Source organism: Tunturibacter empetritectus, assembly GCF_040358985.1.
Lineage (GTDB): Bacteria > Acidobacteriota > Terriglobia > Terriglobales > Acidobacteriaceae > Edaphobacter > Edaphobacter empetritectus.
Genome location: NZ_CP132932.1, coordinates 460,523 through 516,366, shown reverse-complemented (window position 1 = coordinate 516,366; position 55,844 = coordinate 460,523). Strand labels below are relative to the sequence as shown.

General features: G+C 59.4%; 49 protein-coding genes. 24 read left to right on the top strand and 25 right to left on the bottom strand.

What is annotated here, in order from left to right; translation table 11 throughout:
* Positions 1-106 precede the first annotated feature (106 nt).
* The 3 genes from RBB75_RS01990 to RBB75_RS01980 form a co-directional block, all read right to left on the bottom strand.
* Positions 107-448: an STAS domain-containing protein gene (locus RBB75_RS01990; RefSeq protein ID WP_179639118.1), complete on the bottom strand. Its 342-nt coding sequence runs from the start codon at positions 446-448 to the stop codon at positions 107-109.
* 106 nt (positions 449-554) lie between these two features.
* Entirely contained in the window at positions 555-1,028 is a 474-nt protein-coding gene (locus RBB75_RS01985; protein ID WP_353069357.1) for a GNAT family N-acetyltransferase, read from the bottom strand.
* A gap of 192 nt (positions 1,029-1,220) precedes the next feature.
* Positions 1,221-2,807, bottom strand: coding sequence for a flavin monoamine oxidase family protein (locus tag RBB75_RS01980; protein ID WP_353069356.1), 1,587 nt, complete (start codon positions 2,805-2,807; stop codon positions 1,221-1,223).
* Between the two features lie 309 nt (positions 2,808-3,116).
* Between RBB75_RS01980 and ftsZ the strand changes: the two genes are divergently transcribed.
* From ftsZ to RBB75_RS01930, 10 genes are all read left to right on the top strand, one after another.
* Positions 3,117-4,634 (top strand): cell division protein FtsZ, encoded by a 1,518-nt coding sequence (gene ftsZ, locus RBB75_RS01975; RefSeq protein WP_353069355.1) that lies wholly within the window; start codon positions 3,117-3,119, stop codon positions 4,632-4,634.
* A gap of 141 nt (positions 4,635-4,775) precedes the next feature.
* Complete coding sequence (locus RBB75_RS01970) at positions 4,776-6,071, top strand: penicillin-binding transpeptidase domain-containing protein (RefSeq protein ID WP_353069354.1); 1,296 nt, start codon at positions 4,776-4,778, stop codon at positions 6,069-6,071.
* A gap of 332 nt (positions 6,072-6,403) precedes the next feature.
* On the top strand, positions 6,404-8,023 hold the full coding sequence (locus RBB75_RS01965; RefSeq protein WP_353069353.1) for an NAD(P)H-hydrate dehydratase: 1,620 nt from the start codon (positions 6,404-6,406) through the stop codon (positions 8,021-8,023).
* Between the two features lie 65 nt (positions 8,024-8,088).
* Positions 8,089-8,388 carry a hypothetical protein gene (locus tag RBB75_RS01960; protein WP_353069352.1) on the top strand — a complete coding sequence of 100 codons (300 nt, stop codon included), beginning with the start codon at positions 8,089-8,091 and terminating at the stop codon, positions 8,386-8,388.
* Between the two features lie 592 nt (positions 8,389-8,980).
* Complete coding sequence (locus RBB75_RS01955) at positions 8,981-9,550, top strand: 2'-5' RNA ligase family protein (RefSeq protein ID WP_353069351.1); 570 nt, start codon at positions 8,981-8,983, stop codon at positions 9,548-9,550.
* Between the two features lie 225 nt (positions 9,551-9,775).
* Positions 9,776-11,473, top strand: coding sequence for an alkaline phosphatase family protein (locus tag RBB75_RS01950; protein WP_353069350.1), 1,698 nt, complete (start codon positions 9,776-9,778; stop codon positions 11,471-11,473).
* A gap of 158 nt (positions 11,474-11,631) precedes the next feature.
* Positions 11,632-12,435, top strand: coding sequence for a hypothetical protein (locus RBB75_RS01945; protein WP_353069349.1), 804 nt, complete (start codon positions 11,632-11,634; stop codon positions 12,433-12,435).
* Between the two features lie 53 nt (positions 12,436-12,488).
* Complete coding sequence (gene tsaE / locus RBB75_RS01940; protein WP_353069348.1) at positions 12,489-12,944, top strand: tRNA (adenosine(37)-N6)-threonylcarbamoyltransferase complex ATPase subunit type 1 TsaE; 456 nt, start codon at positions 12,489-12,491, stop codon at positions 12,942-12,944.
* A 121-nt stretch (positions 12,945-13,065) separates the two neighbouring features.
* The gene (locus RBB75_RS01935) at positions 13,066-13,518 is read left to right on the top strand and encodes a DUF4019 domain-containing protein (protein WP_353069347.1); all 453 of its coding nucleotides are present in this window, start codon (positions 13,066-13,068) and stop codon (positions 13,516-13,518) included.
* Positions 13,519-13,861: 343 nt separating this feature from the next.
* Complete coding sequence (locus RBB75_RS01930; RefSeq protein WP_353069346.1) at positions 13,862-14,794, top strand: ferritin-like domain-containing protein; 933 nt, start codon at positions 13,862-13,864, stop codon at positions 14,792-14,794.
* A gap of 63 nt (positions 14,795-14,857) precedes the next feature.
* On the opposite strand, the gene RBB75_RS01925 is transcribed toward RBB75_RS01930, so the two are convergent.
* The 4 genes from RBB75_RS01925 to RBB75_RS01910 form a co-directional block, all read right to left on the bottom strand.
* Complete coding sequence (locus tag RBB75_RS01925; protein WP_353070345.1) at positions 14,858-15,064, bottom strand: GNAT family N-acetyltransferase; 207 nt, start codon at positions 15,062-15,064, stop codon at positions 14,858-14,860.
* On the bottom strand, positions 15,010-15,396 hold the full coding sequence (locus tag RBB75_RS01920; protein WP_353069345.1) for a hypothetical protein: 387 nt from the start codon (positions 15,394-15,396) through the stop codon (positions 15,010-15,012). The genes RBB75_RS01925 and RBB75_RS01920 overlap by 55 nt, the downstream gene beginning before the upstream one ends.
* A 289-nt stretch (positions 15,397-15,685) precedes the next feature.
* Complete coding sequence (locus RBB75_RS01915; protein WP_353069344.1) at positions 15,686-16,462, bottom strand: class I SAM-dependent methyltransferase; 777 nt, start codon at positions 16,460-16,462, stop codon at positions 15,686-15,688.
* Between the two features lie 90 nt (positions 16,463-16,552).
* On the bottom strand, positions 16,553-16,948 hold the full coding sequence (locus tag RBB75_RS01910) for a metal-sulfur cluster assembly factor (RefSeq protein ID WP_179639106.1): 396 nt from the start codon (positions 16,946-16,948) through the stop codon (positions 16,553-16,555).
* 51 nt (positions 16,949-16,999) lie between these two features.
* Here RBB75_RS01910 and RBB75_RS01905 point away from each other — a divergent pair, with 51 nt between their 5' ends.
* Positions 17,000-17,404 carry a (R)-mandelonitrile lyase gene (locus RBB75_RS01905; RefSeq protein ID WP_353069343.1) on the top strand — a complete coding sequence of 135 codons (405 nt, stop codon included), beginning with the start codon at positions 17,000-17,002 and terminating at the stop codon, positions 17,402-17,404.
* A gap of 300 nt (positions 17,405-17,704) precedes the next feature.
* Here RBB75_RS01905 and RBB75_RS01900 read toward each other — a convergent pair whose 3' ends face one another.
* From RBB75_RS01900 to RBB75_RS01885, 4 genes are all read right to left on the bottom strand, one after another.
* Complete coding sequence (locus RBB75_RS01900; protein ID WP_353069342.1) at positions 17,705-18,718, bottom strand: polyprenyl synthetase family protein; 1,014 nt, start codon at positions 18,716-18,718, stop codon at positions 17,705-17,707.
* Between the two features lie 16 nt (positions 18,719-18,734).
* Positions 18,735-20,825 carry a 6-pyruvoyl-tetrahydropterin synthase-related protein gene (locus RBB75_RS01895; RefSeq protein ID WP_353069341.1) on the bottom strand — a complete coding sequence of 697 codons (2,091 nt, stop codon included), beginning with the start codon at positions 20,823-20,825 and terminating at the stop codon, positions 18,735-18,737.
* Between the two features lie 124 nt (positions 20,826-20,949).
* A complete protein-coding gene (locus tag RBB75_RS01890) occupies positions 20,950-22,551 on the bottom strand; it encodes a DHA2 family efflux MFS transporter permease subunit (protein WP_179639102.1) in 1,602 nt (533 codons plus the stop codon).
* A 180-nt stretch (positions 22,552-22,731) separates the two neighbouring features.
* Complete coding sequence (locus tag RBB75_RS01885; protein WP_179639101.1) at positions 22,732-23,019, bottom strand: hypothetical protein; 288 nt, start codon at positions 23,017-23,019, stop codon at positions 22,732-22,734.
* A gap of 359 nt (positions 23,020-23,378) precedes the next feature.
* Here RBB75_RS01885 and dnaK point away from each other — a divergent pair, with 359 nt between their 5' ends.
* Positions 23,379-25,295 (top strand): molecular chaperone DnaK, encoded by a 1,917-nt coding sequence (gene dnaK / locus RBB75_RS01880; RefSeq protein ID WP_179639100.1) that lies wholly within the window; start codon positions 23,379-23,381, stop codon positions 25,293-25,295.
* Positions 25,296-25,515: 220 nt separating this feature from the next.
* Positions 25,516-25,686: a hypothetical protein gene (locus RBB75_RS01875; RefSeq protein WP_179639099.1), complete on the top strand. Its 171-nt coding sequence runs from the start codon at positions 25,516-25,518 to the stop codon at positions 25,684-25,686.
* A gap of 3 nt (positions 25,687-25,689) precedes the next feature.
* On the opposite strand, the gene RBB75_RS01870 is transcribed toward RBB75_RS01875, so the two are convergent.
* Positions 25,690-26,799 carry an acyltransferase family protein gene (locus RBB75_RS01870; RefSeq protein WP_179639098.1) on the bottom strand — a complete coding sequence of 370 codons (1,110 nt, stop codon included), beginning with the start codon at positions 26,797-26,799 and terminating at the stop codon, positions 25,690-25,692.
* Positions 26,800-26,899: 100 nt separating this feature from the next.
* Between RBB75_RS01870 and RBB75_RS01865 the strand changes: the two genes are divergently transcribed.
* The 6 genes from RBB75_RS01865 to RBB75_RS01840 all read left to right on the top strand — a co-directional run bounded on the left by RBB75_RS01865 (position 26,900) and on the right by RBB75_RS01840 (position 31,163).
* On the top strand, positions 26,900-27,517 hold the full coding sequence (locus RBB75_RS01865) for a hypothetical protein (RefSeq protein ID WP_257031113.1): 618 nt from the start codon (positions 26,900-26,902) through the stop codon (positions 27,515-27,517).
* Positions 27,510-28,412 carry an Fpg/Nei family DNA glycosylase gene (locus RBB75_RS01860; protein ID WP_353069340.1) on the top strand — a complete coding sequence of 301 codons (903 nt, stop codon included), beginning with the start codon at positions 27,510-27,512 and terminating at the stop codon, positions 28,410-28,412. Before RBB75_RS01865 ends, RBB75_RS01860 begins: the two co-directional genes overlap by 8 nt.
* Positions 28,413-28,462: 50 nt before the next feature.
* A complete protein-coding gene (locus RBB75_RS01855; RefSeq protein ID WP_353069339.1) occupies positions 28,463-29,713 on the top strand; it encodes a J domain-containing protein in 1,251 nt (416 codons plus the stop codon).
* 128 nt (positions 29,714-29,841) lie between these two features.
* On the top strand, positions 29,842-30,342 hold the full coding sequence (locus RBB75_RS01850; RefSeq protein WP_179639095.1) for a hypothetical protein: 501 nt from the start codon (positions 29,842-29,844) through the stop codon (positions 30,340-30,342).
* Between the two features lie 6 nt (positions 30,343-30,348).
* Positions 30,349-30,630 carry a hypothetical protein gene (locus RBB75_RS01845; RefSeq protein ID WP_353069338.1) on the top strand — a complete coding sequence of 94 codons (282 nt, stop codon included), beginning with the start codon at positions 30,349-30,351 and terminating at the stop codon, positions 30,628-30,630.
* A gap of 131 nt (positions 30,631-30,761) precedes the next feature.
* On the top strand, positions 30,762-31,163 hold the full coding sequence (locus tag RBB75_RS01840) for a MerR family transcriptional regulator (RefSeq protein ID WP_353069336.1): 402 nt from the start codon (positions 30,762-30,764) through the stop codon (positions 31,161-31,163).
* Between the two features lie 208 nt (positions 31,164-31,371).
* Here RBB75_RS01840 and RBB75_RS01835 read toward each other — a convergent pair whose 3' ends face one another.
* The 3 genes from RBB75_RS01835 to RBB75_RS01825 form a co-directional block, all read right to left on the bottom strand.
* Positions 31,372-32,553 carry a glycosyltransferase gene (locus RBB75_RS01835; protein WP_353069335.1) on the bottom strand — a complete coding sequence of 394 codons (1,182 nt, stop codon included), beginning with the start codon at positions 32,551-32,553 and terminating at the stop codon, positions 31,372-31,374.
* 89 nt (positions 32,554-32,642) lie between these two features.
* On the bottom strand, positions 32,643-34,754 hold the full coding sequence (locus RBB75_RS01830; RefSeq protein ID WP_434557145.1) for an ArnT family glycosyltransferase: 2,112 nt from the start codon (positions 34,752-34,754) through the stop codon (positions 32,643-32,645).
* Between the two features lie 76 nt (positions 34,755-34,830).
* Positions 34,831-36,954 carry an ArnT family glycosyltransferase gene (locus RBB75_RS01825; RefSeq protein WP_353069334.1) on the bottom strand — a complete coding sequence of 708 codons (2,124 nt, stop codon included), beginning with the start codon at positions 36,952-36,954 and terminating at the stop codon, positions 34,831-34,833.
* 274 nt (positions 36,955-37,228) lie between these two features.
* Here RBB75_RS01825 and RBB75_RS01820 point away from each other — a divergent pair, with 274 nt between their 5' ends.
* Complete coding sequence (locus RBB75_RS01820; protein ID WP_179639090.1) at positions 37,229-37,627, top strand: hypothetical protein; 399 nt, start codon at positions 37,229-37,231, stop codon at positions 37,625-37,627.
* A 126-nt stretch (positions 37,628-37,753) separates the two neighbouring features.
* Complete coding sequence (locus RBB75_RS01815; RefSeq protein WP_179639089.1) at positions 37,754-39,316, top strand: Ppx/GppA phosphatase family protein; 1,563 nt, start codon at positions 37,754-37,756, stop codon at positions 39,314-39,316.
* On the opposite strand, the gene RBB75_RS01810 is transcribed toward RBB75_RS01815, so the two are convergent.
* The 5 genes from RBB75_RS01810 to RBB75_RS01790 all read right to left on the bottom strand — a co-directional run bounded on the left by RBB75_RS01810 (position 39,268) and on the right by RBB75_RS01790 (position 44,785).
* Positions 39,268-39,801, bottom strand: a complete 534-nt coding sequence (locus tag RBB75_RS01810) for a SixA phosphatase family protein (RefSeq protein ID WP_179639088.1) — start codon at positions 39,799-39,801, stop codon at positions 39,268-39,270. The two genes, RBB75_RS01815 and RBB75_RS01810, sit on opposite strands and share 49 nt — an antisense overlap.
* A 73-nt stretch (positions 39,802-39,874) precedes the next feature.
* Positions 39,875-41,011 carry a hypothetical protein gene (locus tag RBB75_RS01805; RefSeq protein WP_179639087.1) on the bottom strand — a complete coding sequence of 379 codons (1,137 nt, stop codon included), beginning with the start codon at positions 41,009-41,011 and terminating at the stop codon, positions 39,875-39,877.
* Positions 41,012-41,081: 70 nt separating this feature from the next.
* A complete protein-coding gene (locus tag RBB75_RS01800) occupies positions 41,082-43,187 on the bottom strand; it encodes a M1 family metallopeptidase (RefSeq protein WP_353069333.1) in 2,106 nt (701 codons plus the stop codon).
* A 63-nt stretch (positions 43,188-43,250) separates the two neighbouring features.
* Positions 43,251-43,910, bottom strand: a complete 660-nt coding sequence (locus RBB75_RS01795) for a class I SAM-dependent methyltransferase (RefSeq protein WP_179639085.1) — start codon at positions 43,908-43,910, stop codon at positions 43,251-43,253.
* Complete coding sequence (locus tag RBB75_RS01790; RefSeq protein ID WP_179639084.1) at positions 43,910-44,785, bottom strand: hypothetical protein; 876 nt, start codon at positions 44,783-44,785, stop codon at positions 43,910-43,912. The genes RBB75_RS01795 and RBB75_RS01790 overlap by 1 nt, the downstream gene beginning before the upstream one ends.
* A gap of 155 nt (positions 44,786-44,940) precedes the next feature.
* Here RBB75_RS01790 and RBB75_RS01785 point away from each other — a divergent pair, with 155 nt between their 5' ends.
* A complete protein-coding gene (locus RBB75_RS01785; RefSeq protein WP_353069332.1) occupies positions 44,941-45,555 on the top strand; it encodes a DUF4197 domain-containing protein in 615 nt (204 codons plus the stop codon).
* Positions 45,556-45,579: 24 nt separating this feature from the next.
* Here the strand turns inward: RBB75_RS01785 and RBB75_RS01780 are convergent, their stop codons facing one another.
* Positions 45,580-47,376 carry a glycoside hydrolase family 57 protein gene (locus tag RBB75_RS01780; RefSeq protein WP_353069331.1) on the bottom strand — a complete coding sequence of 599 codons (1,797 nt, stop codon included), beginning with the start codon at positions 47,374-47,376 and terminating at the stop codon, positions 45,580-45,582.
* 166 nt (positions 47,377-47,542) lie between these two features.
* Positions 47,543-48,667 carry a BON domain-containing protein gene (locus RBB75_RS01775; protein WP_353069330.1) on the bottom strand — a complete coding sequence of 375 codons (1,125 nt, stop codon included), beginning with the start codon at positions 48,665-48,667 and terminating at the stop codon, positions 47,543-47,545.
* Between the two features lie 428 nt (positions 48,668-49,095).
* On the opposite strand from RBB75_RS01775, the gene RBB75_RS01770 reads away from it, so the two are divergent.
* Together RBB75_RS01770 and RBB75_RS01765 are read left to right on the top strand one after the other, a co-directional pair.
* Positions 49,096-49,494, top strand: coding sequence for a YtxH domain-containing protein (locus RBB75_RS01770; RefSeq protein ID WP_179639081.1), 399 nt, complete (start codon positions 49,096-49,098; stop codon positions 49,492-49,494).
* A 120-nt stretch (positions 49,495-49,614) separates the two neighbouring features.
* On the top strand, positions 49,615-50,190 hold the full coding sequence (locus tag RBB75_RS01765) for a hypothetical protein (protein ID WP_179639080.1): 576 nt from the start codon (positions 49,615-49,617) through the stop codon (positions 50,188-50,190).
* Between the two features lie 18 nt (positions 50,191-50,208).
* Here RBB75_RS01765 and mnmA read toward each other — a convergent pair whose 3' ends face one another.
* From mnmA to RBB75_RS01750, 3 genes are all read right to left on the bottom strand, one after another.
* Positions 50,209-51,339, bottom strand: coding sequence for a tRNA 2-thiouridine(34) synthase MnmA (gene mnmA / locus RBB75_RS01760; RefSeq protein WP_179639079.1), 1,131 nt, complete (start codon positions 51,337-51,339; stop codon positions 50,209-50,211).
* A 221-nt stretch (positions 51,340-51,560) separates the two neighbouring features.
* Entirely contained in the window at positions 51,561-52,025 is a 465-nt protein-coding gene (locus tag RBB75_RS01755; protein WP_353069329.1) for a transposase, read from the bottom strand.
* Positions 52,026-52,283: 258 nt separating this feature from the next.
* Positions 52,284-55,667: an alpha-mannosidase gene (locus tag RBB75_RS01750; RefSeq protein ID WP_353069328.1), complete on the bottom strand. Its 3,384-nt coding sequence runs from the start codon at positions 55,665-55,667 to the stop codon at positions 52,284-52,286.
* Positions 55,668-55,844: the final 177 nt, after the last annotated feature.

Sequence of the window (55,844 nt, the reverse complement as noted above, 5' to 3'; positions counted from 1 at the left end):
CTTGGCTTTAGCTGTTTGGTGCGTTACGAGCTTCAGATTTCTCCTGAGATGCGCGTGTTGTCGGGTGCACACGAGGGGAGTCTGAGGCTCTGCTTCTTGGTGTGGTTCATGCTGCCAGTGCGGCGTCGAGATCCGGGTCGATGGGAAGGATGGCGTCGGTGCAGGTCAACTTGAGGACTTCAAGGACGCGGCCGGTGGGGGCGACGAGACGGAGTTCGCCACTGTGGGTCTTCATTTTGCCGTAGAGGATCATGAGGAGCCCGAGGCCGGCGCTGTCGAGGAATTCGACTCCGGAGAGCTCGAGGACGAGCTTACGAACTCCATTGCCGGCGACTTCGGTGATCCTAGATTCGACTTCGCGCAGGCGCATGCCGAGGGTCATGCGTCCGGTGAGACGGAAGATGGCGGTGGTTGCATCGGCGCGGTCCAACTCGGCTTCGAGGATCATGAGGTGGTGTCTCCTAAGTGTTTGCAAGCATACCGCAGGTTGGATTGCAGGCTTTTGCGTAGCGGGATTTCGTTGGTGAATTTATTGGGCGCTGCTTTCGATGCGGTTATTTGTGGGCGGCGTAATCTTTCCGATCTTTGTGATCTTCGAAGGAGAGGGTGTGAGTTGCGCCTGGGTCTTCAATGGGCGTGAATCCCATGCTTTCGTAGAGGCGTGCTGCGTTTTCGTTTTCTGCGCGGAGGCGTACGTGGCGGAAGTTCTTCAGGGCTTGTTCTACCAGGGTGGAGACGAGGGCTCGGCCTACTCCCTGGTTGCGCCATGCGGAGCGGACGTAGACGCGGCGGATGCGGCCTGTGTGTGGTTCGGTGGTGAAGGGATCGATGGTGAGCCCGCCGACTGCGACGAGCTGGCCGTGGTCGAGGTAGCCGCAGAGGACTTCACCTGGGGCTTCGAAGCGATTGGCTCCGCTGGCCCACTCGTCAATGAGCGTGTCAATGAAGTCGTAGCCGTCTCTTTTTGCTTCGACGTGAAGTTCTTCCAGTCCGGCTATTGGTAATTCGATTTTTTGAATCAGGATCATCGATGGTAAGGGGCGAGGCGTGGTGGTGGTTTTAGGTGTCGTGCTTCTGCATGAATGACGAAGAAAGAACGGCAATGGCAGAAGCAGATACAACGGCAGAAGCAAATACGGGGATCCTTCACTTCGTTCAGGATGACGGCTTCGTTTAGGGTGATGACTTCGTTTACGGTGACGACTCGTTGCGGGAGTGTATTAGCTCTGCATCTGTTTTGCGATGCGTTCGATGGCGTGGTGGGCGGAGAGGACAGCGCCTTCTTGCCAGGCGACGAGGTGAGAGAGGTAGTCGCCGGCGAAGTATGTTTTGCCCTCGGGTTTTTCAAGCTGTGCGTAGGCCGGGGCGCTGCCGGAGACGAAGTTGTTCGCGAGGCAGCCGAGGGAGTATGGGATCTTGGCCCATGCGACATAGATCGGTTTGGTGAGCAGGTGGGAGCGGCCTGGGTGAAGGAGCTCAACGGCCTGACGGGAGGCTTCGAACTTTGCTTCGATGGTGGGGAGTGCGCCGAAGGAGGAGAGCTTGCCGGTGGTAGTGCCGCCGAGGCCGCCAATGAGCTCCTGCTCGGAGTTGAAGCCAGCAACCAGGACCCCAGTGGGAGAGAAGAGTTTATCGGTGGGGTACCAGACGAGGTCGACTTTGTCTTTGAGGAAGGAGATGCCACCGTAGATGTTGTTCTCTTTCTCCCAGAAGCGTGGAGACTGCCAGGCGATTTTATAGAGCGGAACCATGGGCATGCCTGTGAATGCCTGTTGGGTTTCGGGAGAGAAGTTGTTTTTGGTTTTGGCGAGGATTGGCAGCGGCAGGGTGCAGATGCAGAAGTCGGCGGAGATGGTTTGGGGTGTGCCGGATTTGGTGTAAGCGACGGTGACGCTTTGGCCGGAGGTGGTGATCTCGGTGACGGGACACTCGTAGTGGATCATGTCGCCGAGAGAGTTTGCGAAGCCGTATGCGATGCGATCCATACCGCCGATGGGCTGGAACATGGTGGCCTGCCAGTCGATCTGCTCTTCGTAGAACTCGCCGGTGGACATGTCGGCGGCGAGGAGTTCGGAGAAGTTGAGCGGTTTGTGCAGAACGGGGTTGACAGGGCCTGCACCGGGGCCAGTGATGAAGCCTGCGCGAGGAGTGCCGGTGTAACGTCCATCTTTGTTGAGGTCGCCGAAGTTCTGAAGGAATTCGAGAAGACGGGCAGTTTCTTCTTTGGAGAGCTCGTGGTCGAGGGTGTGTTTGTTGATCGCTTTCGAGAGGAGTTCGGCGAGATAGCCGCGTGTGTCGTGGACGACCTGTCGCTGCTGGACGGGGTCGCCGTGGTTGAGCTTTGGAGACTGCATGAGGGCTGAGCGCGAGGTGTTGACTTCGACTTCGAGGCGAACGCCGAGCTCCTGACAGTACCCGAGGATGTGGGTGTGGATGGAGGGGATGCGCGCGGGACCGGCGTTGAGGTAGCCGCCGTCCTGCCAGTCGCAGTTTTGGATGGTCCCGTCGGTGAACTCGACCTTGGTGCCGTCGCGGACGGTCCAATTGCGGCCGCCGGGGCGGTTGCGTGCTTCGAGGATGGTGCAGTCGAAGCCGGCTTTGCGGAGCTCGTAGGCGGCAGTCATGCCGGCGATGCCTGCGCCGAGGATGATGATTTTTTTGCCTTTGCCGAAGTCGGCGGGGAGCTGCGGGAGCGGAGACTGGCCGACGGCGGGCATGAGGCCGAGCGCCTGCATGGTGGCGAATGCGGCGGAGTAGCCGCCGATCTGGGCGATGCGCTGAAGGAAGACACGTCGGGTCAGGCTCATTGCGATGGCTCCGATGGGCTCTTGAGTTTGGGAGGGACTTTTCCAGTTTGAGGTGCGGGTGTGATCTTTGCAAGCGGAAAGAAGATCGTGAGACGGAGCGACGGCGAGGAAAGGTGTTTCCTGCTCCGTCGAGACGACAGAGGTTGACGCGCGATTGGTGATGGCACTGTCTCGAGTGCCGCACCCTATCAAAAGCGGTGCAAGTTTGCAGAGTTTGGAACCATGCGTGGTACGGGCGGTGGAAAACGGGGGTCGTGCGTTGGGCAAGGAGATGGGAGAATTAAACAACTTTCAAGGAGTCCTGTTGCCATGTCGAATTTGCCCAATAATTCTAACGATCCGAACGATCTCCGCATTCACTATCACGATGAGATACCGCGTGGAGCGAGGATCAAGGTGATCGGCGTGGGCGGCGGCGGGAACAACGCTGTGAATCGCATGATCGCGGCGAACGTTGTGGGCGTGGAGTTTATTGCGGCGAATACGGATGTGCAGGCGCTGCAGGTGTCGAATGCTCCGGTGAAGCTGCAGCTGGGTGTGAAGCTGACGAGTGGACTGGGCGCGGGTGCGAATCCGGATGTGGGGCGGCGCGCGGCGCTTGAGGATTCGGACAAGATCATCGAGGCGCTAGAGGGCGCGGATATGGTGTTTGTGACTGCGGGGCTTGGTGGCGGTACGGGGACCGGAGCTGCTCCGGTGATTGCGAGCCTGGCGAGTGAGATGGGCGCGCTGACGGTGGCGGTGGTGACGCGACCGTTTGCGTTTGAAGGCAAGCGACGGATGCAGCAGGCCGAGCGCGGGATGCAGGAGCTGCTGGAGTCGGTCGATACCGTGATCGTGATTCCGAATGAGAAGCTGCTGGCGGTGGCGAAGGATGCTGGATTTTTCGAGAGCTTCCGGATTGCGGATGATGTGCTGCGGCAGGGCGTGCAGGGGATCTCGGACATCATCACGATTCCTGGTGTAATCAATCGCGACTTTGCCGATGTGAAGACGACGATGGCCGGGATGGGTTACGCGGTGATGGGGACGGGTGTGCGGTCTGGTGCGAACCGTGCGGTGGAGGCTGCGATGGCTGCGATGGCTTCGCCGCTGTTGGAGGCGGGAGCGATCGATGGCGCGCGCGGGATTCTGATCAACATTACGGGGTCGAGCAGTCTGAAGCTGAGCGAGGTGAATGAGGCTTCGAGCATCATTCAGAATGCGGCGCATGAGGATGCGAACATCATCTTTGGCGCGGTGCAGGATGAGTCGATGGGCGATGAGGTGAAGATTACCGTGATTGCGACGGGCTTCAAGCAGCAGGAGATGCCGCAGCGGCGGGAGCGCATGCTGGCTGAGGCGACGCTGCCAACGATGCGGTATGACGTGCCGATACAGCCTCGCGTGGTTTCTGCCCGACCAATGGGTACGAGATTTGCCAGTGAGATAGAGCCGGCAAAAGAAGCGGTGCGGCCGGTGCATGAGACGAGCGAGAGGAGGGAGCCGGTGGTGAAGATGGAGGCGGATGCTCCGGCGGAGTTGGTTCCGGTTCCGGCGTCGGTGTTTGATGACGATTTTTTCCGGGCTCCTGGGGTTCCTGGGGTGCGCGGGGACAGAGCTGCTGAGGTGGATCGGGTGGAGGCTGGACCGGTTGAGCGGGCGAGGGATACTCACTTTTCGGCGCCAATGCGCGTCCAACAAAAGGACGTGCGCAGTGTGACGGGCGAGGCGGGGGACTCCTCGGTCCGGGTTCCGGCGTTTGGGAGCGCGGCGGCAGTGGCGGCTGCGGATCCTGCAGAGCCGGATGAGCTTGATATTCCTGCGTTTTTGCGACGCGGGAACTGAGGCGTACCACTGATTTCGTGGGGAGTAGCACGAATGGGGAACGGCGCTACTTTGAGAGATGGTGTTGAATTAGTGTTTTATTAGACGAATTGTGGATCGATGGCAGTTCGATTGCAGTCAAATCATTAAGAGGGAACGCCTGTGTCGAGATCATTGAAGGTTTTTGGCGCGCTCCTCTTCGGCCTTGTTCTGGGTGCTGGAGTGGGTGCTAACGCCGCGACGACTGCAAGTGGGACGACTCCAACCGGGAAGGCCAGGCGACACTCCGCTGGTACGACGCGAGTTGCCACTACTGTCAGGGCTCGTTCGGGGGCTTCGCACGCGGGTTCGGCTCATTCAGGTTCGACTCGTTCTGGTTCTTATGGGGGTAGGACGCACGTTGTTGCAACGCATGGGGTTGTGGGGCGCCATCGGGGAGCCCGGCCGACTTTGGCGGTACGGCGGACGCGTTACCAGGAACACTTTTCGGCGAGTTCGTTTGCCGACAATCTGACGCTCGGTGATGTGGTGGAGGGCGAGGATCCTCTGGTTCGCGCGGCGGCGATTGAAGCTCTGGGCAATATGAATGGCACGGCGATCGCGATTGATCCCTCGACGGGGCGAATTCTGGCGATGGTGAACCAAAAGCTGGCGCTATCGCGGGGGGCTGAACCCTGCTCGACGATTAAGCTGACGGTGGCCTTAGCGGCGCTTGAGGAGGGGATCGTTCGCAAGGATACCCCTGTGAACCTGGGCGGACGCTACCACATGACCATGACCGATGCTCTGGCTCACTCGAATAACCTTTATTTTGAGACGCTTGGACGGCAGCTCGGGTTTGAGCGGGTGAAACATTACGCCAATGAATTTGGGCTTGGCGAGCTGGCTGGATATCACATTCAAGGTGAGCAGCTGGGGACGTATCCAGATGAGGTGCTGCCGGCGTCGCTGGGTGGAGTGGGCAGGATGTGCTCATTTGGCGAGAGTGTTTCGATGACTCCGCTGCAATTGGGTGCGCTGGTTTCGGCAATCGCGAATGGCGGGACTCTTTATTATCTGCAACATCCCGAAACTGCAGAGGATGTGGCTACGTTTGAACCGAAGGTGAAGCGGGTTCTGGATATTGCTCCGCTGATTCCTGAGATCTCGGTGGGGATGTCGGGCGCGGTAGAGTATGGAACGGCGCGGTCTCTGCGGGCTAACTTCAGCCAGTTTCCGGTGATGGGCAAGACTGGGACGTGCTCAAATAACGGCACTCGATTTGGGTGGTTCGGGTCGTTTGCGGATACTCCGAAGGGTCAGATAGTTACAGTGTTTTTTCTCGAGGGGGGACGTCCTACCTTTGGGCCGAAGGCGGCTGAGTTGACCGGGGAGTTCTACCGGGCGCTGTGGAATAAGGATTATTTCTTGCAGAAGCAGACGGTTGAAAGCAATGGCGTTATGGGCGGTTCTGAGTAGGGGTTGGGGCAAAACGTGGTGAAAAGCGCTGGTAAGAACGTGGTGGCAGCGTGGTGTTTCGGTGGTGAAGAGGTGGTGTCTGGCAGCGTGTTTTTGCGTTGCTAAAAAAGTGCCATTTTTTGGGATTTATTTTCGTCTTTGTCCCTTTATTGGAGCTGGATCTTTATTCCCTCTACTTGAGTTGAGTCCAGTCCTCTCTTTTTTGAGTTGAATTCAGCAAAGGCCCGACCTCGTTTGAGGTTGGGCTTTGCTGTTGTGTTTCGTGTGTGGATGGGGTGAAAGCGGAGCAGCGGCGTCTTGGCTTCGGCGGGGGAATCGGGTAGAAGGGAAAGATGAAGATTCTTACGGCGACAGAGATGCAGTCGGTGGATCGATGGACTGCAGAAGAGTTTGGGATTTCGCTGGACAGATTGATGGAGGCGGCTGGTGGGGCGGTAGCGCAGTTTTGTCTGAGGCAGTATCCGGCGGCGATTCGGGTGGTGGCATTGTGCGGGAGGGGGAACAACGGTGGGGATGGTTTTGTTGCGGCGCGAGTGCTGGCGCAGGCGGGACGTTCGGTTCGCGTGGTGTTGCTGGGACGGGTGGCTGAGGTGAAGGGGGAGGCGGCGACGGCGCTTAGGAGGCTAAGGCAGGAGTTCTCGTCGGTTGCGGTGGATGAGGTGGTGGATGAGGGTGGTCTGACGGCTTGTGCAGGTGTGATGAACGAGGCGGAGTTACTGTTGGACGCTGTGGTGGGGACGGGATTCAAGCCGCCGCTGCGCGGGCTTGCGGTTTCGTTGCGGAGGATGGTGGAGGGGCTGGGAACACCGGTGGTGGCGGTGGATCTGCCTTCGGGCTGGGATGCGAACTCGAAGGAGCAGACGGCGGAGGGGTCGTTTCGGGCGGATGGGGTGGTGACGTTTACCGCGCCCAAGATTGCGCATGTGTTTGGGCATCTGACGCGCAATGAGAGGACCGGCGGGGTGTTTGGTCCGGTGGTGGTCGCGGGGATCGGGTCGCCTGAGGATGCGGTGGTTTCGGCGAGCGGGTTTACCTGGGCGGGTTCGGCGAAGGCGATGGCGGAGAGGCCGCGGGATGTGAACTCGAATAAGGGCAGGTTTGGTCATGTGCTGGTGGTTGGGGGGAGTTACGGGAAGGCGGGGGCTCCGGCGATGGCGTCGCTGGCGTGTCTGCGGGCGGGAGCTGGGCTGGTGACGGCTGCGGTGCCGAAGAGCATTCTGGATTTGGTGGCGGGGATTGCGCCGGAGTTGATGACGGTGCCGCTGGCGGAGGGGACCAAGGGTTCGGTTTCATTCAAGAACCTGGATGGCGCGAAGCTGGATGCGCTGGTGAAGAAGATCTCGGTGGTGGCGGTGGGGCCGGGGCTGTCGACTGAGGGGGATGCGCCGGCGTTTGCACGGCAGATCGTGGAGAAGACGTCGGTGCCGGTGGTGATCGATGCAGATGCGCTGAATGCGTTTGAGGGAAAGACGGAGCTGCTGAATGGCGAGGGGCGGGTGATGGTGCTGACGCCGCATCCGGGGGAGATGGCGCGGCTGGCTGGGATGACGGTGAAGGAGGTGGAGGCGGATCGGGTGGGACTGGCGCGGAGGTTTGCGATGGAGCACAAGCTGACGCTGGTGCTAAAGGGGTGGCGGACGCTGATTGCGCATCCGGATGGCTCGATTGGGGTGAATACGAGTGGGAATCCGGCGATGGCGAAGGGTGGGAGCGGAGATATTCTGACAGGGATTGTGGCGGGGATGCTGGCGCAGTATCCGAACGATGTGGCGCGGGCGGTGGAGGCTGCGGTGTATCTGCATGGACTGGCGGCTGATTTTGCGGCGCATGCAATGGATGAGCATACTGTACTTGCAACCGATACGGTTACACATCTTTCGGATGCGTTTCGCTATCGGGTGCGGGATGCGGATGGGCTTATCTGGATCTGTGGTTTGCGGGCGGGCTTTTAGACTAATACGCTTCGTTTTGGATAGAGGGGCTCAGCGGAGCGATCATCAAAAAGAACATTCAAGCTATGCGTACCAAAGAATTACGAGAAGATACGTTAATTCAACGATTTTGTTCTGCCTATGAAAATGGTTCTTGGGCCGGCGAGGATATCTTTTGCCCCGATCTCACGATGCCCGGCGGGGTTGATGCATTTGTGACTAGAAGTTCCGACGGAAGGACCCTCGCCATCGAGCACACGCTTATTGAACCATTTCAGCGCGACAAAGAGGATTTTGTATCTTTCGAAGAGTTTTTCCTCGAGATTGAAAATGATAAATCGTTGACCATTCTCGGACACAAGTATTCATACCCGTCGGTGTTTTAAATCGAAGAGCAAGAGGCGAGCGCATCGTAATGGTAAACGCAGTACACGATTGGCTTAAATCTAATAGGAAACTCCTTAGTCGCCAAGGGCATTCGCAATATATCTGTCCAGTCACGGAGGCTAGCGACATCACGCTAAACGTCAAAGTGGTCCCACTCAATGACACCAATTCCGCTGAGAGAAAGGGAATTTTGCAAATTCGTCGGCAGCAGATTGAAAACGACCTCGGCGAAGCTGGCGAATGTCGAAGCCGATAAACGCATTCTTCTTCTTGAACGCCAACACATGAATCTTTTTCCGACGAGCATGTTAGAGGAAATTTGAGAAGCGGAGAACATCGTTTCCCCAACTGGCCAAGGTTCATGAGATATGGATTGTAGAGACGATTTTTCACGATGCTCTCCGCTTTGAGCGTTACGAGAACGGAAATCACGTAGATAGTTTCGATTTCAGTGGAGATGAATTGTTGAGCTAGATTTTTTGAAGCTGGGACTGGCTCCCTTCGGAGCCGTTGTTTCAACTTCAAGAAATAATGAGGATACTGTACTTGCGATGATACGGTTACACATCTTTCGGAGCGTTTCGGTATCGGATGACGATGAGCTGGTTTGGATCTGCGGATTGCGGAGTTGATGATGACGCGCAACTGTTTCGCGCTATGACTTGCCTTGTTACGTTGCGGCTGGATGAGGCTTCTCAGAGGCATTTCGAGCGGCTGCGGCGGCTTCACTTTCCGGTGGCGCGCAATTTGATTCCTGCTCATCTGACCTTGTTCCATCGGCTGCCTGATGTTCCTGAGGTTCGGACGGCTCTGGCTGAGGCGGCCAGGGTTGAGGCGAAGTTTGCTGTCGAAGTGACAGGAGTCCGGTCGCTGGGTTATGGGGTGGCGTATACGCTGGCATCGCCTGTGCTGCAGCGCTTGCATGGGGATTTGGCGGGTGTCTTTGCAGCATGGCTTTCTGCGCAAGATCGGCAGCGATTCGCGCCTCACATTGTGGTACAGAACAAAGCGACAGTGGAGGCAGCGCGCGTTCTGCTGGAGGATCTGCGGCAGAGTTTTCAACCGATGCGGGTGGAGGCTTGCGGGTTCGACCTTTGGGAGTATCTGGGGGGACCGTGGCGATGGCTTGAGACGTTTCGTTTTCTGAGACGAGAGGACTGATTGAGTCGATGCGCCTCTAGTTCAGTGTTGTGGGAGACGGTTCTAGTGTCAGGACGCGCCTGGCGGCATCTTTTTGTCGAACGGGTAACAGACAAATTCGACGCTATGAAAACGTCACCCGATTAGGGGATTCTTTTCAGGCGATTTTTCTGGTTTATCGAATTTTCATCATTCCGCAATGACAGTCTGGTGGCGACTCTGTAGTTTTCGTTGCCGGAGGGTTTCATGAAAAAGTTAGTTGCTCTGTCTCTAGCGGCATTTGTGTGTTCGGCCGGTTCGGCGATCGCGGAAGACCACGACTCACCTATTAAGCGGGTCCTGCTTATCAGTGTTGACGGCCTGCATGCTGTTGACTTCGCGAACTGCGCGAACGGCACCAGCACGGTCAACTACGGCGAGCCGTATTGCCCCGCGCTTGCGGCGCTTGGCAAGACCGGGGTCAATTATGTTTCGGCCAGCACCTCGAAGCCGTCCGATTCCTTTCCCGGCCTGGAGGCGATCGTTACTGGAGGCAGCCCTGCCCTGACCGGGGTTTACTACGATGTCGCCTACGCGCGGAACCTGGATGCCCCGGCGAAGACTACCGGCAATGGCGTTGCGGCTGGCCCCTGCACTCCTTATACAACGCCCACCGGTACGAGAACCGAGTATGAAGAAGGGATCGACATTGATCAGACCAAGTTGAACGGTGGGGCACCGGGTGCGTCGTTGACCGATGGCGGACTGAACTCGATCGATTCGCGGAGACTTGTTCGCGATCCGAACAACGGCTGCAATCCAGTTTTTCCGTGGGATTTCGTCCGTGCCAACAGCATCTTCAGCGTCATCCACGCAGCGGGGGGCTATGCGGCGTGGTCGGATAAACATCCGGCTTATGCGTCGGTTTCCTCGGGCCTTGGACCGATTGCGCTCGACGATTTCTACTCACCCGAAATCAACTCGAACGTAGTCGCCCTGCCAAACGTAAAGACGCCGACGGGCGACTCCTGCGAGACGATCCGCGATTCCGGTTCAGATCTTTCGTCCTGGACCAACAGCTTCGATAACATCCAGTGCTACGACACCCTGAAGGTCAATGCGATCCTGAACGAGATTGAAGGCAAGAATCACCTCGGCACCAAAAAGACTCACGTTCCTAATATCTTCGGGATGAACTTCCAGGCAGTCAGCGTAGGACAGAAGCTGGTTGAGAAGAGCAATGGAGTGAAGGGTGGATATCTGGATGCAGCGGGGACACCGACCGCGGCACTTCTGGGGGAGATCAAGTTTGTCGATGCGTCAATTGGCGAGTTTGTAAGAGAGCTGAAGGAACAGGGTCTTTACGACTCGACGATGATCGTGATTACGGCCAAGCACGGTCAGTCGCCGATCGACTCCAGCCGGTATGTCTCTCAGCTGATCAACGGAACTTCGCCCGCTACGCTACTCTCGAATGCAGGCTTTATTCCGTACTCGGAGTCGACGAACAACCCCACTGGCATCGGACCGACGGAAGATGATGTCTCGCTGCTCTGGCTGAAGAGTTCGTCTGAGACGGAGGCCAGCGTGAAGATTCTGGAAGAGAATGCTTCTGCCACCGGCATCGCGCTTGGTCAGATTTACTATGGCCCTTCGCTCGCGTTGAACTTCAACAAGCCGACGGAAGATCCGCGCACGCCGGATATCATCGTGACTCCGAATGTGGGCGTTACCTATTCCGGTAGCAGTGCAAAGCTGTCTGAACACGGCGGGTTTGCGCATGACGATACGAATGTTGTGCTGCTGTTGTCGCACTCCTCCTTCCGGGCGCGTACGGTTCGTGAAGAGGTAGGCACCGCTCAGGTTGCGCCTACCATCCTGAAGGCTCTGGGTCTCGATCCCAGGGCGCTGGATGCTGTTCGCATCGAAGGAACGAGCGTTCTTCCGGCAGTGCCGTTGCAGTAGCAGGTTTCTACCAGATGGAATAGTTGAAGGCGGATGCTCCCAGTGGGCATCCGTTTTTTTTCGAGATGCGTTGCTCGATGCCGGGCTGCGTGTGTTGTTTTTCCAGTCGCTTTGAGAGATTTCAGGGCTATACTTTCGCCGTGGTGCGGAGGGTTCGGATGCGCGTTCTGTCGTTGAGACTGCTCCCTTTGATTGTGCTGGTTACACTGATTGTGCTGGCTGTGGCTCCTTTTGTTCTTGCTCAGAGTGAGAACAAGCCGGAGCCTCCGGTGGTTCACTCACAGGATGGCGGAACGAGTGGGAGGATGGAGAGTATCTTTATCCCGCCGCTGACGGGTGCTCCGTTCAGCATGATGCTGGTGACGGAGTGGTCGCGGCCCCTGGGAAATGGAGGCTCGTTCACGCTGGTCAACAAGAGACGCATTGTGCGGGATGGACGCGGGCGGATCTACCAGGAGCGCTGGCTGCTGGTGCCGAAGGGGAGCAAGATCGAGTCGCGCATGGACGTCATTCAGATCACCGATCCGAAGGAGCACACGTGGTTGAACTGCGGCGTCGACGAAAAGGTCTGCGAGGTGCGGCCCTATGGGTTAGTGCCGGAGATGGTCTATAAGCCAGGGATGGGGACTACCGGGCCGTTGCCGGACGGGCAAGGTTTTCGTCAGCATGACGATCTGGGGCTAAGCAATTCGAACGGAGTGGACACGGTCGGGTATCGGGAGACGGTGACGCTGAATCCCGGGGTGCTGGGAAACGATCTGCCGATGGTGAGCACGCGGGAGTTCTGGTACTCGGCTAAGCTCGGCATCAATCTGATCTCGAAGGTCGACGATCCGACGAGCGGGAAGCAGTTTTTCTCGGCGACGGAGTTGACTACGTCGGAGCCGGATCCGAGGTACTTCGTGGTGCCTGAAGGATACAGGGTGGTCGATCGGCGGAAGGGGGAGGAGAAGCCGAATTAGTCTGGGCTGATGCGGGTTCGCCCGGTGAGAAGATGATGGAAGAGGGCGAGCGCGTGAGTTTGGAGTTGCGGGAGAAGAAACGGTTCAAGACGCGGAGTGAGGCGGGGACACTGGCGATGGGGGAGCGGGTGGCGGAGATGTTGCTGCCGGCACCGAAGATGTTTGTGCTGCGGGGGGATCTGGGGGCGGGGAAGACGACGCTGGTGAAGGGGATTGCCGCGGCGCTGGGGGCGGCGGAGAGTGACGAGGTGACTAGCCCTACTTTTACGCTGGTGCATGAGTATGCGGGGCGGAAGGTGCGGCTGTTTCATCTGGATCTTTATCGGCTGGAGACAGAGCGGGAGTTGTTGACGCTGGGGCTGGAGGAGATGGCGGAGGAGCCGGATGCGCTGGTGCTGGTGGAGTGGGGGGAGAAGTTTCCGAGTGTGGTGGCGCGGGCGGATGGGGAGATTGCGATTGAAGATGCGGGTGGGGATGAACGGATGTTTTATGTTCGGGTGAAGGGGTAGGGATGTGGTTTACTGTGTGAGCTTCGGATTGGAGGCTGGACGAGGCGTATGCGACTGGTTTGATTGAAGTCGTTTTGCGGATTTGGATTTAGTGATGATTTGTAACTAACGGGAGGCCTGAATGCGTAGAGTTTTAAGGATTGTCCTGGCGGCGTGTGTGATTGCGGGAGCGACGCGCGGAAGAGTGAGTCTTGCGATGCAGGAACATGCTCCGCAAGCGCAACAGGATGCAGTGCAACTGGCTGCTCGTGGGGCAGAAGAGTGGATGTCGAAGCTGGATGCGGGCAAGTATGCGGAGTGCTGGACGGAGGCTTCGGAGGTTGTGAAGAACGCGGTCACGATGGAGAAGTTTGAATCTTCGATGAAGACTGTGCGTGAGCCGATGGGAAAGCTGGAGAGCAGGAAGCTGCAGAGTGCCACCTATACGACGCTGCTGCCGGGTGCTCCGGATGGAGATTATGTGGTGATTCTGTATGAGACGAGCTTTGAACATAAAGCTACGGCGCAGGAGACTGTGATCATGAGCCGCGAGAAAGATAAGATCTGGCGGGTGGCGGGTTACTACATCAAGTAGGTTTCCAGTTATGACTCTGCTTCTGTCGCAGCTCCAGGGCGCCAGGGCCGTCCTGAACTTGGTTATTTCCTGGTGAGACTACGAGGCGCATCGTTCTTGTGTATGCGATAAAAGGCTCGGATGTTTGAGCCGATGAAAATTCACAAACCTGGGCAATCCGCTGTCTGGTCCGGCGCGTTCTGAAGATGTCGGAGCCGCAAGGATCTGCTGTCTTGCCATTTTGTTCGCAGGCATCGTACCCCTCCCGATTCCGGTTCGACCGGGCCTCGTTTAATTCACGTTCAATTTAAAAATGAAATCTAGCAGGTAGCAGTGTGTTTGATGGCCCGGGGAGGGCCAGCTTATGAATGAAATCAATGTTTTTAAACCGGCAGCGGGCCAGCTGCCACGTCGTTCCTTTGTCACACGCGCTGGACTCTTCGGATTGTCTGCGGCAGCGGCGGCGTTTCTTCCAGGAACTCCGGTTCGTGCTGAGTTCGATCGCGACGATCATGACGATCGCGACAATCTGAGCGGCGATACGGCGCAGGAGATCTTTACTGCAGCTCTGATTGCGGAGGATCTTGCGTCAACGTTCTATTACAACGGTCTGGTCGGGCCAGTGATTATGGATCCGAATCTTGCAGGACCGGGTGGCTCTGCGAACGATGTAACGTCTGCAGGCAATGCGGGAAATGTGCAGTACTTTCAGGCGGCTTTGAGCGAAGAGATTGCTCATGCGAATTTGCTGCGCTCGTTGATTGGGAAGACGTCTTCGACGACGGACCCGGTGCAGACGTTTTATCTGCCGACGGGAACCTTCGATACGCTGGCGGCGTTTACGGGCGTTTTGAATGCGCTGGAGGATGCGTTCATTGGCGCGTATCTGAACGCTACGATCGAGTTTGCGCAGATGGCCGTGGATACGAAGGGCTATGAGGGCAGACAGAGGGATGCGAACGGCAAGCCTTATACGAGCCGGGATCTGGAGTACTTTGCCCAGGTGGCTGCGTCGATTATGGGTGTTGAGGCGGAGCATCGCGTGCTGGGACGAGTGGTCTCGAATACGAATCCTGCGAACAACCTGAACTACGAACAGACGGATGGACTGACCTCGGTCTACAACGGGAAGAAGAGTGCGGTGGTTGCGTTGACTCCGTTTCTTGCTCCCGGGCCTGGGTTGACGGCTTACTCGCTGCAGCTTGCGTTGAGCAAGGCGGGTACGGTGTCGCTGGCTGCTACGGGTGCACCTCCAGCGCCTCCGGTCTATCCGAAGGATCATGATAGAGGCTGGTAAGTTAGTGCAAGGATAGGGCGCGACCTGGTGGTCGCGCCCTATCTTTTTACGTTCTTCGGGTGTTTAGTTTCTGCGATAGCGAATAGTGTTCTCTTCTTTGCCTGGGCCTTCAAGGGTGAAGCCGCAGTGCTCGAGGATGCGAATGGAGCCGGTGAGGTGGGGGAAGGTGTGGGCGAAGATTCTGGGTGTTGAATCGTTGGCTTCGATCCAGGCGATTATGGCTTTCGTTGCTTCGAGGGCGTAGCCGTGGAGGCGGAACTCGGGGAGGATGGCGTAGCCGATCTCAGCGGAGCGGGGATCGTCGGGCCAGCAACAGCCCCGACAGAGCCGATGAGGGTTGCGGGTTGGTTACTGGTTGGGCTAAGGAGGATGTAGCGGTGCCAGCCGATGTCGGTGGGGTCTTCGGCGAAGCGCTGCTGAAGGAGTTGGAGGACGTGCGGCTCCCAGTCGGCGTGGGGCCACTCGGGGGTGACGCGGCAGTGGAGGATCTCGCTTAGTTTGCCGTCGGAGTTCTGCTCGGAGGTTAGGGACTCGGGGGTGATGGCGACTAGTTGGAGACGGGGCGTTGCGATATTGGGTGTGGCTTTGCCTGAGGATGGCATTTTGCGTTTCTCCTGAAGGATCTTGCGGGGCTGGATGGCATGGGATAGCGATGCCCGGTTGTGGCCGAGGCGTCGCTGGCAGCTCGCTGGATGATTCAGGCAATCATAGGCACGAACAGCGTACCACTTGCGGCGGGCCTTTTTTGGGGGGAATTACGCAGTTGCCTGATGGAGTAGAGACTGCAAACGCAGATTCCCTTCGGGAATGACAAATCAGAACAGCAACTGCAAACGCAGATTCGCTTCGGGAATGACAGACGAAAGGCTCTACACCATTTGTAGCGTTGCTCTAGAGTTTGGTGGAGCGGCCGGTGAGGCGGTAGATGGCGCATTCTTCGTCGCCGGTGGAGCCGTACTCTTTTTGCTGGGCGATGGCGGCGAGGTCGGCGGCGTGGTCTTCGGGCGACATGGCTACGGGACCGAGGAAGAGGCGAGTGAAGGCGGGGTGACGGTCGAGGACGGCGCGACACTCGGAGTTGACGTAGAGGAGGTCGAACGCTGGTGGGGGGATGCCGCGGCGTGGGGCGAATTGGGTTTCGATGCGGCGGAGGAGAAGTTTGAGGACGGGGGCTTCGAAGGGATGGAAGAGGAAGGCGAGGGTTGGGGTTCTGGGGAAGTCGAAGGTGAGGGCGTCTTGCTCGAGGAGGCGGATGGGGGCGAGCGGGGAAGCTGTGGAGTCGGCGGAGTGGGAGGTGCGCCAGTGATCTACGTTTGTTTGTGCGGTGTCGGCCAGGGTGGGATTGAGTTCGATGCCGATGACCTGGTGGAAGGGGAGTTCGCTGGCGACGAGCATGGCGCGGCCTTTGCCGGCACCGATGTCGACGAAGGTGTAGTGGTGGGTGGGGTGGGGAGGATTGGTGTCGCGCCAGAGTTGGACGAGGGTGCGGAGGATGCTGGGAGCGACGCCGTAGTAGGCGGTGACGTGGGCGTCATTGGGGTGGCCGGTGGTGAGGTTGCCGGCTGCGATGAGGCCGCTGGTTTCGACGCCGTGGATCTGGTCGAAGGGATGTTGCGGCGGCGGAGGCGTGGGCATGACCAGCGGGGACTTTGATTTGCGTGGCGGCATGGTTAGAGCAAATCTCCTGATCTGTGGAGCGGATAATTCCGAGAAGCGCCGTTTTTCTTGAGAAAAAACGGCCATGACGGTCGAGACTCCCTATACACCTTCAGGAGATTTGCTCTGGCGGATCTGGACCAGGTGCGGGTTGCCGTCGAGGCCGAGGGTCTTGCGGCCGGCGGGTGTGATGTTGAGGGGGGACCAGATGGGCGTGTCGAGGAGGGTGATGGTGGTGCGGCTGACGGCTTCGAGGCCAGCGAGGCGGTTTGAGATCTGTGCGCTGAGTTGGGCGTTGGCGGCTTCTTCGGTTTGGGTGGGAGTGACGGAGATTTCTATGATGTGCTTTTGTGGGACGCCTGGGATGTTTACTCCGGGGGCTTCGGTGTCGGGTGTGATGGTGATGGAGTGGATGAGACCGAGGTCGACGATGTTGCAGGGAAGGACGGGGTCGTAGCAGTCGCGAAGGGCTTGGAGGATGTCGGACTGGGTGAGCATCAGCTTCGATGATAGCGTTCCTGCGGAGTGGCGAAGTGCTAGAGTGGCGGGATGAAGATTGTGAAGAGTGGTGACAGAGGTTGCAGGAAGGGGCCGGGGGATTGGTTTACCGGCGATGTTTGGATCGATGGGATCGTGGAGGCGGCTGCGCCTTCGCGGTTGCAGGCGGCTCGGGTGATGTTTTCACCGGGGGCGCGGACGGCCTGGCATACTCATCCGGTGGTGCAGGTGTTGGAGGTGGTCTCTGGGTTGGGTTGGGTGCAGCTTGAAGGGCAGGCGGCGCAGGCGATTCATCCGGGGGATGTGGTGGTGATTGGGGCGGGGGAGAATCATTGGCATGGGGCGCAGGCTGGGCGCACGATGGTGCACCTGGCGATGCAGCAGGCAGATGATTCGGGGAAGACGGTGGATTGGGGCGCGAAGGTGACGGATGAGGAGTATGGTGCGGCTGGGTAGGGGTGGCTTGCTTTGGCGCGTGAAGGAAACGCAGATCCCCTTCGGGGATGACAACTAGAACTACAAAAGCAACAGCAGATCCCCTTTGGGGATGACAACTAGAACTACAAAAGCAACAGCAGATCCCCTTTGGGGATGACAACTAAAACTACAAAAGCAACAGCAGATCCCCTTTGGGGATGACAACTAGAACTACAAAAGCAACAGCAGATCCCCTTTGGGGATGACAACTAGAAAAGCAAAAGCAGATCCCCTGCGGGGATGACAACCAAGAAGGAACGGTAGCGGCAGGGAGAGACTCTAGTTTTTTCGCTCGACTAGATATTGGGCGAGGGATTTGAGCGGGTCGGCGGCGGAGCCGAAGGGGGCTAACGCGGCGAAGGCGTCGGCGATGAGTTCTTTCGCGTCGTGGAGGGACTGGTCGATGCCGAAGACGGCGGGCCAGGTGGCTTTGGTGCTGGCGGTGTCTTTGCCTGCGGTCTTGCCGAGCTCTTCCGAGCTTTGGGTCATGTCGAGGACATCGTCGACGATTTGGAAGGCGAGGCCTGCCTTTTCGCCGAAGGTGCGGAGGCGGGCGGTGGTGTCGGCATAGGGAGCGTAGGCTACGCGGCCTGGCCTGGGTCCGATGAAGTGTTCGTCACGGGGGTAGCTGCTGGTGGAGCGATGACGCAGGCTGAGGCCATAGAGACCGCCGACAACGATGCTGGTGGTGATGAGGGCGCCAGTCTTGGAGCGGTGGATCGCTTCGACCAGAGCCGCGGTGGGTGGGATGCCTTCGGATTCGATGTCCATGACCTGGCCGCCGATCATGCCGGGAGGGAGCTTGGTATCGAGGTCGCCAACGCGGCCCACGCCGGTGCCGATGGCGAGGGTGATCTCGCGAAGGATGGCGATTGTGGCCGGGGATGGGATGGGAAGGGCGGCGATGGTTTGGAAGGCGAGGGTCTGGAGGGCGTCGCCGGCGAGGATGGCGGTGGCTTCACCGAAGACGACGTGGCAGGTGGGCTGGCCGCGGCGGAGGTCGTCGTTGTCGAGGGCGGGAAGGTCGTCGTGGATGAGGGAGTAGGTGTGGATCATCTCCAATGCGGCGCCGAGGTCGGCGATTCCCTCGGGATAGGCGTCGGTGCAGGCGGCGAGGCGGGCTGCTTCCATACAGAGGATGGGACGGAGACGCTTGCCGCCGGCGAAGGTGCTGTGCCGCATGGCCCGGTGGATGGAGTGCGGGAGGGTGTCGGTTGCGGGCAGGAGGCGTTCGAGGGCGGCATCAGTGAGCTGGGCGCCGGAGAGAAGCAGGTCTTTTACTGTGGGTTGCATCGGGTTCGATGATAAATCAGCTTGAAGGATGTGGGCTTGATGGTGAGGGATTTCGACGGAGGATGAAGAGAAGAACGGCGAGGGAGACGAGGGAGATGGCGTCGCCGAGGGTTTGGTCTGGGGTGCGGGCGTAGGTGATTGCGATGCGGGCTGGGCCTGCGGGGAGGTGGATGGCGATGAGGCCGTCGTCGCGCTGGTCGCGCGTGGCGAGGAGAGACCCGTTGTCGGTGATGTGCCAGGCGGGGTAGTCGCGAAGGTTGAGGATGAGGTCTTCGGGGGTTGGCGGGTTGAGGGTAAGGTGCGTGGGTGCAGGGGCGGGTTGGGTTTCGGTGGGGGCTTTGGCGTTGGGGTCTTCCGAGAGCCAATAGGGTGGGTCGGTTTGGGCGAGGGAGTCGTTGTCGGCGGTGGTGGGGGTGTACTCGTCGGTGGGGTCGGTGCCGCGGTTGGAGTGGAAGAGAGCTTCGCGGGCGGTGGGGGTGTCCTCTTCGTCGCAGGATTGGTGGAAGAGGGCGTAGGCCGGGGAGGTGAGAGCTGCGGCGAGGGCGATGGTGATTGCTGTGCTGATTGTGGGGTTGAGGTTTGTGCGACGGATGGCGAGGGCGACGGCGAGGCTCATGATGGCGGCGAGGATCGCGAGGAGACGCCAGGGGAATTGGAGGAAGGCTAGTTCGGGGGTGTGGTTCCAGAGGATGGAGGTGAGTGGGGTGAGAAGGAGGGCGATGGTTATGGTGAGGATGGCTAGGGATGCGAGGAGTGCGTTGCCGATGTGGACGAGATGCGGGGGGCTCTCCACTTCGCGACGGACGATGATGCTGTCCGTCGCTTCGGTCGAGATGACGATATCGTGCTTTGGTAGAGATGACGGCTGGTGGTTTGTGCCGGCAGGTATTTGTCGTTCCGGGTTGGATGGTTTCTGCGGTGCTGGATTGGGTGTCTGGGATTGTGGTTTGCTGGGTGAACGAAGTTTGGTGATGGAGATGATGAGGGCTGTGAGGGTTGTGGCAAGCAGGATGAGGGCCAGGAGAGATGCGGTGTGGAGGACTTGATCGTGGAGGGTGTCGCCGGTGTGGTGGAAGAGGAAGTTGTCCTGGATGCGCATGTTGGGGATGATGGCCATCGCGATTTGGACGTAGCGGCGTTCGTAAGCGGCGGGGAGGAGATAGAAGGCGGCGAGGGCGAGGCCGAGGGCGGTGCCGGCGATGGTGTTGAGGGTTAGGCTGAGCGGTGTTTGAGATCGGGCGTTACTGGTGGTGGCGAGAGCGATCGCGCTTGCGCGCGATGCCCACATCTCAGAGTCGAGATATGGGGCACCCGGTTTGTGGATGCTGCCGGATGTTTCTGTGACTGCGGTTCGCGCGTGGCGCGAATACCCCATCCTATGCGATGAGACTGCATAGGATGGGGCACCCGGATCTGTATCCGCATCTGGACCCGGACCTGTATCCGGATCTGTACCCAGATCTGTGGCTACTCGGACTAGGGTGAGGAGGGCTAGGGTGTAGCAGCTCATGACGGCGGCGGGGGCGTTGGTGAGCCAGAGGAGCGCTATGGGGATGGCGATTCGAGGGATGGTGACTCGCTGACGCAGGATGGCGTGGAGGAGGAGTGGGATGAAGGCGGTGGCGAGAAGTTCGGCGTAGGCGGTGCGCTCGTAGGCGGTGAAGAGCATGTAGGGGTTCACCGTGTAGAGGACTGCTGCGACGAGTGCGGCGGTGGGTGAGGTGAATTCGCGCGCTAGACGGTGGAGGGCGAGGCCGCTAAGGGTGAGGGCTAGCCAGGTGTAGAGGATTGGCGTTGCAGTGATGGGGAAGAGGAGGGTGAGGATTGCGCCGAGGGTCCAGGAGAGAGGCGGGTAGAAGACGAAGCGGGGTTCGCCGGCGTTATAAGCCGCAGTGTAGGCCCAGTGAGGGTGGAGGTTGCCGTGGGTGAACTGGCGGGCGGCTTCCATCCAGTTGAGGAGATGGAAGTCGAAGTCGTGGCCGCAGGAGCAGCCATTGAGGAGAAGAGGGAGGATGGCGATGCAGGCGGCTAGTGGGATCAGGAGGTAGGGGAGCCGGTCGCGCTGCATGTGTTGAGGGTATCGCAGTGGGGTTGCGATGGCTCTCAACTACTTGTCCTGCCGGACTGTTAATTGCTTGTCCTGCCGGACGGGCCCACTTCGCGTGGGGCGGTCACTTCGTGACTTGTGTACCCCTTCGGTTGGTCCTCCCGTTGGTCGGAGGGAGAGGTGGTTAGTGGGCACCTTCGGGGGCTTTGCCTGGTTTTACTTTTTTGAAGAACCAGACGATGCCTACACAGAAAAAGCAGAGCAAAGAGAGCCAACGAAAGACGTCGACAAAGGCCCATGCGGAGGCTTGGCGCTGGAGCTGCTGATAGAGCTGGGCCTGGGCAGGGTTTGCGGCATTGGATGTGCCAAAGGAGCCGGTTAGAGCTTGCGTCATGCTGCCGAGGGCGTTCTGGAATTGCTGGCCGGTGCGGGGGACGGAGTTGATGATCTCGTTCTGGTGGACGGCGGAGCGGCGGGTGAGCAGGGTGGAGGCGATGGAGATGCCGATGGATCCGCCGACGTTGCGCATGAGATTGAAGAGGCCGCTGGCGTTGCCGATCTGCTCCTGCTGAAGAGTGCCATAGGCGGCCGTGCTGATAGGGACGAAGATGAAGCTGAGACCGAAGCCGGTGATGAGGATGGGGAGGAGGAGTGTGGTGGGGGAGATGTCGAGCGTGACGTTGCCGAAGTAGAGGGTGGTGAGGCCGAAGGTGAAGAAACCGAAGGTGAGAAGGTATCGGGGGTCCATTTTATTGGAGAGATAGCCGATGACGGGCATGCCCATGACGGCTCCGATGCCTCGGGGAGCGACGACCAGGCCGGCGGTGAAGGCGGTATAGCCGAGAAGCTCCTGATAGAAGAGCGGCAGGACGGTGACGGTGGAGTAGATGCCGATGCCGAACATGAAGATGAGGATGCAGCCAAGGAGGAAGTTTCGGTCTTTGAGGACCTTGAGGTCGACGATGGTGTCTTTGTCGCGCCAGCAGTGCCAGCAGAAGTAGACAAAGGAGGTGACGAGGAAGAGGACGGCCCAGCGGATCCAGATGGCGCCGAACCAGTCGTCTTCCTGGCCCTTGTCGAGCACGACCTGGAGGCAGCCGGTCCAGACGACCAGGGCAGCGAAGCCGTAGCGGTCAAAGGCGGGAACCCGGGCTTTGCTGATGTAGGGCGGGTCTTTAATGAAGCGGGTGATCATGAGAATGGCGAGGATGCCGATGGGGATGTTGATGTAGAAGGCGTAGCGCCAGGAGTAGGTGTCGGTGAGCCAGCCGCCGAGGGTGGGGCCGAGGACGGGAGCGACGACGACACCGAAGGCGAAGACGGCCATGGCGGCTCCGCGCTTGGCAGGCGGGAAGGATTCGAGGAGGATGGCCTGGGAGAGTGGTTGGAGCGCGCCGCCGCCTGCTCCCTGGACGACGCGGGCAAGCAGCATAATGCCGAGGGTAGGGGCGGCTCCGCAGGCGAAGCTGGCTACGGTGAAGATGACGATGCAGGTGAGAAGAAATCGTTTGCGGCCGAATTTGAGCGAAAACCAATTGCTTGCGGGGAGGACGATGGCGTTGGCGACGAGGTAGCTGGTGAGGACCCAGGTGGCTTCGTCGTTCGAGGCAGAGAGGGAGCCGGCGATGTAGGGAAGTGCGACCGAGGCGATGGCGGTGTCGAGCACCTCCATGAAGGTGGCGAGCATGACGGAGGCGGCGATCAGCCAGGGGTTGACGCCCTGCGTGACGGAGGCGGATTGATCGGGTGGTGCGGTCGCAGCCGAGGCCATGGTCTTCCGATGCATTCTCTCTGGTGGAGTGATTGTCTCCTAGATAGAGGCGAGAAAGAAGCTAATGGATGCATTTGAGGCCAGGCTGGTGCGGTTAGCGACGCAAAAAGGCGGCAGGCCCGTTGGATGGAGCCTGCCGCGCTTGGTTGGTTGTGGTTTCCGGCGATCGTGCTGCCGGGTCGGTGTCGATGGGTCTTAGGAGGGGTTGCGGCCGCTCGGGCCCATCGACTGGGAGACTGTACGGAAAGATCCGCCCTGGAGCCTGCGGGTAGAGGGCGCGTGGCGGAGCGGGGGGACCTGAACGGAGTCGAGGCTCTTGGGAAGGTGGGTGGACCAGCTGTAGCTGGTGGAAGAGATATTGGTGGAGTTGATGTCTTCGGTGGCGTTGCAACCGGAGAGGAGTCCGGCGAGGAGGCCAGCCAGGCCCAGGGAGGCGACTTTCAGGAGACGACGTGCGGTACGGCGGGCAGAAGGGGTAGGCATGAGCAACGCTCCAAGTGATACAGAATTGAGGGAAGCGTATCCGGGGGCATCAAGGGCGACAATGACACCTTCGGTGTACCGGAGGTTTGAGGCGGCGTGAGATTTTTGGCAAACCGCGTGTTTGATTTATCGGCGGTAGGGAGGGGCTGAAGAGGGGTGTGGCGGATTTATTTTGCCTGGCCAGGCGCCTTTATATCGTAGAAGGGGGAGAGCTAACTCTATCTAAGGAAAAAGGTAAGGGTGTCGCAATCAGGAGGTGACCCGGTGCATCAGAATACTTGACAATAAGTGACTCAAGGTGAGATCCTTGGGATGTCAAACAATATAGATGGGCTGTGCGCCCGGAATGGGGATGTGGGATGGCGAAGATTATTGGAATTGATCTGGGAACGACGAACTCGTGCGTTGCGGTTATGGAAGGCGGCGAGCCGAAGGTGATCCCGAACGAAGAGGGCGGCCGGACAACTCCGTCTGTGGTTGCGTTTACTAAGAGCGGGGAGCGGCTTGTGGGCCAGGTGGCCAAGCGCCAGGCGATTACGAACCCGGAGAACACGATCTATTCGATCAAGAGGTTTATGGGCCGTCGCCTGAATGAAGTTGGCGATGAGCTGAAGATGGTGCCGTACAAGGTGGTGGCGAAGGGCGACAACATCGTTGTGGTGGCGCAGGGTAAGGAGTACACCCCGCCTGAGATCTCGGCGATGATTCTGCAGAAGTTGAAGAAGGCTGCGGAGGACTATCTCGGCACGTCGGTGACGGAGGCTGTGATTACGGTTCCGGCTTACTTCAACGATGCGCAGCGGCAGGCGACGAAGGATGCGGGCAAGATTGCCGGCCTTGATGTGAAGCGCATTGTGAATGAGCCGACTGCGGCTGCGCTGGCGTATGGGCTGGATAAGAAGAAGGACGAGACGATTGCCGTGTATGACTTCGGCGGCGGTACGTTCGATATCTCGATCCTTGAGGTTGGCGAAGGCGTGATTGAGGTGAAGTCGACCAACGGCGATACGCACCTAGGCGGCGACAATCTTGACCAGCGCATTGTGGATTGGCTGATTGCGGAGTTCAAGTCGGAGACTGGGCTTGACCTGCACTCGAAGGGCAACGAGATGGCGTTGCAGCGGCTGAAGGATGCTGCGGAGCGCGCGAAGATCGAGTTGTCGACGGCGCAGGAGACGGAGATCAATCTGCCGTTTATTACGGCGGATGCGAGTGGTCCGAAGCACCTGGTGCGGAAGCTGACTCGTGCGAAGCTTGAGAGCCTTGTGGATGATCTGCTGCAGCGGTCGATTGGGCCGTCGAAGCAGGCGATGAAGGATGCCGGCGTGGATGCGAGCCAGATCGATGAGGTGGTTCTCGTCGGTGGCCAAACTCGTATGCCTAAGATTCAGCAGCTGGTGAAGGACCTGTTTGGCAAGGAGCCGCATAAGGGTGTGAACCCGGATGAAGTTGTGGCAATTGGCGCGGCGGTTCAGGCTGGTGTGCTGGCCGGCGAGGTGAAGGACCTGTTGCTGCTCGATGTGACTCCGCTGACGTTGTCGATTGAGACGATGGGCGGCGTGGCGACGGCGATGATCAACCGGAATACGACGATTCCGACGAAGAAGACGGAGACGTTCTCGACAGCGGCTGACTCGCAGACTGAGGTTGAGGTGCATGTGCTGCAGGGGGAACGGCCGATGGCGTCGCAGAACCGGACGCTGGGCAAGTTCAAGCTGGCTGGAATTCCTCCGGCTCCGCGTGGCGTGCCGCAGATCGAGGTTACGTTCGACATCGACGCCAACGGCATTCTGAATGTGACGGCGAAGGACAATGCGACGGGCAAGGATCAGAAGATTACGATTACGAGTTCGTCGGGCCTGAGCAAGGAAGAGGTTGAGCGGATGGCGAAGGATGCCGAAGCTCATGCCGCGGAAGATAAAGAGCAGCGCGATGCAGTTGAGGCTCGGAATGGGCTTGATTCGCTGGTCTACAACATCGAGAAGATGTTGAAGGATGCCGGCGATAAGGTTCAGGCATCAGATAAGAGTGAGGTTGAAACTGCGCTGGCTGAGGCGAAGACGACTCTGGCGGGAACGCCGAGTGCGACAGAGCTGAATGCTGCGAAGGATCGTCTTACTACAGTAAGCCACAAGCTGGCTGAGGCGATGTACAAGGCCTCTGCGGCTTCAACGCCGACCGATGGTGCGACAGGCGCGACCGAAGCTCATGAAGAACCGAAGAAGGATGAAGGCGTCATTGATGCTGAGTACGTCGACGTCGATGAAAAGAAATAAGTGTAATCCGTAACGCTGGTTTGATCGTATGAAAAGAAGGGGGCGTTCCTGCCGGGGTGCCCCTTCTTTTTACCGGTTTGGGATGCGGTGGTTGGCGTGTAGAGTGCGTCTATCACCAGAAAGGTGTGTAGCGGTGACCAGAAAGAAGAGAGAAGATCAGTACGCTGGAATGTTTTGGATGGAGAACCTGGAACTCAATCGATTGCTTGGAGGGAAGACCATGACCGAGACGATGTGGAAGTGCGACCAGGTTCGAGCAGGCCGGCTGTACAACCGGATGATGTTCGACACCAAGGAAGAAGCAGTTCAGTTTATGCAGCGCATGCAGCAGATGGAGCCGGATCAGATGTTTTCGATCGAGGCGATTGAGGCGCGGCAGGTTTGGAACTGATGCTTAGATGGAGCGTGTTCGAACAAACTCGAAACGCTTTTTGAAACGCAGGATGGGCGCTTCAAAGAATCGATACGAAAGAGAAGCAATCAGGACAGTGAGGACGAAGGCAAGCGCTAATTCCATTGCGTTGGCCGTCGTCCTTGCTGTTTGAGGGTTGATGAATCTGGGTCGGAGAGCGCGGCCGGCGACTTCGATCATCATCCAGTGAAAGACGTAGAGTCCGAAGGAGATCTTTCCGAGGTAGACAAGTGGTTTGAGTTTGCCGAGGCGGGATTCCCCGAGGAAGCTAAAGAAGAGAAGAATGCAGCCGATGTTGGCGCAGAGATAGCCGGGAGCGATGAGATGGAAGGCGCCAGCGGCAAGGCTCTCTTTGATCTGAAAGATATGTTGGGCAAGTACGAGAGTCGACAACCCGGCGAGGAAGAGAACGATTCGTAGGAAGGGATGGAGGTTTGGAGCGCGGCCACGCAGGGCCAGGGCAAGTATGGCTCCGGTGCTGAAGAACTGGAACTGAACAAAGCTGTTGACCCAGATGGAAGTAGTGACATCTGCGCCGATGTGGCAGAGCCAGGCGAGGGCGATGTAGGCGATGAAGAACATCGCGATGGAGAAGATGATGGAGCCGGAGCGGTGGAGGTATTTACGGACTGAGGGCCAGAGGATGTAGAACTGCTCTTCGACTGGAATGCTCCAGAGAGGCGTGGACATGGTGAAAGTGAAGCCGTGATGGGCAACATACCAGTTTCCGGCGATGAGAAGAAACGCCACGAGGCGCGAGGTCGAGAAGACTCCGGGATGCAGACGGTGCGGAAAGAGATAGTCGGCTATGAGGACCGTGAGGTAGAGAGGCCAGATGCGCAGGCCGCGACGGATGTAGAAGGCTTTGAGGTGAATGGCGCCGGACTGTTTTTTTTCGCGCTCCAGGAGTTCGGTGATGAGGTAGGAGCTAAGGAGAAAGAAGAGGCAGACGCCGAGTGCACCGGAGATGCGAAGGGAGCTTAAGAGGCCGTCAGGGACGTCGAGGCCGTGAAAGAGGAAGACGAGAAGAAAGGCGAGGAAGCGTAGGACGTCGAGCTCGGGGCGATAAAAACCAACGCTTGAAGCAGCCAAAAAATGTTCTCGGAGCCCGGGTAGGGCAAGGAAATGCAAATCTTCGGCAGAATAGCATGTGTTTAGGCGGATACAAAGGTGATTGCCTGGAGGGCATCTGATGGTGAATTGGGAGGCAGTTCAGGCGGTGGCAACGGCTGCGCTTGTGATTACGAGTGCTGGAGCCATCTCTTACGCCGGGTTGCAGCTGCGGCATGAGCGGGATTACCGGGCGGTGGAGAATCTTGAGAAGCAGCTGAGTTTTTTTCTGTCAGAGAGGTTTGTGGCGGTGAGGCGGAGGCTTGCGGAGTCTCGGCTGGACGAGAAGGGATTGAAGCCGTGGACGGTGGAGGAGCCTCCGGTGAGCGCGTTCGAGGTGCTGGATTTTTATGAGCATCTTTCGCTGCTGGTGAAGAAGGGCCACCTGGATGTTTACGATGTCTGGCACACGTTCTACGAATGGGCTCAGCCGGTTTATGTGGACATGCAGCTGTTGATTGAGAGTGAAGAGAGTGCTTACACGGAACACTATCGAGATTTGCAGCGGATGATGCGGCAGATGGATGAGATCCAGATGGACCGGATGCAGACGCAGAAGGGAGAGCACTGGGCGCTGTGGACTCCGGAGCGGATTGTTGAGCACTATCAGTATGAGTTGAATTCGAGTGGGCGGCCGCGGCGTATTCGGCGGCGATATCAGACGCAGGTGACTGCGACGAGGTTGAGAGACGATGCCTGAGGGAAATGAGATTCATCGTTGGGCCGAGAGACACGCGGCTGCGTTTGCAGGGAAGATGGTTCGGGTGGATGGGCCGCAGGGGCGGTTTGTCGATGCGGGGATCATCGATGGGAAGAAGCTGCGGCGCGTGCTGGCTGTGGGGAAGCACCTGGGGTATGACTTTGGGAAGGACTTGATTCTGCATGTGCACCTTGGGCTGCAGGGGGACTTTACGGAGGGATCGGGGCCGCTGCCGGATGTGCGTGGTGCGCTGCGGTTGCGGATGTGGAATGAGGCGGCGGTGAAGAAGCCTGCGGCTCCGGGAGTGAGTAAGCGGCATGCGTGGTACTCGGATGACGACGGGACTGGCCATATTGAGGCTGCAAAGGTGGCCTGGGTGGAGCTGCGAGGTCCGATGGACTGCTCGATCTACTCGCAGGAGAAGTGGGATGCTCTGCTGGAGCGGCTGGGGCCGGATCCGCTGAATGGGGATGGGCCGGAGAAGATGATTGCGAGGGTTGCGAAGAGTAAGAAGACGATTGGGGAGTTGTTGATGGACCAGTCGGTGGCGGCTGGAATTGGGAATATCTATCGCGCGGAGTTGTTGTTTCGGGCGAGGCTGAGTCCGTTTACGCCGGGGAAGGAGGTAGAGGAGAGCACGCTGCGGTCGATATGGAAGGAGGCGGGCGTGTTGATGAAGGCGGGGATGATTGACCGGAGGATTGTGACGACCAAGCCGAAGGATCGGCCGCATAAGAGTGGGCCAGTGCTGAAGGAAGAGGCGCATTATGTGTATCGGCGGCAGGGACGGCCCTGCTGGATCAGCGGGACGAAGATTTTGACGAAGGTAATGGCCGGGCGGAACTTGTTCTGGTGTCCGGTATGCCAGGCGGGGCCGGATTCGCAGGCTCAGTGAGGTTTAGAGATGCGCGTGAGGCGCATTGGTAAGAGAATGGAAGAAAGATTATGGCGACGACACAGACGAAGGACTACTACGGCACGCTGGGCATAAAGAAGACGGCGACGGCAGATGAGATTCGCAAGGCTTTTCGGAAGGCTGCTCGGAAGTATCACCCGGATGTAAATCCGAATGACAAAAAAGCTGAGGAGAAGTTCAAGGAGATCTCCGAGGCGAACGATGTTTTGAGTGATGAGAAGAAGAGGAAGATCTACGACCAGTTTGGGTTCTACTCGGACAATATCGACCCGGCTGCGGCGGAGGCTGCTGCTCGTGGCGGCCATGGCGGAGGCGCGTCTTCTTCTGGTGGGTATGGTGGGGCGCAGCGTGGACCGCGTGGTGGGCAGGAGGTTCCGTTCGACTTTGGCGGTTTCGATTTTTCGGACTTTCAGAGTGGGCGAGCGGCGCAGCAGCAGGAGCCGGGCGGTGGGTTTAGCGGGAGCTTCAAGGACATCTTCAGCGGGATGTTCAACGGCGGAAAACAGGCTTCGCGCGGGCCGCAGCCTGGGACTGATCTTGAGTACCAGGTGAGCGTGGACTTCTGGACGGCGGTGCGCGGCGGCGTGGCGCGGCTGGAGATTCAGCGGCAGGAGGTCTGCCCGACGTGCAAGGGGAAGTCGACGACGGGCGGGAGCGTGGAGTGCTCGGAGTGCCATGGGTCGGGGCAGGTGACGCAGATGGGCGGCCGGATGAAGTTCAACATTCAATGCCCTCGGTGCGGCGGGTTGGGGAAGGTGCAGAACTTCTGCCCGACGTGCGATGGCGAGGGCGTGGTGACGAAGCGGGAGCCGCTGGAGTTTCGCATCAAGGCGGGGACGCGCGATGGGCAGAGGATTCGGCTGGCGGGGAAGGGCAATGCCGGGATCAACGGTGGGGCTGCCGGAGATCTGTTTTTGATCATCAAGGCGGGGACGCATCCGGTATTTACGCGGAGTGCGGATGACATATATGTAACTGTTCCGGTTACGATGACGGAGGCAGCGCTGGGAGCGAAGATTGACGTGCCAACGATCGATTCTCATGAGAGTGGAGCGCGGACGCAGTTGAAGATTCCGCCGGGTACGCAGACGGGGCAGAAGCTGCGGTTGCGGGAGAAGGGCGTGCCTTCGGCCTCGCGGGAAGGAGTGCGCGGGGATGAGATTGTTGAGGTGAAGATCGTGGTGCCGAAGGTGCAGGATGAGCGGAGCAAGGAGATTCTGCGGGAGCTGGCGAAGTTGAATCCGGAGGATCCTCGCGAAGATTTGTTTGCGAAGGCGTAAAAACAACTTCGCCGTGGAGCCGGGCCATTGCCGGGCCATTCACTGAGAAATATTCAGACGTACATGGTTTGTTTGCACTGATTCTGGTGCAGCGTGATGAAATCTCTTTAGTTCGGAGGTGATTCCATGTGGCTTCTGGCGAAGGCGCTGATGTTTCCCGGTCTCCTGTTCTCCATGGTGATGGCCTGTGCGGGGTGGGTGCAGGCGCAGAGTGGATTGCGATCGCGGCTGAGGTGATTGTTGGCCGCATGCTGGTGAAAAACGGCGAGCGGCAGGCGGCACTGGAACACTACAGGACGGACCGCACCTATCATCTGGAGTACGACGGAACCGGCGGGAGGCACCACGCGGAGATGGTGGTGCGGGCGGAGTATGTGGCTCCGGGGCGGAAGTACTTCACGGTGCTGTCGGAGTCAGGCTCGAAGGTGTTGTGTAAGGAGGTGTTGCACAGACTGGTGGAGAGAGAAGAGCAGACGGCTGCAAAGATGGATTGGCAGCGGTCGCTGTTTTCGACCGACACCTATAACGTGGAGTTGGTGGGGCAGGAGCAACTGGCTGGCGTGAACACGTGGGTGCTGAAGGTGGAACCGAAGGTCTCGAGCAAGGTGGCCTACCGGGGGAAGGTGTGAGTGAGCATGGATGACTTTGCCATGGTGCGCGTAATGGGGGAGCCGGTGAAGAGTCCTTCCTGGATGATTGACTGCGCAGCGTTCGACTCGTGGTACATGCGGCGGGGGGATGTTTGGGTTCCTGCGAAGAATGTTTCGACGACGCATGTACGGATTGGCGGCGAGGCGAAGGTGACGATCGACTACGGGAAGTATGACGTGCTGGCGGCGAGGCGGGTGGGAGCAGGGGATGAGCAGGGGATGGAACGAGTTCGAGATGCGACGCTGGCGGCTGGTCTTTTGCGGTAGGCAGGTGCGCGAATAACTTCGATGTTGATCTTGAGGATGGCATCTCAGAGGTTGTTTGACGATCGTGTGCCCTGAGGAGCTAGACTTCGATAAAGGATTTGATCGCGGCTGGGACTTCAGGGGTTGGGACTATGGCGACAAAGCGGAAGACCAAGGGCGCGTACATGATCTCGTCGGTGGCGGAGATGTACGAGATTCATCCGCAAACATTGCGGCTGTATGAGCGGGAGGGGTTGCTGCGGCCGTCGCGGAGTGAAGGCAATACGCGGCTGTATACCGATGAGGATCTGGAGCGGCTGGAGTTTATTTTGAACCTGGCGCGGGATCTGGGGGTGAACATCGCCGGGATTGCGATTGTGCTGCAGATGCGGGAGCGGATGGAGGAGATGAACCGGCAGATGCAGGGGTTCGTCGACTATGTGCGGACGGAGATGCTGACGCGGATGCAGCAACAGCAGGTACCTGGGACTGGGTTGATTCCTATGCGGCGACAGGTGGTGGTGACGGGGCGGAAGGATAAGAAGGGTAGCTGAGGGTGGTTCAGAATCTGGTCCTGCCGGACGGGCCCACTGCGCGTGGGGCGGTCACTTCGTGACTTGTATACCCGCTTCGCGTGGCGCTCCCGCTGGTCGCGAGGGAAGATTGATTCCGACCAACGGGAGGACCGGGCGAAGCTTTAAAAAGGCGTGCGAACGCCCGCCCTCCGCGTAGGAGGCCCGTCCGGCAGGACAGATTCTTAGCCTAGTGCTGCAGGGGGCCGAGGCGAACCAGGACGCCGCCGGGGTTGATGCGATAGCGTTCGCCGCGGTAGATGATCTCTCGTCCGAAGTAGCTGGCGGCCCAACTGTAGAAGCCGAGGAGGTCGCAGAGGGGGTAGAGCCAGAAGAATTTTAGAGCTAGCTTGTCGCGCATGATGACGAAGCCGATGAGCAGAGCCTGGAGCCAGCGATTGGCGAGCGCGGCGAAGAGGAGCCAGAGGCCGAGGGTTGGTCGTCCGAGGGCGAGGGAGGAGAGAAGGCCGAGGATGCCGAAGGGCATGGCGTAGGTGAGGCCGGTGCCAAGGTGTCCGGCGGGGCGGGTGCCGCGAGTATTTTTCATCCAGCTGATCTGATGGTGCAATCCGGAGAGGACGCTTCCGTAGTTGATGCAGTGATCGACGATGGCTGTGGAGAGGATTACTTTGTAGCCTTTTTCTGCGATGCGGTTGCCGAGCCAGAAGTCGTCGGCGAGCAGATCTCCCATGTCTTTGAGGCCACCTATCTCGTCGATCAGGGGCTTTCGGGTGAGGAGCGTGGGCCCGAGTCCGAACTTGATGTCTTCGAGTAGATTTGCGGTGAGGACGCCGCTGGAGAACTCGACGGTCTGGGTGAGCGCGGTGAGCAGGGAGGTGCTTCGTCCGGGTTTGCCGCGGAAGGTGCAGGTGACTAGTCCGGCGGCAGGGTCGGCGAGAGGTTGCAGGATGTCGTGCAGGTAGGAGGGGTTGACGCGGACGTCGCTGTCGGAGAAGAGGATGATCTCGTGCGTGGCTGCTTCGACCAAGAGCGCCATGGAGAAGGTCTTGGGGTTCTGCCAGAGCGGTTCGCCTGAGGCGATGAAACGCGCAGCGATGGATGGAAATCGGCTGGCTACCTCCTGAGCGCAGAGGATTCCGGGGTCGGAGAGGGACCTTGCGCAGAAGATGATTTCGAAGTCGGGATGGGTGAGCCGGAAGAAGCTCTCGAGGTTTTGCTCGAGTCCCATTTCCTTGCCGTGAAGGGGCTTGAGGATGCTTACCGGAGGGGCGTAGCTGCCTTGATCATTGCGGCGGGAGCGGAACTTCAGGCCGCCTATGAGGGCCAGAAGGAAGGATACTCCGGAGGTCAGGGTGCCGAGTATGCCGAGGATGAGGGCGACTCGAGCGATCAGGAGCAGGGTGGAAAACATGACTGCTGTAAGGATATCGGCTCGGGTGCTGTTGTGCCACTGCGGGGATTCGGGGTGCGTGGTGTTGGGAGGTTTTGTCAGAGGAACAATTATCGATTGGAGAGGATGAATTTGCCGCCCTCTGCCCCGAGGAGATGAACGGGGGCGAAGCGTGCGAGGTCGGCGGCGCGTTGTTTGCTGAAGGTGAGCAGGAAGATGCGCTGGGGTCCGATCCAGGCCTGGCGGAGTCCGTCGTCGGTGCCGAAGATGGGGGGAGCGTCGGGCCAGAAGGAGCCGTACCAAGGACCGTAGATGCGCCCGTTGACGAGGCCTGCCTGTTGGCCGGTGTAGAAGAGGACGGAGGAGCCGGAGGAGAGCCAGCCGTCGATGATGACGCGGTCGCCGGGGCGGAGTTGCTGTTTGACGGTGAGGGCGAGATTCTTCGATCCGAGGACGGGATAGAAGCGGACGAGGCCCTCGTGGGCGGCGAGGAGGGTGATGGTCATGGCGGCGGCCAGCACGAGATTTGCGGCGTAGGTGAAGGAGCTGAGGCGCAGAAGGTAGCTGACGAGGCCGACGCCGAGCATGCTGAGGGCTACGGCGGTGAGGGGGCCGCGGAAGAGTCCCATGGCGTCTCCGGTGAGGTCGAAGAGGTGGCCCAGGGAGAGGTTGTAGAAGTCGGGGTTGGAGTTGAGGAGAGATGCGAGGTCGGTGCCGGGGGCGGGGTGGGGTGCCGTGAGGGCGAAGTATCCGCAGACGATGGCGAGGGTGGTGGAGAGGGGAAGGAGGAGGCAGAGGTGCCAGCGGAGGGCGCTGCTGGCTGCTTTTAGTTTGGTGGAGGAGAGACTTTGAGTCTGGTCGGCTTGAGCGAGGAGGCCGCCGCCCATAAGGCATAGAGCGGGGATTGCGGGGATAGAGTAGTACTCCTGGCGGCTGGAGAGGGAGAAGAAGCCCATGACGAGGAGGCTCCAGAGAAGGAGAGAGAGCGATGCTTCATACTCGCGTGCGCGAGTGATGGTGTTTGTGGCGATGCGGTGGCGGAGAGTTCGGATGTGGGCGGCGATCGCTCCGGGGAGGAAGACGGTCCAGGGCATGATCCAGATGGCGAGGTAGATCCAGAAAACTAGGACAGGGGTTTGGCCGTAGTCGTGGGGGATGCGTTTGGAGAGGAAACGGGCGATGTGCTCGTTGTAAAGATAAAACCAGACCCAGCCCGCTTTGGCTGGGAGACCGAGGCCTGGGGTCATAGGGATGGCTGGGTTTCGGAGGGCGGCGAGGATGTGCCAGGGGGCGGCTATGGTCAGGAAGACCAGGGTGCCGGGGATGAGGTGGAGTCTCAGGAGGAGGTGGAGTTGTCTGGTGATGGCGAGGTAGAGGAGGACGAAGGCTATGGGGAAGACCACGCCTATGAGTCCTTTGGTCAGGACGTTTAGGGCCATGACTGCGGCGAAGGCGAGGCAGGGGAGGAGAGCGGAGGAGCTTACGTTCGCACCCTTCGCAAAGTGCGCGAAGGATGGGGCACCCGGGCTTTCGTGGATGGGGGAGGAGAGCGGATCGCTTACGCGATTGCCCATCTGAGCGGCGATAAGACTGCCGCGAAGATGGGGCACCCGGTTTTGTGACTCGATCTCAGATGTCCGGTTTTGTGGTGATTCGTGGATGTGGTCGAGGGCTATGAGGAAGAGGTGGACGGCGAGGGTCATCCAGAGAGCGATGAGGATGTCCGGGATGTAGAAGCGGGTGTAGATGTAGGGGCCGATGCTGGTGGCGAGGGCGATGGCGGCGTAGAAGCCTCCGCGGTCGGGTCTTTCAGACGGAGAGACTGTTGCGAAGAGGCGTATGCCGAGGGCGTAGACGGCAAGGAGAAGCGCGAGGGCGGCGAGAGCGAGAGGGAGTCGGGCGGCCCAGTCGTGAATGCCGAAGAGATGCATGGAGCCGGCGGCCATCCAGTACATGAGGGGGGGCTTGTCGAAGAAGCGTATGCCGTCGATGTAGGGGGTAACGTAGTCGTGGCGCTGGAGCATCTCGCGGGCGATCTCGATGTAGATGGAGTCGACGTCGTCGAGGAGGCCGGGGGTGAAGAGGCCGCCGATCTGGAGGATGAGCCAGAGAAAGAAGATGACAGCGAGAGAGACGGGATTCCAAAGGCGGCGCGATGTGGCGTTTTGTGGAGAGGTCTCGTGCACTGGGGTTTCTTCGTCGAGTTTTAGCTGGTTCTGCATGTTCGGTTTATGGCTTTGCCAGATAACCCGGTGATGCGGTCGATCTGCGAGTTGGGAGTTGTCTCGTTGATTCGACTCAGGGAGTTCTGCTTGGATAGTCCAGGGGACGGTCGGTAAAGAGGGCTTTGCCGGAGCTTTCGAAGAGAAGGACTTTGTGGTTGCCGAGGAGTTGGTCGACGGTGTCGCGTTTCTCCAAGGGGACGAAGAGAAGTTTGCGTTCTCCCTGGCCCCAGATCGTCAGGAGATCTTCCGAAGTGAGGAAGACGGGAGGCGCGTCGGGGAAGGTGCCGCCGAAGAGCATGGAGGAGGCTCGGCCGTTGACGAGATAGATCTGACGGTCGAGGTAGAAGGTGATCGAGGAGCCGTAGGACTGATCGCCAAAGAGGATGACTTTGTTTTCGCGGGAGATGGAATGGTAGGCTTCGAGCTGCTGGATGGTGTCGGCGAAGCTCTTTGAGGAGAGCATGGGGGCGAAGCGGGCGAAGGCGATGTGGGCTGCGATGAAGAAGCTGGTGGCGGTGAGGGCTACGGCTAGGGTTGCGGCGAGGTGACGGCGCTGGGAGCGCAGAAGCCAGGCGATGGCGGGACCGATGAGGAAGGCGATGGCGGCTAGTGTTGCGGGAAGACGCAGGGCGGCGAAGCTGGGGCCGGTGAGATCGAAGATGCCGGACATGGAGAGGGTGTAGTCGCCTACACCGCGATGGGCGAGGAGGTTGCCGATGTCCGGAACAAAGGGAAGGTGGCGGGAGGTCCAGAGGCCGTAGAGGAGGGTGATGGCGATGGCGACGCCGAGGACGGTGAAGGTGGCGTGGCCGACGGTGATCCAGCGGCGGGAGCCGGAGTCGGTGGAGTAGGTCTGCTCGGCGTGCGCGAGGGCGACGGCTAGGAGGAGGATCATGGAGAGGTAGGCGGGGAAGGTGTAGTACTCCTGATTGGTGGAGAGGGAGAAGAAGACAAGGACTAGTGACGCGAAGATGCTGAGAAGGAGCGTGCTGCGCTGAGCGAGGGTGTTGACGCGAAGCAGCGGAGTGCCGGAGTGGGAGTTCGACTGGCGGCGGCGAAGACCGTGGAGCAGGAATAGGATGAGCGCCAGGAAGAGCGTGAAGATGTAGGGGATCTTGAAGGCGTTTTGCAGGATGAGGCCGACTACCACGACAGCGTATGGCTGCCAGTAGAAGGTTCTTGCTTCGTCGATTGGTGCTGGGTTAGATGCTCGGTAGCGCTGGTAGGCGAGGTAGGTTTGGCGGACGAGGGTTCCGCAGAAGAGCGACCAGGGGAAGAGCCAGACGAGATGAAGGCTCCAGAAAAGATAGCCCGGGAGTCTATTGTAGTCCTTTGGGTAGCGGCGGCCGAGGAAGCGGAGGACGTGCTCGTTGATGAAGTAGAACCAGAAGAAGCCATGGCCGTTCATGCCTCCGGTGTTGCGCAGGCCGGCGAGGATGTGCCAAGGAGCCGCGATGACGAGGAAGAGCAGGATGCCGGTGAAGGGTTTGAGACTGCGCCAGTTTTTGTATTCGCCGCTGAGAGCGAGATAGACGATGGCTGCGCCGAAGAAAAAGACGAGAGCCACGAGGCCCTTGGTGAGGACGGCGAGAGCGAGCGCCGTCCACATGGTGTAAGCATAGACAGCTGGGGAGAACGATGCGCGGGTGTCTGTACTCTGCTGGGTTGTGGTTGCGTTGAGGGATCGTAGGAGGCAGAAAAGGGCGATGGCGAGGAAGAGGGAGAGCAGGACCTCGGGAATGTAGTAGCGGGTGAAGAGGAAGACGCCGACGGTGGTGAGGGTTGCGAGGCCGGTGTAGAAGGCGGTGCGGGCGTTGAAGGCTCGATAGGCCCAGTAGTAGCCAAGCAGAGCCAGGAGAAGGACGCCGATGGCCTGAGGAAGATGAGCGGCGAAGCTGTTGAAGCCGAAGAGGCGAAAGCTGAGGGCTCCGAGCCAGTAGGGCAGAGGCGCTTTTTCGAGGTAGCGGATGCCGTCGACGCGGAGGGTGACGAGGTCGCCTGAGAGGGCCATGTGACGGGCGGCGCTGGCGTGGGTGGCGTCGGCGTCGTCGAGCAGCGGGGGAGTGAAGAGGGCTGCGAAGAAGATGATGAGCCAGAGGCCGGTGAGAACGAGGATGGCCGTGGAGCGGCGGGGGGTACAGGAGTCGAGGGACGCCTCGGTGTCGGCGGTTGGTTCCAGTAAGGTTTCTTTGATCATGATTTGGGCGCTCTCTAAGCATAAATGGGGGAGAGGGCATGTTGTTGGTGTCGGCGGGCGGGATTTAGGGAATCGGCTGCGGGATGTAATCTGCTGGAGGTGGGATTTTGCTCCCTGAGGTGATTCCAGAATCATGCCTACGTTTGCCGCGATCGATATATCACTGCAAAGCATGAATAACGTTCTCGCAGGCTGAATTATTAGGTTCTCATCTACTAGCAGCAATCTGATAGGTGCTACTAGTAGAGAACATGTTTTTTGGAGCTATGAGGATATGAGCTTTGCCGAAGTAACCTCTGAACTAAAGGGTTTATATAAAGATCAATTGGGTTACCCTCATCCGCGCGTGACGGGGTTGAGTGAAGCGGACGTCCAACGTTGGGGCGATTCTCTTGGCGCGTCCCGATCCACGCTATACGATCAGATAGCACTCTATCTAGCGCGCGGTTTTCACGCTTCCGAGTTGACGTTTGCATTCTGTGATGCAGTTATCAACGATTTGTTCGGTGTGATTACATCCGCTGACGAGCATCGCCCAGACCTCTTCTGGGAGGTGTACCTCGCTTTTGATGAAGGAGAGTACTACCACGGTAACAATCGCGACGAGGACCCCATGGAGGTCTATACCCGACCAATGATCGCTCGTATAGTCAGTGGCATTTCTTCAAACTGAGACGCTACCGCAGTCTCAACGTCTTTGTTTTTCACACTACCTTGAACATGTATCTTGCTAAACATAGGGTTTTGCTCGGTGATCTCCGTGCAAGCCCGGTTGATTTTACCTGGAGTAACTAGCCTCATGGCCACTTTTGCCGCCGTAGATATTGGATCGAACTCTTGCCGCTTGAAGATTGCTACGGTTCAGATGCACCGGTTGAAGACTCTGCACGAGGACCGCGAGGTGACGCGGCTGGGGGAGAGTGTGTTTCAGACGGGAGTGATCTCGCCTGAAGCGATGGCGTCGACGATTCGGGCGCTGAAGCGGTTCCACAAGGCGGTGCAGCTGCATGTGGTGGATAAGGTTCGTGTGGTGGCGACGAGCGCGATGCGGGACGCGCGGAATGCCGCGGCGTTTACGGAGTGGGTGAAGGCGACGACGGGATGGAACGTCGAGGTGATCTCAGGGCTCGAGGAAGGGCGGCTGATTCATCTGGGGGTGGTGACGCATGAGGTTGGGGCACGGGGGCGGTGTCTGTTGATCGACTTGGGCGGCGGGAGTTGCGAGGTAACGCTGTCGGATGGGGGGCGGAACAAGTCGATGGTGAGTATGCCGCTGGGCGCGGTGCGGCTGCAGGAGGAGTTTCTGCGGACCGATCCTCCGTCGAAGGAGGATGTAGCGCGGTTGAAGCAGTTTATCGACCGCGAGTTGAAGCGGGCGGAGAAGAAGCTGGGAACGCCGAGGGTGGGGCTGGTGATTGCGACGTCGGGGACGGCGTCGGCGCTGGCGGAGGCGAGTGGGCATGTTCGTAAAGGCAGACTCGTGAAGAAGACGCTGGCCAAGAAGCGGTTGGAGCGCGTGGGTGCACTGACTGCGGATACTCCCGATGTGCGAAGGCTGGCGGATCGGCTGGCGAAGATGAACAACGCCGAGCGGGAGGCGGTTCCGGGGATTGGGCCGCGAAGGTCGGAGATCATTATTGGCGGGTCGCTGGTGTATGCGAGCCTGCTGGAGAAGATGGGGCTGAAGGGCTTTCGCTATTCGCCGCTGGGCTTGCGGGATGGGATGTTGGCGCAGATGCTGGCGGAGGTGGATCTGCGGACCTCAGTGCACCAGAAGATCGAGAGCGAGCGATGGGCTGGTGTGCTGGAGGTCTGTGAGAGATATGGAATCGAGCAGCGGCAGGTGGAGCCGGTGAGACAGCATGTGGTGGAGTTGTTCGATGCCCTGGCGCGGGTGCATGAGCTGCCGGAGGAGTACAGGCTGTGGCTTGAGGCGGCGGCGATGATGCAGGATGTGGGCAAGTTTATGAACCACCAGGGACACTACCGGCATACGCAGTACATCATTGCGAACTCGGAGATCTTCGGATTTTCGCCGGAGCAGCGCATGATCGTGAGCGCTGTTGCCCGGTACATGGGGAAGAGCCGGCCTGATGCGCTGGACCGGCCGATGCGGTGGATTCCTGTGGAAGAGCACATGAATGTAACGCGGGCCGTGGTTCTGCTGCGGCTGGCGGTGGCGCTGAATCAGGATCGGGCGAGTGCCGTGCTCCAGATGAAGACGCATGTGTACCCAAAGCGGGTGCTGCTGGAGCTGGTGCCAGGTCGCGGTGGGGCGGAGCTGGAGGCGTGGTCGCTGAAGAAAGAGGCGGCTTACTTCCGCGAGGTCTTTCGGCGGGAGCTCTTCGTCGAGGTGGCGTAGAGGGCGCGGACGGTGCGGGGGTCCAGCAGGGCCTGCAGGGTCGCTGGGCCTCGGGTGAGGACGACGCGGGCGATGGAGCCTTTGCGCAGCCGGATCTTGGCTTCGGGGCTGGATGCGGGCACCAGAAGCGATCCCAGGAAGGTAGTGAGATTGGGATTATGACCGACGACGAGGATGTTTTCGTGGCTGGCGAAGTCGCGCAGGAGCTTCTGGAAGTCTTTGACGGTGGCGGCGGGGGCGAGTGATTCCGATTGCAGGATCGGGGCCTCGTAGCCGGTTTCGGTGCCGATCAGTGTGGCGGTCTGGAGGCTGCGCTTGAGTGGGCTTGAGACGATGAGGTCGAACTGGATGTTCAATGCGTTGAGCACGTAGGCGAGCTGTAGGCTGTGCTTCTTACCCTCTTTGTCGAGGGGGCGTTTTAAGTCGAGGAGGGGGTTTTTTCGACGAAGACCGGCGCTGGCGTGGCGAAGAATGTACAAATTCATAATCTATTCACATTTTACCGCAGGGTTGTTTCTGCATCATGGCCGGGCTGTGAACTTGTGGTGAGATCGCGGACTATTGCGCTGGTTTGGTTGGATCGTGATGGAAGACTCCTGGGTCTGGCTCATCGAGTGAGGGGGAGGGTGGTTCGGGATTTGGGATTGGGTCTGGGATTGGGGCTGGGGTTTGGGCAAGGGGTTGCGATGGCTGCGGTGTTTCGTGGGTGGGGATGGGGGTATGGGTTGTGATGGGGTGATTGGGATGCAGCGGGTCGATGGGATTTATCTTGCCTACGACTGGAAGGATCGGCAGGGGAGAGGGGCGGAAGATCGGGTTTTGGAGGGCGAGCGAGGTTTCAGCTCCGCGCTGCCAGAAACGGGTGAAGAGGTAGAGGAAGAGTCCGAGCTGAGCGAGCACGACGGTGGGCCAGACTCGCGGCTGGGCGAGCATGTGCATGGAGGTGCGGGCGGTGACGATGACGGCGGCTGCTCCGAGGAGGGTGAGGAAGAGGAAGACCGGCCAGGCTTGAGAGAAGTGGGCGCGGAGGGTTCTCCAGGCGGGGCCGAGAGCGCGACGCATGCGGCGGTCCGGTTTGCCGTTGTGGCGCAGGTGTTGACCTAGCTGGACTGTGTAGACCTCGACGAGATCGAAGTAGAGGCGGAGGATGGAGGCGACGAGGAAGATAAGAATGTAACCGATTAAGGTCGCGAAGAAGGCGTGACGTCCAACAGCGTGCTTGTCCACGTGTTCGGCCCACTTGCCCTGAAGAAATACGAGAGGGCCGAGGATGAGCGCAGAGATCAGGATTGTGAGGAGGGTGATGCGGGCGAATCTCCAGAAGTGGAGCAGGCCCTGGTGGAGGAGAGTGCTGAGGCGGGCAGGAGTTTTGGTCTGGTAGCAGAAGAGCGTTCCTGGGACCAGCAGAAAATAGACTAGCAGGTAAAGGGGGATGGACGATAAGGAGCCGGTAGCGCCGGCGGAAGGGCCGTCTTGCAGGCGGAGTACAACTTCAGCTCCGGCACCGAGGTCGAAGCCGCTTGTGAGTTTTTGAGCGGCGAGGGAGTGATCCATGATTGAGCTGAACTGACTATGAAGGCGGACTGTGAAGATCAGTGCGAGAGCAAGGTTGAAAGCGTAGGCCCAGAGAACCGCGGGGAATCGGCGCAGCGTGAGGAAGAGCCCGTGAAGAAAGATGTTGCGACGTTCGATCATTTAGAGAACTCCTGATTTATGAGTGCGGGGCCTTCAGTTTTAGTCAGATGGTCAGTTAAAAAACCAGCATTCATACGATCCAGGAGGCGAGTTGGGCTAAGAGTTGTTGGAGGCTGAGCCAGAGGTTGGAGAGCTTGCGGGCGGGGATGTTGTTGGCTGCGGTGGTGTAGCTGTTGTTGAAGAAGTTTTTGTCCATGAGGATGGTGTGGTCGGGATCGATCTCGACGGAGAGAATTTTCGCGTTGCGGGTGTAGGTGAACCTGGTCCAGCGATCAAGACCGTCCCAGTGTTCGCGCAGGCGGGTGCCATCGTCGAAGACGATCTCTGCGGTGACAGGGAGGACGAAGTCGCCTTTGCGGCGGAGGTAGACGGTAGAGAGGTACTGGATCTGCTTCTTGTCTTTCGGCTCGGGAAGCCACCACGTGAGGGGATCGGAGGAGACTTGATCGACGGCGTAGTCGAACACCTGGGTTCCGTAGACGGCCTGGTTGAAGTAGGGCCGCAGACTTGAGACGGGTATGACCTGCGAGTTGACTGGAGCATTGAAGACGGCGGCGAGACCCGTCTGAGCAGCGAGTGGTAAGGTGTCTGGTTGGGTTGCTGTTTGAGCAGAGCGATTGATGACTGCGCCTCCGATGGCGGTGGCGCGGCCGTTTTTTATGGCTACTTCTTCAATGGTGCGGAGGAAGTCTTCGGTGGTGGGATGGGTGAAGCGATAGCGCATGAAGTAGGTGCGCATGGCCTCGTCCATAGTGTCGCGGCCGATGATGCCTTCAAGGGTGGCGAGGAGGGTTGCCGATTTGCCGTAGGTAATGCCGCCGTAGGAGTTGGCGTCGCGGAACTTGTAGGCCCAACGGGTGACGGGATCGAAGTCGGCTTTGGCGATGTATTCGAGCCGCTCATTTTCATAGTCGCCTGCGTTGGCGTAGGAGCGATCGAAGACGGAGGTGTTGGGGCCGAGGATGGCACCGAGCACACCGACTTCGGTGTAGGAGTTGATGCCTTCGTCGAGCCAGGCGTCTTCGAACTCGTTGGTGGCGACCATGCCGTACCAGTATTGGTGGCCGAACTCGTGTTCGGCGGCGATCTCAGTGAGGTGGGTTGGTTCGTACCAGGAGGTGTCGCCGGTGAAGAGGGTGGGGTATTCCATGCCACCCATCTCTGAGCCGGGTTCGGGGTCGATGACGGTGACGATCTTGTAGGGGTAAGGACCGTAGCGCTGGTCGAACTGGGCGAGGGTCTTTTGAATGATGTCGAGGTAGCGGAGGCCGGCTTTGGGATGGGCGGCGAGGGCGAGGACGTGGATCTTTACTGGTCCGAGGGAGGAGAGGTAGGTGCCGTCGGTGATGGTGAAGTTCGGGCTGGCGGCCCAGGCGAAGTCTCCAATGTCTTCGCCATAGAAGGTGAGGGTCTTTGTGTTGTCGGAGTTGATGACTTCGCCGATGGGGACGCCGCTGGCTCCGACGATGTAGCGACGAGGAAGGGTGAGGGAGACGCGGAAGGTGGCGAAATCGGAGAAAAACTCGGTGGTGGAGTGGTACTGATGGCAGTTCCAGGCACCGTGCCAGAAGACGCCGGGCTTGGGGTACCACTGGCCGCCCATGATGAAGTCTCGCTTGTAGCCGTTGCGCGCGACGGAGAGCGGGAAGACGTCGTGGAAGGCGATGCGGAAGGTGATGGAGTCGTTGGGCGCGAGGGAATGGGGGAGGGTGAGTTCGGCTACGGTGTGGTCTTCGGCGTTGTTGTCATCGGGTGCGATGAAGTGCATGGCTGCGGTGAGGTCGCCGTAGCCGTCGGCCTCGATGTGGGAGATGGTGATGCTGCCTAGCTTCTCTGGGGGGTAGCTGCTCTCGTCTCCCGGGTCGCGGACTCCGCCGGTGAAGTGGGTTTCGCGGGTGAAGGTGGACTCGGGTCGGAAGGCGTTGAGGTAGAGATGAAAGGGAATGGAGGTGAGGGATTGGCCGGTAAGGTTCTTATAGGTGAGTGTCTCAGTCGCGTCGAGAGTTTTTTTGCTGGTGTCGAGTTTGGCGTCGATGTTGTAGGCGACGACGCGGGTGGAGAGTGGCTTGCCGTCGGGGGAGTTGGTGGCGATGCTGGGCTGCGGAGTTGTCTGGGCGGGGAGGGCGAGGGGGAGGAGAAGCAGGGTGGCGGCGAGGAATAAGTGGAGGCGCGGCATACGGGGATTGTAGGGCTGCTTGGAGTCTCGAGAAGAAAAAGTTTGCGTTGTTCCCAGATGGATCTATCGCGCCGCAGACTGAAACTGCCAGAGTTCGGTGACCAGGAGGCCGGCGAGCCGATGCTGGCGGGCGATTTGGGTGAGGCCGGCCTTTTGGAGTGGAGAGGCGTGGTTGGGGAGTTTTGTGGTGCGGAGGTTGGTGAGGATGCGGAAGGCGAGATAGAGGCTGCGGACAAGGATCTTCGCGGGAAGACGCATCAAGCCGTTGGGGATATGGAAGTCGGAGACGAGCCAAAGTGCATCTTGAGAGAGAGTTGGGGCGATGTGATTGATGAGGATTTCGAGGTCGGGTTGGGTGAGGCAGTCCAGGAAGAAGTGCGTGACGACGAGGTCGTAGGGGCCGTCGAGAGGGCACGTCAACGCGTTGGCTTGATGTGTGGTGAGGCGTGTGGAGGCGTTCGGGGCACGTACTTCGCAGCGTTGACTGAGGAGATGGAGCATGGCGCCGCTGGTGTCGACTGCATCGGCGCGGAGGCGAGAGTTTTGGTTAAGGAGTTCGGCGAGGAAGCGGCCGTCTCCATCGCCGAGGATGAGGGCTCGCCTCTGCTGGAGGAGATTGGGGAGGAAGTGAAGGCGGCAGTGTTCGAGGGAGCGACCGAGCGTGAGGCATTCCATCCAGCGATAGGGGCGTGCGATGAGATCGAAGCTGGGGTGAGTGGGCATTATTGGTGCAGGAAGGGGAGTAGAAGGAGAGGAGTGGTGAGGGCGAGGTCGGCGAGGCTTCTGAGGGTGAGGCGTGCGGCTTGATGGCGGCGATGGTGAAGAAGAAGCAGAGATGCGGCTGAGGCGGCGATCGCGCATGCGATTGGCCATGGAACTTGACGATCGAGGACAGAGGTGGCGGCGCTGAGAACGATGAGAGCGAGTGTGAGAGGCGAAAGTGTGCGGAGGGCGAATCGAGTCAGGGCGTGTGCGGGCTGACTTGAGTAAGGCGGCGTGTTGTGCTCCCAGGCATAGATGAAAAGGCAGTTGAGGCTGCAGAGAGCTGCGAAGAGAATTGCAAGTGGAAGAAGGGAGATACGGAGTTCGGGGCGGCGGGCTACGGTCGGAATAAAGGTTGCCGCGGCGAAGAAGAGGCCGACGGCGATCTCTTTCGGGAGACGGTGAGCGCTGCTGGTGGCGTGAATGAGGATGAAGTACCCCGCGAGCAGGCCGCCGAGGATGAGGTAGAGGTGAATGGCTGCGGCTTCGAGACGGGGGAGAAGGATTGCGAGCGTGATGGAGGCTGTCATGATGCCGGCGAGGAATGCGCGACGATGGCGATTGTGAAAGTAGTGACGCGCTTCGAGGTCTCCGTTGGCTGTGGCTCCTATGAAGCGGGCATCGAGAAGACGGTCGGCTGCATAGAGCATCCAGACCGCGAGAAACATGGCAACGACGCTGACGGTTGGCAGGCGAAGGTGATTGGCGGAGGCGATGAACCAGATCCAGAGAGAGGCAATGGTTGGGGCGTCGAGGGAGAGCAGATGCCATAGGGCCAGGGGCGATGCGTGGGGCGAGGTTCGTTGAGCCGGGGAGACTGGAGACGCTACCGCCATCTCTCTATAATGCGATATTTTCCCGGACGTCATCGGATAGGAGTATGGTTTCGGGCATGCAAATACGATCTGTACACCACCTTGCGCTTCTCGCGGTCATGATGGGCTCCGTGGCTGGTAACGGCTGGTCTTCTCCAAAGCCAGTGATGGGAGATGTGTCCACCCTGACAACCGCGCAGGCTTCTGGTGGGTTGAAGGAGGCGCTGTCGCGTGGAGTCACTGCGGCAGTGTCTGAGACCGGCAGGCCAGGGGGTTTCGAAAACAATTCGCTGATCAAGATAACGATGCCGGAGAAGCTGCGCACGGTGGAGAAGGGTTTGCGCGCGATCGGCATGGGCGCGAAGGTGGATGAGTTCGAACACAGCATGAATGCTGCGGCGGAAGAGGCGGCCCCGGCGGCGAAGTCGATCTTTATGGATGCGCTGAAGGCGATGAGCTTTGAGGATGCAAAACAGATTGTGATGGGCGGCAATACGGCTGGGACCGATTACTTCAAGCGTACGACGACGTCGCAGGTGTCGGAGGCCTTTAAGCCCATCATTGAAAGGGAGATGGCGAAGACCGGCGTGACGGAGAAGTTCAACGCGATGATGGGATCCGCGCCTCAGATGCCATTCGGGAAGACGCCGTCTGTTGATATTAATGGCTACGTTCTGGAGAAGAGCGTGGATGGGATGTTCACGATGATGGGTCAGGAAGAGGCGAAGATCCGCACGAACCCATCCGCACAGGTGACTCCTTTACTGAAGAGTGTGTTCGGCAAGTTTTGAGATAAAGCGAAAGCTGCGAGATGGTCAGACTGCGGTCGCGACCGGGAGGAGCGTGGGTTGGTCTGGGCGGGTCTCGGAGGCGCCGGATACCCACAGGCCGGGATCGATGTCGGGGAAGATGCTGTCTCGGAGCTCGATCTCGGTGAGGCGGGTCTGCCCGGTTTCAGTGATGGCGCCGTTTGATTCGAAGGTCTGCCAGATGGCTTTGACTTCGTTGAATTGATCGTTGTGGGTGAGGAAGCGAATTTCGGCGTAGTCGCGTGCGGCTCCGGTGGTGATGAGGAACTGCCAGTCGGAAGATTCGAGGAGGAGGAGTTCGCGGCAGAGCTGTTGCATGATGCGCAGGCCTAGGGCTGAGGTGCGCCAGAGGCCCGCCGTGCAGACGTCGCGGGTGTAGATCTCGGCCGGATAGATGTGGGTGTAGGTCCAGCTGGTCTCCGGGTTGAGCCAGACCTGATTGTTGCCTTCCGATCCCCAGGAGCCTTCAGGCATGGCGATGAAGCCGGCGCGTGGGTACTGATCGAGGTAGTCGGCGCAACTGATGAGCTGGATTCCCGACTCGTATTCGTGGAGATTGCGAGCGACGGCTTCTAGCCAGAGGGGACCCTCGAACCACCAGTGTCCGAAGAGTTCGGCATCGAAGGGGGAACAGAGAATAGGTGGAATGGTGTCGTTGAAGCCGGACTTAAGCGCCTCGTATACGAGGTGGACGAAGTGGCTGGCGTGAGCTTTGGTGCGCTCGCCTGCTTCGTGCGGGTAGTAGGGTTGCTTATCGTTCATGTCGACTCTGGAGCCGGTGACGCGCCAGTAGCGATGACCGCCGGGCCAGCGTTTCTTATGGAAGTCGAGGTATATGTTATCGCCGGGGTAGCCGGTGTCACCGGACCAGACCTGGAGGCCAGTGCGGGGATCGCGGGGAAAGATGGTCGTGGCGTGATCCTTATTGTAGGGGCCGTCGACGTAGTACGGCTGGTAGAGCGAACGATGTGCCTGATGAGGCTGAAGGGCTTCCTCGTGGCTTTGTGCCTTGTGGTCACCGGGTTGATCGTAAGGGGAGGAGGTGCGGCGGGACTCTTCGACGAGGTGGGTGTCGACGAAGAAGAACTCCAGGCCGGACTCGGAGAGAGCTTGTTCGACGCCGATGCGATTGAAGGCTGGAGGAGTGGGGGTGCCGTCGGCGTTCGAGACCGGATAGCTCCAGGACCCGGCGGGCCGATAGCCGCACTCGGGCGCCCAGATGCCACGGGGAGCTTTGCCGATGTGGCGGACGTGAGTGTCAACGGCGGTGCGGATCTGGGCGCGGACGCTCTCGTCGGTGCCGAGCAGGGGCATATAACCGTGAGTTGCGCCGCAGGTGATGATGTCGATGAGGCCGGTGTCGTTGAAGTGGCGAAAGGCGGCGATGAGATCGCGATCGAAGTGATTGAAGTCTTCGAGCGCCTGCGAAAAGAAACGCTGCCAGAAGCGGGCTGTCTCTGCCAGGTGATTGTCGCCTGACTGCAGGAAGAACGCTTCGTCTTCGCGGGCGGCGACGATCTTGCGGGTGAGGTAGTGGGGGAACTCGGCCAGGAAGACAGGGTGAGAGAGCTGCTCTAAAAGGATAGGCGAGAGATTGAGGTTGCAGTTGAAACGAATGTGGTCGCGCTCGAGATTTTTAAGGACCCGGAGGAGGGGAAGATAAGTCTCGGCGGCTGCTTCGTGCAGCCACTCAAGACCATGAGGCCAGGTGCCGTGATTGACGACATAGGGTAGGTGCGCATGGAGGGTGAAGGTAAGGAACCCTGCGGGGCGCGACGCATTATCGATGGATGCCTTTGTCAAGACGAAACACCTCGGGAGGCAGTGTTATGGGTTAAAAGCATTATCGCGACGTTCGCGTCGGCTGAATGAGCTGGTTGACGTTCGTTATGCCTATCAGTTTCAGGCGATGGGCGACAGTTGGAGTCGATCTGCCGCACCTGTTCTAACTTTTAGATGCAAAGTTTATCTACTGTGGTGGCTGGTCTGCGGGTCTCGATTGCAGGTCCGGATTGGTGGTTGTGCTTTCGGTATTTTTTGCCGGAACCGAGAGGGACAAGGTGTTCGTCAGGCGGAAACGGATGAGACTTTCCGAGGGGATTTGAACCTGCTCGCCTCGGGTGATGGTATTGGCTCCGGCTCCGAGGCCGCCACCGGCAGCGGCGCCGACTGCGGCTCCTTTGCCGCCGCCGAGTATGCCGCCAAGGATAGCACCAACAGCTGCGCCGCCGCCGACTTTTTCGGCTGTGTTTTTGCCGCGGCCTTTACCTTGGACGCTGTAGGGTTCGGTGGTGACTGCGAGCGCTTCGCCACGGCGGTTGATGCTGGTGAGTTCAACGGTGAGTAAGGAGTTTCCTTTGTAATGGGCCGCTTCCTGCGCGGCGGAGACACGGCCAGAGACGGGTGTTCCCTGGCGGATGACGACGAGGCCGTCGATAATAACGTCTGTGGCGACGGTACCGGAGAAGCTGTCACCTTGCTGAGTAGTTGCGCTATCGAGCGTTTGGGTGATGCGGACGGGGATCGTAGTGTCCGGTGGCACGGTGATGCTACGGAACGCAGGAGGAGGTGGCGGCGGCGGAGGGGGAAGTTCCTGCTGCGGGGGCAGCGGAGGGGTTGCTGCTGCCTGCTGGACAGGCGCTTCAACAGGGGCCGACTCGTGGACGACTGGTGCTGCCTTTGGCTTAAACGCCGGTTTGGGAGCGGGAAGTTTCCTTGGGGTGACAGGTATGGGAGGGGGCAGTGGGATGGCTGTGGCAGTGACAGCTGGCACGGGAGCTTGCACGGCGAGATTATTAACTACCGTTTTAATGCCGGCGACTTGAGCGGCGTCGGCTGCGGCGAGGGACCGCGCTGCTTCGCTGCTGACGTTTCCGGTGAGGGTGGCTACGCCGCTCTGAACGTTTGACTGGATTGGTTCAGCGCTAAGCGCGCCATCGCTTGAGATACGGCTTTGCAGGGCTGCGGTGAGGCTGGCGTCATCGGTAGGTGTTGCGGGCGCCGAACTCTTGCATCCAGAGAAGCCAAGAGTGACGGCTAAAATCGTGGATGCCAGAAGAGCGCGTGTGGCGGAGAGGTGGCGGTTGGCGTACATGAAACCCCTTTCGTGCGTCGAGCGACTTGCACTGCGAACACTGTAAACCACTGACAACTATCCGATGCGGCGTCTCAGGCCGAAGTTTCTAGGAATGGCGGTTTCCTCATCTTCGTGGAGAGGGCGTTTAAGGATTAGACGAGGCAGTTCTCGAAAGATATCGAAAAAATCCAGACTGCTCGTCCGGCGGCTGAGGCGACAGCTTGTAGCAAATGACTCGGTCGATGAGGGAGCGCGCAACCTAATTGGAGGGCGGGGCATCTCCCTAAGCAGGGCGTTGTGAACGTGCGGCGGCTGCCGCGGACGAACCGGAGTATCTCGGATATATGAGAATCGGTTTGAGATTTGACTTAGTAAATCCGCAAGTTGAGTTATAAAGGGCGGAGAGGCAGATTCCGCACCTGAAGCCTGGAAAGAGGAGAATGAGCATGTCAGATAACGACAACGAGAGTGGAGTAAGTGGATTGGGTTGGTTCCTAGCGGGACTTGGTATTGGTGCCCTGGCGGGGGTGCTGTATGCCCCAAAGGCTGGTAAAGAAACCCGCGAAGATCTGGTCGCGAGCGCTATGGATGCCAAGGATAAGGCAGCGGTTCTGGCGCAGCAGGCGCAGGATCGGGCGGCTGTTTTGGCCGCACAGGGTAAGCAACAGATGGGCGAGTATGTCGATCGCGGTAAGGATTACTATGATCGCGGCCGGACGCAGTGGGCTCAGTATGTTGAGAAGGGCAAGGGATTGGTGCAGGAGCATAGCGATAAGGTGTCTGCTGCGATTGATGCGGGCAAAGAAGCATATGCGAGCACTACGACGGGCGAATCTCACTCGTAAGACGGTTGTCTGTTAGTTGTTTGTCTGTTAGTGGTTTCTGATAGTCTAGGCCCGGTCGACCCTTGCTGGCGGCCGGGCCTTGTGATTGTTATCTCGTAACTTGAGGGATTGAGAGACGTTATGGAAGCGATGCGGATCGTGATGTCAGGTATGTGGCTGCAGGACCCGGATTCGCTTTCGTCGGGGAATTCGAAGCTGCTGATGGTCTTCGTTGCGATGGTCGCGGTTGCACTGATCGTGCAGGCGATCGCATTGATTGCGATGGCTATTGGCGCGGCGAAGACGAGGAAGCGCGGGCTGGAGATTGTGGAAGAGATTCGCTTGAAGATGATGCCGATTCTCGATAGCTCTCACGGATTCATTCAGGACACTGCGCCTAAGGTGAAGATCATCACGGAGAACTTTGTTGAGACGAGCCATGTGATTCGCGCCAAAGCTCACGAGTTTGATTCGACTGCGAGCGATTTGAATTCGAAGACGCGCGCTCAGGTGGCACGGGTCGATGGGATGGTCACCTCGGTGCTGAATACCACCTCGGACATCTCGGAGACGGTTCAGCGGGGGATCAAGGTTCCGCTGCGTGAGGTCTCCGGGCTGGTGAATGGGCTGAAGGCGGGGCTGGATGTTCTGGCGGGACGGACGAAGGGGTTCGGTGGCGGGCGACCGAGTACCCGACGCGACTCCGATCAGGGGTAGTAGCTCTCTGAATTTTTGCTAGGTGATCCAACCGCCCCCGACCACCTCGTCTTCCTGATAGAAGACGGCGGACTGGCCGGGGGTGATTGCACGTTGGGGCTCGTCGAAGAGAGCGTGGACCGTCTGGTCGGCTGTTCCGTTCGTGACGCGGGTGAGGGTGGCCATGGCCGGGGTGTGGCGGTGGCGGATCTTGATGCTGACGCGGATCGGCTCGGTGAGCTCTGGGATGGAGATCCAGTTGAGGCGGTTGGCGAAGAGATCGCGCGAGAGCAGATCTTCGTCGGAGCCTACGGTGACCTGGTGAGAGTCGGGGTGGATGGCGAGGACGTAGAGCGGGTTGACGCTGGTGAGGCCAAGGCCTTTGCGTTGCCCTACGGTGAAGCTCTGGATGCCATCGTGTTGGCCGAGGACTTCGCCGGTGGTGGTGACGAGTTCTCCGGCGGTGTTGGGGAGGTCTTCGCCCTGCTCGTCGAGGTAAGCCTTGAGGAAGGTGTTGTAGTCGCCACCGGGGATGAAGCAGATCTCCTGCGAGTCGGACTTCTGGGCTACGGCGAGGCCTGCGTCTGCGGCCATCTGGCGGACGGCGGGCTTCTGCATCTCGCCCAGGGGAAACATGGTGCGGCTGAGCTGCTCCTGCGTGAGGCCGAAGAGGAAGTAGGTCTGATCCTTGGACTTGTCTTCGGGGCGGGAGAGGATCCAACGTCCGCGTGCTTCATCGAAGCGGTTGCGTGCATAGTGGCCGGTGGCGATGCGGTCGGCGCCGATCTGACGGGCGGTGGTGAGGAGCTGATCGAACTTGAGGTGGTTGTTGCAGAGGGTGCAGGGAATGGGAGTGCGGCCGGCGAGGTATTCGGAGACGAAGGGCTTGACGACGTCTGCCTCGAACCGCTCCTGCTGGTTGACGACGTAGTAGGGGATGTCGAGCTGCTCGGCTACGTGGCGGGCGTCGTAGACGTCGTCGATGGAGCAGCAGCGGCCCTGGACGGCTTCGGGCATGCCCTCGTGCCCGGCGAGGCGGCGCTGGTTCCAGAGCTGGAGGGTGAGGCCGACGAGATCGTGGCCCTGAGCGCGCAGGAGAGCTGCGACGGCGGAGGAGTCGACTCCTCCGGACATGGCGACCGCTATCGTGTTGTTGGGCTCATGAGGCATTGTGGTTCCTGTGCTCGCGGAGGGGGTACCCCCCTATTGCCCGCGTGTAAATTCTTTATTTGCAATTACTTGCGGCGAGCTAGTCTTCGTAAATACGTGCTGCCAAAAGACTTAGCCGCAGATACGTCATTCCAAACGACTTATGCGCACCACGCAAGGGAAGCCCCGTATCTGCCGGGGCTTTTTCTTGCTCTTCATCGAGTATAGCAGTTTGGGTAGAACTAATACGCCACGCGATTTTGCTGGATTGGCGCGGGGTTTGGTGATTTGGGGGCTTGACAAGGTTTTTTTGTGGGCTTAGTTGGGGGCGATGCTGGTCGCCGAAGACCAGGGGTAAACTTCTGCGCTAGATACAAGGTTGGCGCGCACGGGATTTTGGTGGATGTAGGTTCGGTGAAGCTTCGCTGCCAGATGGGTTGGGAGGAGGAGAGGCGGTGGGAGAAGCCTCCTTTGATTAGCCCTACGGCTCTCTCGAGGGAGATGGTTTGTGGGGTGAGGAGAAGGTGAATGTGATCGGGCATGATGACGAAGGCGTGGAGTTTGTAGTGGCCTTTGGCTCGATAGTGTTGGATGGTATCGAGGAAGAGTTGGGCGTGGCGGTCTACCTGGAAGAGGCGGCGGCGGTTGTGGGTTGCGCTGGTGATGAAGTAGGTGCCGGGGCGAGAGGTGCGGGGCGGGATCGCCATGGGGAGATTGTAATGCGGGTACCTTAGGGCTGAAGAGGGTGATGAAAAAATACCCTTCCGAACGAAAGGCTGACCTCAGCGGCTAAAGCCGCAATACAGTCAAAGCTCTTGCGGCACGGCTGAAGCCGTGCCCTTAAGCAGAACGGACTTTTTTGCAGGCACTAAAGCCCCGTTTGTGGCTGAAGGTATGGCGCGGCTAAAGCCGTGCCCGTAAGCCAGACGGTTTTTGAGATGGCGAGATCTATGGCGTGTTGACTTCTATTTTGCCGCAGTGGTTGGGGGTGGGTAGATGGCCTGGAGGGTGAGGATCTCGTAGGGTTTGATGGGGACGGTGATTACGTCGTCCTTCAGATTGAGGTGGTCGCCTTCGGGTTTTTCCATCATGTTGGATTCGACGGCGTAGGTGGCGCCGTGGGGGATGTGGAGTTTGACTTCGGATGCGGTGCCAGCCCACTCGTACATGCGGAAGACGAGGGCGTCAGAGTCTTCGGCTTTTTTGATTGCGGTGAGGGTAACGTTTGGATTTTCAATGCTGGCGAAGGAGTGTTCGGCGGGGAGGGCGCCGGTGTGGGAGAAGACTTGAGTGGCTTTGAGGGGGTCGTTGAGTTCGTAGCCGCGGCGGACGGTCTGGGCCTGTTTCCAGGAGCCGGGGTGAGGGTAGAGGGCGTAGAGGAAGTGCTGGTGGCCGCGGTCGGCTTCGGCGTCAGGCCAGGTGGGGGAGCGGAGGAGGGTGATGCGGAGGGTGTTGCCGACGGCGTCGTAGCCGTACTTGGAGTCGTTGAGGATGGAGAGGCCTTGGTGGTCGTCGCCGAGGTCGGCCCAGCGCATGGCGGGAACTTCGAACTGGGCCTTCTCCCAGGAGTTGTTGCGGGTGGTGGGGCGGGCTATGGATCCGAAAGGAATTTCATAGGTCGCCTTCGGTGATGTGGCGGCTAGTGGGAAGGCGGCTTTGAGGAGGACGTGGGTCTCGTGCCATTCGATGTCGTTGGAGATGCGGACTGTGTCCGCTCCTGCGTCTAGGGAGATGTCTTGTGTGAAGTGCGACGACTGCCATGTGCGTTGAATGCGGATGGTCTTGCGGAGTGGACCGTTGTCGGTGATGGCGATCGAGTCGACATTAGAGATGGGAGTCATGGTGCCGTCGAGGGTGCCGGGGTCTATGTTCCAGGCGTCGTATTGCTTGGGTGTGTCCTTGAAGGTATGGAGTTGATTGCCGCAGGCGTTGGGAGCGAGGAATTCGTGCCCTCCGTTGAGACTTGTTATGCAGCCAGTCTTCTTGTCGATGACGAGCTGCAGCAAATTGTTCTTTAGCGTGTAGGACGTTTCGTCATCCGATATAGAAAGATCTGTACGCTGAACCTTGAGCTCTGCCTTCAACGTCTTGCGACGCGCTTCGAGATTCGATTCTTGAGTCAGCTCGGACCGGCCGCTTGCCTTCAATACGGCGTAGCCAAGAGGTACATCGCCAACGGCTGTCAGCACTGTGAATTGGGTACTGCCGGGCACATGAGAGACGACCTGAGAGTGAAGAGAAGTGCCGTGTGCGTCCTCAAGTTGGATCGTATCGGAGGGCACTGACAACTGCACGTGAAGCTCAACCGTTTCGCTGCGTGGCCACGCCATTGGATTGAAGACGAGGACGGGTACACCGGATTTAACTTGGGTATCTATCTTCGACGCGAGGGTTTGGAGTGAGGCGTCGGTGATCTCTTTGTCGGCGTGGAAGACTTCGGTGTATTCGCGTTGGGCGTCTTTGTAGATGATGGCGATGCCGGAGCCGGCGGCAAGGTCGTGGAAGCCGTTGAAGGTGATTTTTTTCCAGTTTTCGGTGAGTTCGGCGTTGGGGTAGGGCTGGCCGTTGAGCCATGCGAGGGAAGCTAGCTTTTCGGCGTCGAGGGTAGCTACTTCGCTGGTGCGCATGTTGCGCTTGTGCGCGGCCTGGGTGGTGTAGACACCGCGGTGGTACTCGAAGTACAGCTCGTCTTTCCATGTGGGGATTCCCAGTGCGCCGTTCGCGGCTGGTGGGGCGGTGTAACCCTTGGCGATGGAGTCGTAGTCCCAGGTGGGGGAGGTGGGGTTGAGGTTCTTTTCTACGTTGGTGAAGTAGTTTTGTGCGGTGTGGTAGCGCATGGTGGGGACGGCGTCGTGATCTTTGGTGCCGGCGGCGATCCAGTGGTCGGCCTGGTCTAGCATGGCGCGGGTGGGGCCGCCGCCGTGGTCGCCGATGCCGTAGAGGTCGAGGAGTTCGGTGGTGCCGGGGTTGCGGTCGGCGGACTCGGCGAAGTCGGCGGAGATGCGGGTGGGGTTGACGTTGTCGTGGACGTAGTCGGTGGGGAAGTAGGTGAGGACTTTGCTGCCGTCGGGCGACTCCCACCAGAAGAGACGGAAGGGAAGCTGGTTGGTGTCGTTCCAGTGCATCTTCTGCGTGACGAAGTAGTCGAGGCCGGAGCGCTTGTAGATCTGGGGTGTCTGCCAGTTGTAGCCGAAGGAGTCGGGGTTCCAGCCGATGCGGGCGACGGCGCCGTACTGATCGTGAAAGACGCGCTGGCCGATGAGGAGCTGGCGGACCTGGGATTCGCCGTCGGGGAGGTTGAGGTCGGGCTCGACCCACATGCCGCCGACGATCTCCCAACGGCCTTCTTTGACGCGCTGCTTAATCTGCTCGTTGAGGGCGGGATATTTTTCGGCCATCCACTCGGTGTACTGCGCGGCGGATTGCGAGAAGGTGTAGTCGGGGTACTCGTTCATGAGCTGAAGCGCGGTGGTGAAGGTGCGCTTGACGACGTCTATGGTCTCGCTCTTGGGCCAGAGCCAGGCGGCGTCGATGTGGGAGTTGCCGGCGAGATCGATCTTGGCTTCGGCGAGGACGGGGTGGAGGGTGGTGAGGATCTCCTGCGCGTGGCGGAGGGATTTATCGAAGGCGGCCTGGTCGGCGGAGGCGAGGGCGCTGGTGTCGATGGCGGCTACGGCTTCTTCCACTTTGGGGAGGAGGTCTTTGCGCGGGGTGGGGAGTGCGGGGAGGAGGTTGGCGGCGGCGATGCACTGGATGCGGATGTCGTCTGGATTCGGGCGGGGGGATGGGCGGTCGGCTGCGACGGTGGCGTTGGGGTTTGGTTCGATGGTGAGGCGGACGCCGGAGAAGGTCTTGTCGTCTACGGTCTGGAGGAGTTTGACGGCTACGAGGATCTTGTCACCTGGCTTGGCGGGTTCGAAGAGGACGATGGGTTCGAGGTCTTCGCCGAGGGCGACGCGCTTGCCGTTGAAGTAGATGATCTCGGGGACGGCGCCGTTGGCGTCGGAGCGGAACTGAAAGGAGATGCGGGCGCCGGTGATGTCGTAGCCGTTGAGGGTCCTGGGGACTTCGATCTCGCGGCGGTACCAGACGGCTTCGTGAGGGGCTTTGGATTTGGGCTGGACGAGGGTCCAGGAGGAGTCGTCGAGGGTGGTGGATTCGCCGTGGGGGATATCGCCTGCATGGAAGCGCCAGTCGCCTGCGGGGAGGGAGTTGAGGGTCTCGAGGGTGTGAAGCTTGGCGATGGCGGCGGGGGAGAGGTTTTTCTGCTCGCGGACCGGAGTGAAGGATTGTGCGAGGAGGGGGGCGCAGGAGAGCAGAAGGGCGAGCGAAAGCTGGCGAAGGCGCATAAGGGCAAGGGTATAGCAATGCAGGGGCTTGTCACAACGGCGGGCAGTTGTGGGGTCGAACCAACTTCGCAAACGCTGAAGGACAGAAACTCGTGCATGATGGAGAGACTCTGTGCGACTCCGTGCGATGCCAATGGCAGACTCCGGGAGTTACTTAAAAAAGAACCGACCTTGATC

What these genes read in the sequence shown, in the direction of transcription:
- RBB75_RS01990 (WP_179639118.1), bottom strand. Translation starts at nt 448, where the DNA reads ATGATCCTCGAAGCCGAGTTGGACCGCGCCGATGCAACCACCGCCATC.
- RBB75_RS01985 (WP_353069357.1), bottom strand. Translation starts at nt 1,028, where the DNA reads ATGATCCTGATTCAAAAAATCGAATTACCAATAGCCGGACTGGAAGAA.
- RBB75_RS01980 (WP_353069356.1), bottom strand. Translation starts at nt 2,807, where the DNA reads ATGAGCCTGACCCGACGTGTCTTCCTTCAGCGCATCGCCCAGATCGGC.
- ftsZ (WP_353069355.1), top strand. Translation starts at nt 3,117, where the DNA reads ATGTCGAATTTGCCCAATAATTCTAACGATCCGAACGATCTCCGCATT.
- RBB75_RS01965 (WP_353069353.1), top strand. Translation starts at nt 6,404, where the DNA reads ATGAAGATTCTTACGGCGACAGAGATGCAGTCGGTGGATCGATGGACT.
- RBB75_RS01960 (WP_353069352.1), top strand. Translation starts at nt 8,089, where the DNA reads ATGCGTACCAAAGAATTACGAGAAGATACGTTAATTCAACGATTTTGT.
- RBB75_RS01955 (WP_353069351.1), top strand. Translation starts at nt 8,981, where the DNA reads ATGACGATGAGCTGGTTTGGATCTGCGGATTGCGGAGTTGATGATGAC.
- RBB75_RS01950 (WP_353069350.1), top strand. Translation starts at nt 9,776, where the DNA reads ATGAAAAAGTTAGTTGCTCTGTCTCTAGCGGCATTTGTGTGTTCGGCC.
- RBB75_RS01945 (WP_353069349.1), top strand. Translation starts at nt 11,632, where the DNA reads ATGCGCGTTCTGTCGTTGAGACTGCTCCCTTTGATTGTGCTGGTTACA.
- RBB75_RS01935 (WP_353069347.1), top strand. Translation starts at nt 13,066, where the DNA reads ATGCGTAGAGTTTTAAGGATTGTCCTGGCGGCGTGTGTGATTGCGGGA.
- RBB75_RS01930 (WP_353069346.1), top strand. Translation starts at nt 13,862, where the DNA reads ATGAATGAAATCAATGTTTTTAAACCGGCAGCGGGCCAGCTGCCACGT.
- RBB75_RS01920 (WP_353069345.1), bottom strand. Translation starts at nt 15,396, where the DNA reads ATGCCATCCTCAGGCAAAGCCACACCCAATATCGCAACGCCCCGTCTC.
- RBB75_RS01915 (WP_353069344.1), bottom strand. Translation starts at nt 16,462, where the DNA reads ATGCCGCCACGCAAATCAAAGTCCCCGCTGGTCATGCCCACGCCTCCG.
- RBB75_RS01910 (WP_179639106.1), bottom strand. Translation starts at nt 16,948, where the DNA reads ATGCTCACCCAGTCCGACATCCTCCAAGCCCTTCGCGACTGCTACGAC.
- RBB75_RS01905 (WP_353069343.1), top strand. Translation starts at nt 17,000, where the DNA reads ATGAAGATTGTGAAGAGTGGTGACAGAGGTTGCAGGAAGGGGCCGGGG.
- RBB75_RS01900 (WP_353069342.1), bottom strand. Translation starts at nt 18,718, where the DNA reads ATGCAACCCACAGTAAAAGACCTGCTTCTCTCCGGCGCCCAGCTCACT.
- RBB75_RS01890 (WP_179639102.1), bottom strand. Translation starts at nt 22,551, where the DNA reads ATGCATCGGAAGACCATGGCCTCGGCTGCGACCGCACCACCCGATCAA.
- RBB75_RS01885 (WP_179639101.1), bottom strand. Translation starts at nt 23,019, where the DNA reads ATGCCTACCCCTTCTGCCCGCCGTACCGCACGTCGTCTCCTGAAAGTC.
- dnaK (WP_179639100.1), top strand. Translation starts at nt 23,379, where the DNA reads ATGGCGAAGATTATTGGAATTGATCTGGGAACGACGAACTCGTGCGTT.
- RBB75_RS01875 (WP_179639099.1), top strand. Translation starts at nt 25,516, where the DNA reads ATGACCGAGACGATGTGGAAGTGCGACCAGGTTCGAGCAGGCCGGCTG.
- RBB75_RS01865 (WP_257031113.1), top strand. Translation starts at nt 26,900, where the DNA reads ATGGTGAATTGGGAGGCAGTTCAGGCGGTGGCAACGGCTGCGCTTGTG.
- RBB75_RS01860 (WP_353069340.1), top strand. Translation starts at nt 27,510, where the DNA reads ATGCCTGAGGGAAATGAGATTCATCGTTGGGCCGAGAGACACGCGGCT.
- RBB75_RS01855 (WP_353069339.1), top strand. Translation starts at nt 28,463, where the DNA reads ATGGCGACGACACAGACGAAGGACTACTACGGCACGCTGGGCATAAAG.
- RBB75_RS01845 (WP_353069338.1), top strand. Translation starts at nt 30,349, where the DNA reads ATGGATGACTTTGCCATGGTGCGCGTAATGGGGGAGCCGGTGAAGAGT.
- RBB75_RS01840 (WP_353069336.1), top strand. Translation starts at nt 30,762, where the DNA reads ATGGCGACAAAGCGGAAGACCAAGGGCGCGTACATGATCTCGTCGGTG.
- RBB75_RS01835 (WP_353069335.1), bottom strand. Translation starts at nt 32,553, where the DNA reads ATGTTTTCCACCCTGCTCCTGATCGCTCGAGTCGCCCTCATCCTCGGC.
- RBB75_RS01830 (WP_434557145.1), bottom strand. Translation starts at nt 34,754, where the DNA reads ATGCAGAACCAGCTAAAACTCGACGAAGAAACCCCAGTGCACGAGACC.
- RBB75_RS01825 (WP_353069334.1), bottom strand. Translation starts at nt 36,954, where the DNA reads ATGATCAAAGAAACCTTACTGGAACCAACCGCCGACACCGAGGCGTCC.
- RBB75_RS01820 (WP_179639090.1), top strand. Translation starts at nt 37,229, where the DNA reads ATGAGCTTTGCCGAAGTAACCTCTGAACTAAAGGGTTTATATAAAGAT.
- RBB75_RS01815 (WP_179639089.1), top strand. Translation starts at nt 37,754, where the DNA reads ATGGCCACTTTTGCCGCCGTAGATATTGGATCGAACTCTTGCCGCTTG.
- RBB75_RS01810 (WP_179639088.1), bottom strand. Translation starts at nt 39,801, where the DNA reads ATGAATTTGTACATTCTTCGCCACGCCAGCGCCGGTCTTCGTCGAAAA.
- RBB75_RS01805 (WP_179639087.1), bottom strand. Translation starts at nt 41,011, where the DNA reads ATGATCGAACGTCGCAACATCTTTCTTCACGGGCTCTTCCTCACGCTG.
- RBB75_RS01800 (WP_353069333.1), bottom strand. Translation starts at nt 43,187, where the DNA reads ATGCCGCGCCTCCACTTATTCCTCGCCGCCACCCTGCTTCTCCTCCCC.
- RBB75_RS01795 (WP_179639085.1), bottom strand. Translation starts at nt 43,910, where the DNA reads ATGCCCACTCACCCCAGCTTCGATCTCATCGCACGCCCCTATCGCTGG.
- RBB75_RS01790 (WP_179639084.1), bottom strand. Translation starts at nt 44,785, where the DNA reads ATGGCGGTAGCGTCTCCAGTCTCCCCGGCTCAACGAACCTCGCCCCAC.
- RBB75_RS01775 (WP_353069330.1), bottom strand. Translation starts at nt 48,667, where the DNA reads ATGTACGCCAACCGCCACCTCTCCGCCACACGCGCTCTTCTGGCATCC.
- RBB75_RS01770 (WP_179639081.1), top strand. Translation starts at nt 49,096, where the DNA reads ATGTCAGATAACGACAACGAGAGTGGAGTAAGTGGATTGGGTTGGTTC.
- RBB75_RS01765 (WP_179639080.1), top strand. Translation starts at nt 49,615, where the DNA reads ATGGAAGCGATGCGGATCGTGATGTCAGGTATGTGGCTGCAGGACCCG.
- mnmA (WP_179639079.1), bottom strand. Translation starts at nt 51,339, where the DNA reads ATGCCTCATGAGCCCAACAACACGATAGCGGTCGCCATGTCCGGAGGA.
- RBB75_RS01755 (WP_353069329.1), bottom strand. Translation starts at nt 52,025, where the DNA reads ATGGCGATCCCGCCCCGCACCTCTCGCCCCGGCACCTACTTCATCACC.
- RBB75_RS01750 (WP_353069328.1), bottom strand. Translation starts at nt 55,667, where the DNA reads ATGCGCCTTCGCCAGCTTTCGCTCGCCCTTCTGCTCTCCTGCGCCCCC.